Raw genomic sequence first — 55,727 nt, 5'->3', positions numbered from 1 at the left:
GAGGGTGTCAGCAGTCGCAACATGGTCAAGAATATGTTTAATGTAGGCTTGCGGATCCAGGTTGTTGGCTTTGGCGGTTTCGATTAATGAGTAACATGCGGCGCTGGCTTCGGCGCCTTTGCGTGTGTCGGCGAATAGCCAATTTTTACGGCCAATAGCGAAGGGACGAATGGCGTTTTCGGCCATGATATTGCTGATCATCAGGTCGCCGCGCTCACAATAGCCAATCAGGTATTCCCATTGATTTAAGGTGTAGTCGATGGCTTTTCTCAGAGCGCCGCCTTTCATGATTTTTGCAGCGTTTTTCTCAAGCCACAGCTTAAACTCATTCAGTACCGGCACGCTGATTTCTTGGCGCGCCTTTAAACGCTCTTCGTCGGTTTTGTCCGCGATGTTGCTTTCTACGCGATAGAGTTTACGGATATAGCCCAGCGCTACATCAGCTTTACTCACTGTGCCTTGCTTGGCTTTAGCTTTAGAATCAGCGCTTTTATCGGCTTCAACAAACTTACGCCGAGCATGATCCCAGCAGCCAATGCGCGTAATCGAGTTGGCTTTGCAGACTGCGCTATAGCCAGAAAAACCATCGGCTTGCAGCACACCCTTAAAATCATCGAGCAGGCGCACAGCCACACTGCCTGCACGCGAAGGATCGTATTCAAAGAGTACGCTAAGCTGGCTAGGCGGCCCGCCGCGGATCACCCACATCCATTTATCTGACTGTGCTGTTTCTCCGTCTTCTTTCAGCACTTGCAGACGGGTTTCATCAGCTTGCAGATAGCTGCCGCTGTTTTGCACCTCGCGCATCAACTGTAGCAGAGGTTTAGCTGCATCAGCAAAGCACATGCACCATTGCGCCATGTTATTGCGCTGAATCAAGTGGCCTAAGTTTTTAAACTTGCCTTCTTGGCGATACAACGGCATGCCATACAGATATTTATCTACAATTACGTGCGCAATCAGCGAAGTGGTCACCGAGCACTTACCAAAAGGATGTACTGGGCGCTGCGCCGCAATCATCTGTTCTTCTGGCATGCTTTCTTTGGAGGTGAAAACGGCTTTTTCTTGCCAATGCTCCAACACTTTCAGCTGTGCCGGAATGTAATGTAGCTCTTCTTTTACTTTGGTGAAGAAGGTTGTGTCGGCACCGGTTTTTTCTAACTCAGTTAGCGTGTGCTCGATGCGCTCACGTACTAGATTTGCAGAGAAACCACGCTGACGTGTTTGGCGAGCTTTACGTGCTTGAGTCAGCTCTGCGTTTTCATCAGACGCTTCAGGCAAGGTATCGAACAGCTCATCAAGCTGAGCCTCAAGCTCAGTTTCATCAAAGAGGTTTAACTGGAACTTGGATTTTTCGCTGCTGGCACTGAACTTCTGCGTTTTCAGCAGGCGGTTCATTTCTTCCAGTAGTTCGATACGACGATGGGCTGCTTTGAGCTCGCTTTTATGCTCTAACAAACTGGCATTTTGTTCTTCTACAACCGCTTGAAATTGAGCCACCATCAAACGTAATTCAGCAGCACTTAGACTGCTTAAATCAGATGTTTTAATGGGGAGTTTAGGCTGTTTCTTCATACCCAAATTATAGCAAAAACGACTCTGAAAGACAGCCGTAAAAGCAGATAAAACCCAATAAAATCAAGCTATCCAAGACTGTCGTATTGTAGTTTTTTATGGCCCTTAAATAGACTAATATCATAGCCATCTAACAGCCAGTTTATTTGCTCACCTGTTAAGGCCAGCAACTCGTCAGCAGGCTTGGGCCACTTAAATTTCTCTTCGGCCAGCGCTTTGTAATACATGACGAAACCGTTGTCTTCCCACATCACGCATTTGATTTTGTTGCGCTGGCGATTGGTGAAGGCATACAGCGCACCGCTGAACGGATTGTGGCCCAGCTCTTGTTCCACCAGCAACGCTAAACCGTTGGTTTGTTTCCTAAAATCCACCGGCGCACGGTACAGATAAATTTCTGGCATCTGTTTGGCTGGCCGCAAATAGCGCACTTTCACTACAGCTGCCTCAGCAGTGCCAAGACGAGATCCAAATTGCCTGCATTGACCCCTGAAAAGCTTATGCCACTGGGTAAATGAACGCCCAGCTCATCATGAAGGCGGTTGTGCGAAGCAGCTAACTGTGTCACTTGAGCAAAGCCTGCAGGTTTTTCAACAACCTCATTTACCTGGAGCTTTTTACGCCAATAATTAAACTGCGCGTAATTCAAATCATGCTGCTTGCAAAAAGCCGCACCGGATGAATCAGATGCTTGCCAGGCACCAATGTGTTGCTGCCAGAACTGCTGGCGTTCCTGTAAAGTCATCACCAATACCCCTTTCAAAAAGACAGGTATTAGTGTGAAGCTGTATAGGCTGGGTTAAAAGATGCTGATTTAAGGGCGCTTACGTTGCAACTGTCTATCGAGTTGCTAAAGTTATCTAAAAGAGGCTTATCTCAACGCGCCCCCAATGGGGCACCGCTGCATTCAGGTTACTTCACATAAGAAATTTTATGTTAAATGATTGTTAGAAATGCCCCTTGATCGAGGCATTTTCTATAAAGAATACTAAAAACTAATTAAAGCCAACCAAGTTTCAAAACAAGGCAGTTCTCAGCAATCATATTTTTAAATTATATAACTCCCAACTGAGCTTTTGCTCCAACGATAAGGCTTTCATTTTGAGTTTCTAAGGCAAATAAACCATACATCAAAGGAGAGGCCGCTGCTCTTTCTAAAGTCTGTTCATATAGTTTATTCCAAACTTTACCCCCTAGTTTTTCATACTCGATGATTAGAGTTTTGAGGCTTTCTTCTCCAAACAAAGTTACATGCCCAGCAAAATCAATCGCTGGGTCATCTATATGGGCTGTTGACCAATCAATAACGCCTGAAACAGCTCCATCCTTTGAAGCTAGTACATGCCCAGCATATAAATCGCCATGTATAAATTGGGTGAAATCTGCCCATAGAACATCATTATCCAACCATTTTCTGTAGCGGGTTTCCAATTGCTCACTTATACCAATTTCAGATTTTACTAACTGCAAATTGTTTGCTATTTCAGGTCTTAAATCTGAAGGTTTCATAATTTTCAAATCATTTTCCCGAACTTCTTTTTCAGGAATACTATGGATTTCAAATAAGGTTTTTGCCAAAGATGTTATGTATTTCGGGCTATCTTTGTCCATATTCCAAATTATTTCATAGGTTTCAGCATCCAAATTTAAAACAGGATTATCTTTAAGTATGGGATAAGCCACTAATTCTGTAGATGAAATTCTCCAATCAGGAACCTCTACAGAAAGATGTTTTTTTACCAATTCTAAAATGCGTTTTTCTTTCTTGATTTGTTCCCTCATGCCATCACGACGAGGAATACGCAGCAACCATTGTTGCCCCTTTGTATCAAGAGCAAAAACGACCTTAAAATCAATGCCCATTTCATTGAAATTCATTTTGTCCGTAAGCAACAAGCCGTGTGCTTCAGCAAGTGATTGAATATCTTGAATTGTCATTTTTAATTTCCTTTAAAGAGTTCAATAATTAATGTTCGGATTAGATTGGCTATCATTAACAATCTCTCTCAAAAGTCTTGATGATTTTGTGGTCTTTGATCTCGTAGATAATGTCAGCAATATTATCGACCAATTGCTTGTCATGAGATACGAAGATAATAGTTCCTGCATAGGACTTCATCATTGTTTCTAATGCGGCAATACTTTTTAGGTCAAGATAGTTTCCTGGTTCATCCATAAGCAAAATATTATATTTTCCTAAAAGCATTTTGGATAAAAGCAGTTTGATGATTTCACCTCCCGATAAGTCGGATAAGTTTTTTTGAATATCATTCGCTCCGATCCCCATTGAAGCCAATACTGCACGAATTTCCGCAACTGTGTACTCGCACTCTTCCTGCATAAAGGAGAGCACAGATTTATGCGTGTTAAATTTATATCCTGTTTGTGTAAAGTAGCCAATTTCAGCTTTTGGAGATATGGTTAATCCATCAGCACGTTCTGATATCATTTTTAACAAGGACGTTTTCCCTGTTCCATTCGATCCAGTTATAGCGACTTTAGCGCCAAGCGGTATTATAAAGTTAGCGTCATCAAAGATAGTACGGCTACCAAATTTTAAGCTCAGACCATCTGCCGTAATCGGGAACTTATTGTGCAGTTCTAGGGCTGAACTTTGACGAAAACGAATAGAACGCAAATGCTCTGGTGCTTGAATATCTTCTAATGCAGCCAAACGCTTTTCCATACTCTTAGCTGCCTGATACAGTTTTCTTTGCTTGGTGCCAGTCATTTTTGCATGCCCAAGTCGTCCAGCACTTTCGGTAGAGTTTTTGGATTTTTCTCCTTTTTTCTTATTGTCTAATCGATTAGCTTGCTGGCGTTTTTCTTGCACAGCAGATTCTAATCGCTCCCGTTCCTTCATCATCAGCTCATATTCTACGGCTTGGTGTTGTCGCTCTTCTTCTTTTTGACGCAAGTAATCCGAGTAACCACCCCAATATTCCGTAATTTTACCGTCTTTTAACTCCCATATCTTGTCTACAACCATATCAAGAAAATATCGGTCATGACTGATAACAAGTAATGCTCCATCAAATGCTTTAAGTTGACCAATAAGTAGATCTATTCCATTGAGATCAAGGTGGCTGGTTGGTTCATCCGCTAGAATGCCATGTACTTGTTGGGAAAATGCGGCAGCAATTTTTGCACGAGTTTCCTCTCCGCCACTCATTGTGTCGTTTTGTACATTGGAAACACCAAGGCGAGATAACATTGCCCGGTCTTCGACCGTTTCTATTTCGATTCCGCCCAGTTGGCTGATATGTGCAAAATCACCAAAACGCTGTAATGTCGCTTCGGCTAAAACAATTTCGCCATTAAGTACTTTGAGTAAACTACTCTTTCCTGCTCCGTTATCACCCACAAGACCAATACGGTCATAAGAGTGAATTTCCAATTCATCAATATCCAAAACATCACGCCCAGCATAATCCAAGCGTATGTTTCTCGCTTTAATAATTAAACTCATTTTTATTTACTCCTGTTTAGCTCTTGAAATTTTTTATGCAGCAAACAGGATTTAGGTGAAAACAAAAGCTAGCATCACAGTGTCCTCCCAAAAAAAAAGCTATTCATCCACAGGGTGGACAAATAGCTAGTCAATTAAGTTATAACTGGAAACTATGCACTAAAAGCATACTTATAAATTAAGCATACTTTTACTTTATATATCCGCATATATTCTTAAAGACACAACAAAAGCCCACCATTATAAAATAGTGTCACTATGCAAATAGTTGTGTCTTAACGAATGCGGATAGAATGCATAAACTTACCTAAAAAATAAAATTCAGTTTTATGATAACTTTACTGTTAAAAGAAGTCTAGACAACCTTGTTTTATGCTTGGATATAAGGCTTATTTTAGGCACTGTTGCAAAGTTAGCGATGAGGCAGCCTTTTGTCTTATTCAAAGGCCTTACATTTCAAAAACTCTGCTTACCAGGCGCATTTCGCCCAGGGGATCACCATAATAAAATGCTGAGGCCTGGCCTTTGCGTAGTGCACGCATCACCTCAATACCTTTGATGGTGGCGTAAGCCGTCTTCATGGATTTAAATCCCAGCGTGGCGCCGATTATCCGTTTCAGTTTGCCATGATCGCATTCAATCACGTTGTTCCGGTACTTAATCTGTCGGTGTTCAACGTCAGACGGGCACCGGCCTTCGCGTTTGAGCAGAGCAAGCGCGCGACCATAGGCGGGCGCTTTATCCGTGTTGATGAATCGCGGGATCTGCCACTTCTTCACGTTGTTGAGGATTTTACCCAGAAACCGGTATGCAGCTTTGCTGTTACGACGGGAGGAGAGATAAAAATCGACAGTGCGGCCCCGGCTGTCGACGGCCCGGTACAGATACGCCCAGCGGCCATTGACCTTCACGTAGGTTTCATCCATGTGCCACGGGCAAAGATCGGAAGGGTTACGCCAGTACCAGCGCAGCCGTTTTTCCATTTCAGGCGCATAACGCTGAACCCAGCGGTAAATCGTGGAGTGATCGACATTCACTCCGCGTTCAGCCAGCATCTCCTGCAGCTCACGGTAACTGATGCCGTATTTGCAGTACCAGCGTACGGCCCACAGAATGATGTCACGCTGAAAATGCCGGCCTTTGAATGGGTTCATGTGCAGCTCCATCAGCAAAAGGGGATGATAAGTTTATCACCACCGACTATTTGCAACAGTGCCCTTTGATCTCCTTAAAATAGCCTGGTCAAAGTAAAACAACTCAACCAGCAAGAAAAGTTCTTTCCTTTGATTCCTTTACTGAGTATTTTAACCTAAATACACGATAAAAATTGACTTATATACGCAACAAAATAAAGTAAGAAAAACGGTCGTTTAATTAACTGAGGTAATTAAAAAAATGGGGCTAAAAAAGGTAGAAAAAAAGGTATCTTTAAACGTTAAAATTTCCGAAAATTTAAACAGAAGATTACAAAGAGCTAGAGAAACAGCAAGAAAAAAAGGGGCTATATTTAACGTATCAAAAATAATGGAAGAATTATTAGAAAAGGAAGTAAAAAAAGTAGAAAAAAAATTAGGAATCGAAAGAGATATAAGAGATGAAATAAAACAAATAGAAATAGAATTAAACTGTTCTGGTCTAATTCAAAAATACAACAGCGATGGCCAAACCTTGGATATACTAATTAGGGAAACCTCCGTTTCCTTTTCTTCGGAAGACAAGCTCAGTATTGTACTTCCTGTTTAGTTGTATAATTTTTACGAATGAATTTTATGAAAAATAATAAATGGTTGCAGACCTATTTGCTGATATGGTCGGGGCAATTCATATCAATGCTTACGAGCTATGCCGTACATTTTGCAATAATTATTTGGTTGAGTCTGGAACATCGATCGCCGGAAGTATTGGCCTATGCCGGTATTGCAGGGATGCTTCCTCAAGCACTGATAGGACCTTTTGCAGGGGTATTTATCGACCGTTGGAACCGGAAGAAAGTAATGATTGTATCGGATGCTTTTCTGGCATTGTGTGCTTTGGTCATGGTCTTTTTATTGAGAAACGAAACGATCAACCTTTCTTGGATATACCTTATGCTGGGCTTACGATCGGTTGGCAATGCCTTTCATGGACCTTCCTTGCAAGCCGTAACACCGCTTATAGTGCCGGAAAGCGAGCTGCTTCGTGTATCAGGAATTAACCAGGTTTTGCAGTCGGTGAGCAGTATTGCCGGACCCGCTGTCGGAACGCTGGCGATCACCTATTTGTCAATCTCCAAAGTACTCTACCTCGATATTATTGGTGCAGCAGTCGCCATTACTTCGCTTTTATTTGTGACGATCCCTCATCTGAAAACGGAAGTAAAAACTTCTGTTCGAACAGTAATCACCGAATTGAAAGATGGGTGCAATGTTGTATTGAAAAATAAAGGGTTAAGCTACTTATTTCTTTATGCAATGGTAGCCACTTTTTTTATTATGCCGATTGCCATTATGTTCCCATTACTAACCATCGAATATTATAATGGTGGTAAATGGGAAATGAGTATCGTCGAAATTGCCTGGGGAGTAGGAATGCTGATTGGTGGAATGATTTTAGGAGCTTTTAAAGTTACTACTTCTAAGATCATTTTAATAAATACGATGCATTTAATAACCGGATTTTCTTTTATACTTTCCGGTGGTATGCCCTCGGAGTGGTTTATCGGGTTAGTGATTGCCACAGCTTTGGGAGGTATTGCATTGGCGGTATTCTCAGCAAGTTTTACTACTGTGTTGCAGACAACGATTAACTCCAACATGCTGGGAAGAGTATTTTCTCTTTACTTCAGTTTGGCAGTCTTGCCTAGTGTAATTGGTTTGCTGTTTACAGGCTTGATTGCCGAACAAGTTGGTGTTACCAATGCATTTTTGATTTGTGGGGTTTTGGTCATCTTGATAGGGATTGTCTCTTTCCTCACTCCATCGTTAATGCAACTTGGAAAACAGAAAAGTGTTGGGGCGGAAGAAGTCCCGACCTTATAATTAAAAAATTGTAATGGAATAAAAATGAAAATTAAAGATATTCAAAAACTGGCAGAAACACACGGATTACTTCTGACGGATGAAATGAAATTCAACGAAATGGGAATCGATTTTAAAGTCGGTTTTGCTACGGATACACTTGGGAAATCTTGGTTACTGAGGCTCCCAAGGCGCAGCGATTTGGGTACACAGATTGAAACCGAAAAACGTATTTTGAAATTGGTACAGAAGTATCTTTCGGTACAGGTACCGGATTGGAAAATTGCGACTCCTGAACTGATTGCGTATCCGTTGTTAGATGGGAATCCTGCTTTAACGTTTGATGCACAAACATACGAGGTTACCTGGAATATGGAACAGGATAGTCCGCTGTATACACCGTCGCTTGCCCGAATTTTGGTGGAGTTGCACCGTATTCCGGAGCAGGAAGTTATCGCAAACGAATTGAAGGTTGTAAAACCTGAAAACTTGAGAACGGAAATACAAGATCGTTTGCAACTCGTAAAGTCTGAACTTGGAATCAGTACAGCACTGGAAAACCGTTACCGAAAATGGTTGGACAACGATTCCCTTTGGCCGGACTTTACAAGGTTTATTCATGGCGACTTGTATGCCGGCCATGTACTTACCTCAAAAGTAGGAAACGTTTCCGGAATAATCGACTGGTCTACTGCACAGGTCAGCGATATTGCACAAGACTTTTCCGGTCATGCGGCTATTTTCGGAGAAGAAAGCCTTAAAGTACTTATTGCCGAATACGAAAAGCAAGGAGGAAAAATATGGGATACACTTTTTGAGCAAACCCTCGAACGGGCTGCTGCTGCTCCTTTGGCGTATGGCTTCTTTGCAGTAGAAACCCAAGACGAAGTTCATATAAAAGGAGCAAAAGCACAGTTGGGTGTGGAGTAAAAAAGAAGTTAATCAGATAATTTGACGAAGGCTGGGGCTGATCATAAACAATGGTCAGTCCTTTTTTTGAATCATCCCTCTCCCCTATCTTCCATGTCTACAAAATTTTCGGGATTGGTGGAGAGCAATGCATGGTTATTTTTTCCAACGTTGATACAGCATATTTAGGATTAAATCGTCGAAACTCCATCCTATTTTTCTTGCTGCAAGAGCAGTCAGACTGTCCTGATCTGCACGATGGAGACGAGAGGTACCGGTCATATTGGGCTTCATATTCAAATCAAACAAGTAGTAATGGCCCTCCGAATTTTGTCTGCAATCTATTCGAATTGGGGCTTTGGCATTTACGAGTTGTGCCGCCGTTTCGCATTGCAGACACAGTTTTTTGATTTGCTCACTGTTGAGGTGTGTACTGGTCAAGCCCAAGTGGACACTTTTAATTGATAATTTTCATACTCAACTGGGGTCATATCACCATTAGATGTATGAAGCCTTTTTAGGTTGTAATATTTCATATATGCAGCAACATCGGCTGCCATAGATTCGTAAGTTGGGTGTTGAGCTTTAAGTATCCAGTCGTGTTTTAAGCTACCAAAAAAGCGTTCAACAACGGCATTGTCCCAACAAGCGCCAACATCACCCATCGACTGTTTTATACCTAGCTTAGTCAACGCATTTTTTAACTTCTTACTGGTGTACTGTGAGCCACGGTCGCTGTGGAAGATAACACCTTTTGGGTGCCCTGTAAGCCAATAAGCTTGCTTAACCGACTGCAAAACAAGGTTGCTTGTCATGCGTTTGTTAATAGACCAGCCGATGATTCGGCGAGAATACAAGTCCATAACAACGCTTAAATACATCCAACCTTGCCCAGTTCTTAAATAGGTAATATCGCCTGCCCATACTTGATTAGGTTGAGCTGGATTAAAGTTCATATTAATCAGGTTAGGTGCCGCTAAATGGCGCTCGTCACGCTTGGTCGTTACCTTGTAAGCCACGCGCTGGCGTACCACCAAACCTAGCTTACGCATGATTGTGCGTGTTTTATAACGGCCTATAAAATAACCTTGTTTACGTAAAGCTTTCATCAACTCACGGCTTCCTAAGCTGTAACGACTTTCTTTAAATAGTCGCTTAGCTTCACGGTATAACATCAGCGTATCTTTAGTAATAAGCTGTGCTGGGCGCTTTTCCCAAGCATAATAGCCTGAACGACTAAAGCCTAAAGCTTTGCAACACAGACTTACTGAGTAGCCTTCTTGCACCTTGGAATGAACAAACTTAAAACTTATTTCATTTCCCTGGCGAAGAAGGCCGATGCCTTTTTTAAGATGTCTTTCTCCATCTTTAAACGCTTATTTTCAGCACGGAGCTTTATCAGTTCGGTACGTTCGTTGTCGTTCAGCAGGGTGCCTTTAACTTGCTCTTCTTGTTGATTCTTCCAATTATAAATCTGGTTGGGGTTTACCCCGACCGCTTCAGCTGCTTCACTAACGCTGTAACCCTGATCATTGACTAGAGATACCGCTTCTTCTTTGAATTCTTTAGAGTAGGTTTTATATTTACGTTTCTGATTCATCGTTCACCTCAAGCTAGACGGCACTGTTGCAAAGTTAGCGATGAGGCAGCCTTTTGTCTTATTCAAAGGCCTTACATTTCAAAAACTCTGCTTACCAGGCGCATTTCGCCCAGGGGATCACCATAATAAAATGCTGAGGCCTGGCCTTTGCGTAGTGCACGCATCACCTCAATACCTTTGATGGTGGCGTAAGCCGTCTTCATGGATTTAAATCCCAGCGTGGCGCCGATTATCCGTTTCAGTTTGCCATGATCGCATTCAATCACGTTGTTCCGGTACTTAATCTGTCGGTGTTCAACGTCAGACGGGCACCGGCCTTCGCGTTTGAGCAGAGCAAGCGCGCGACCATAGGCGGGCGCTTTATCCGTGTTGATGAATCGCGGGATCTGCCACTTCTTCACGTTGTTGAGGATTTTACCCAGAAACCGGTATGCAGCTTTGCTGTTACGACGGGAGGAGAGATAAAAATCGACAGTGCGGCCCCGGCTGTCGACGGCCCGGTACAGATACGCCCAGCGGCCATTGACCTTCACGTAGGTTTCATCCATGTGCCACGGGCAAAGATCGGAAGGGTTACGCCAGTACCAGCGCAGCCGTTTTTCCATTTCAGGCGCATAACGCTGAACCCAGCGGTAAATCGTGGAGTGATCGACATTCACTCCGCGTTCAGCCAGCATCTCCTGCAGCTCACGGTAACTGATGCCGTATTTGCAGTACCAGCGTACGGCCCACAGAATGATGTCACGCTGAAAATGCCGGCCTTTGAATGGGTTCATGTGCAGCTCCATCAGCAAAAGGGGATGATAAGTTTATCACCACCGACTATTTGCAACAGTGCCCATCGGCGTAGTAGTGGATGTGGTCGATGACAAAGCCGGTGCGGGTCAGCGTGCGCCGGAGGATCGGCAGAAAATCGACCAGGAACGAAGTAGCGCGTGTGACGACGGCCGGTACGCCGACACGCGCCACGGCCTCGGCCCAGCGCGCGGCCGGCGGTTGGAGCAGGCCGTTGTGCACCGAACCGTGGTAGGTGCCGACCGCCAATGTGAGCCAGCGCTCTAGCTCGCGCAGCGTCAGGGCGGCCTTGTTTTCGGAATCGTAGTCGCCGCGCTGGTCAGGGTTGGAGAAGGTCGTTCCCGGCAGTTCGTCGTGAATCATCTGCATCGCCGTGCCGATGATCCGTTCCACGATGCCGCCATAGTGCGGCTGTCCCAGCGGGCGATAGTCCAGCCGGATGCCATGCTGCTCGCAACCCCGGCGCAGGGCCTCGCTCTTGAACTCGGCCGCGTTGTCTAGGTAGAGCAGCAAGGGCTTGCCGCTCATCTGCCAATCCATTTCCACGTTCAGTCCTTCCAGCCAAGGGCGCTTGTCGCAGGCGACATGCACGAGGCACAGGCCAACCGAAACGGCAGACGGCGCTTCCAGCGTGACGACCATGCCGAGCACGCAGCGGGTGAACACGTCGATGGCGAGGGTCAGGTACGGGCGGCCAATAGGTTGCCGGTCGCGGTCATCGACCACGATCAGGTCGATGACCGTATGGTCTATCTGCACCTGCTCCAGCGGCGCGGTCACGGCAGGAGGCTCGCCGCCCACACCTTGTAGGTCACGAGCGGCATCCTGGCCTTCCCGCCGGCGGATGACCTTGCGCGGGTCAAGGCTAGCGATCCGTAAGGCCACGGTATTGCGCGCCGGCACTCGCAGTTTTTGAGCCTTGCACACCTGAGTGACTTCGCGGTGAAAGGCCGCTAGGCTGCGCTTCTGCTTGGTCAGGAACCGCTTTTGCAGTAGCTCGTGGATGACGCGCTCGACCGGTTCCGGCAAGCGCCCCTTACCTTTACCTCCACCGGACTGGCCGGGCACCAGATCCGTCACGAGGCCGCTGCCTTGCCGGGCACGCCGGATCAGAACGTATACCTGGCGCCGAGACAAGCCCAGCGCCTGAGCCGCCATATCGGCCGCTTCGTGCCCGACCGTCTCCGACTGCGCCAACGGACTGATGATCTCCGCACGACGGCGCGCACGCTCCCAAGCCTCATCAGGCAGAGTGGCCACGCCTTGTTCTGGAATCCGTGGGGTGTCCGTCGCCATGCTCACCTCGCTTTGGTGCACACGAGTATTGAGCATAGTCGAGATTGGTGCAGATCACTTCTGATATTGAACTGTCAGGAGCTGGCTGCACAACAGCCATTACGCCCAATCAACTGGTGCAGTCGTCTTCTGAAAATGACATCCATGCCCAGCCCGTGCGCGAGCTGGATCACCGCCCGCACGATAGTTTGGTCACGGGCATCATCCGGGAGCCTGGCGACAAAGGATTGGTCGATTTTCAATGTGGTGATGGGGCAGCATTTCAGATGTTGCAGGCAGGAATAGCCGGTGCCGAAGTCGTCGGCGGCGAAGCGCACGCCGATGGCGCGCAAGGCGTCGAAACTGGCGAACAGGGCTGGATTGCCGAATGCGACCGATTCGGTCAGTTCGATCTCCAGAAGCTCGGCGGGCAGGGCCATATCGGCCAGCACCCGCTTTACCTCGTCGTCGAACGTTGGCCCAACCTGGCTGGCGGACACATTGATGGCAAGACGGAACGGTTGCCATGCCGGTCCTTGCCACTTGTGCATCTGGCGACAGGCCTCGCCCAGCACCCACGCGCCTATTTCCGGCATCAGGCCGAACGACTCGGCCAGCGGCAGGAACTGGCCGGGCGGCAACAGGCCAAGCCTCGGATGCCGCCAGCGCATCAACGCTTCCGCGCCAGCGATCCGGTGATCGCGCAGATCGACCAGCGGCTGGTAATGCAGGTCAAGCTGTCCGCGCGCCGCCGCCTGCGCCAACTCGGCCGCCGTCCATCCGGCGGGCTGCGAACTCGTCATGATCCGCCCCGGAAGGCGCGCAGCAGCCGCGTTACGGCCAGAACGAACAAGCCGGTCAGCGCGAGCGCGGCAACACCCCAATGCTCGCCAAGGAAGGCACCGGCGGTCGTCCCGGCCAGCACGGCGGCGAGAATCGGCAGATGGCAGGGGCAGGTCAACACGGCCAGCGCACCCCACAGGTAGCCGGAAACGGGTTGGCGCGTCTCGGGCGGCAGTTTGTCAGGGGCGTTCACGGCAATGCCTCCTCGTGCGCCCGCTCGGCTGGCATGGAGGCCAGTTGCGCGTCCAGATGGGCCAACGCCGCGCGCCGCCGCTCGACCAACTGGCGCAGCACGGCAAGCTGCGCTGCGGCTTGTGCGCCGTCCGCTGCGTCGAGCGCACGGCACAGCCGCGCCAGGGCATCCAGGCCGATACCCGCCTCGAAGGCCGCGCGCACGAAGCACAGCCGTTGCAAGGCCGCATCGTCGAACACGCCGTAGCCGCCCGTGGTGCAGGCCACCGGCCGTAACAAGCCGCGCACCAGGTAGTCGCGCACGATATGTACGCTCACCCCAGCGTTATGGGCCAGTTGCGATACCGTGTAGGCGCTCATCGCACACCTCCTTGTCCTCACCCGGCGCAGCAGGAAAGCTGCTTCACATCCTTGTTGAAGGTCTGCGCCGCGAGCTTCAACCCTTCGACCATCGTCAGGTAGGGGAACAACTGGTCGGCCAGTTCCTGCACCGTCATCCGGTTGCGAATCGCCAGTGCGGCCGTCTGGATCAGTTCGCCCGCTTCCGGGGCCACTGCCTGCACGCCGATCAGTCGTCCGCTGCCTTCTTCAACCACCAGTTTGATGAAGCCGCGCGTGTCGAAGTTGGCGAGCGCGCGCGGCACGTTGTCCAGCGTTAGCGTGCGACTATCAGTTTTGATGCCGTCATGGTGCGCTTCCGCCTCGCTGTAGCCTACGGTCGCCACTTGCGGGTCGGTGAACACCACGGCCGGCATCGCGGTCAGGTTCAGGGCCGCGTCACCGCCGGTCATGTTGATCGCGGCGCGAGTGCCGGCCGCTGCCGCCACATAGACGAACTGCGGCTGGTCGGTGCAGTCGCCTGCGGCGTAGATGTGTTCCACGCTTGTACGCATGCCGGGGTCGATGACGATAGCGCCTTGCGGGGTGAGCGTGACGCCCGTCGCATCCAGTGCCAGCTTGCGTGTGTTGGGCGCGCGGCCGGTGGCGACCAGCAGCTTGTCGGCGCGCAGTTCGCCGTGCGCCGTGGTGAGCACGAATTCGCCGTCCCCTTCACCATTGATATACGCGACCTGGCTGGCCTGGGTGTGTTCCCTCACCTCGATGCCCTCCATGCGGAATGCGGCCGTGACGGCTTCGCCTATAGCTGGGTCTTCGCGGAAGAACAGCGTGCTGCGAGCCAGGATCGTCACCTTCGCTCCGAGTCGGGCGAACGCCTGCGCCAGCTCCAGCGCCACCACTGATGAGCCAATCACGGCCAGGCGCTTAGGAATCGTCTCGCTGACCAGCGCTTCAGTGGAAGTCCAGTACGGAGTGTCTTTCAGGCCGGGAATCGGCGGCACGGCCGGGCTCGCGCCGGTGGCGATCAGGCAGCGGTCGAATGCCACCACGCGCTCGCCGCCGTCGTTGAGTTGCACGATCAGGTTGCGATTGTCCTTAAAGCGGGCGGAGCCGTGCAGCACAGTGATCGCCGGATTGCCCTCCAAGATGCCTTCGTACTTGGCGTGGCGCAGTTCATCGACGCGGGCCTGCTGCTGGGCCAGCAGCGCCGTGCGCTGGATGGTCGGCGTGGTAGCGGCGATGCCGCCATCGAACGGGCTTTCCCGGCGCAGATGGGCGATATGGGCGGCGCGGATCATGATCTTGGACGGCACACAACCGACATTGACGCAGGTGCCGCCGATGGTGCCGCGCTCGATCAGCGTGACACGTGCGCCTTGCTCGACGGCCTTCAGCGCCGCTGCCATCGCGGCCCCGCCGCTGCCGATGACGGCGATATGCAATGCGCCGCTGCTACCCGTCTTGTCGTTTCTGCCCAGCAGATCGCGCATCTTGTCGAGCAATCCGCCCGGCGTCGAAACTGAGGGGCATCGGCCAGCGTGGCCCGATAACCGAGTCCAGCTACAGCGGCCGTCAGCGCGTCGGGTGACGTGCCGACCTCAATGGCGAGCTTGGCGCTGCCCTTGGCGTAGGAGACATCCGCTGATTGCACGCCGGGCACTTTCTCCAGGGCGTCCTTGACATGCACTGCGCACGAGTCGCAAGTCATGCCGGTGATTTTGAGAGTGCTCATACCATCGTTCCTTATTCGTGTGGGCCGCCGTGTCGCACGGTCAGCCGTCTTTCACAAGCGCTTGGCGGGGAGTTCGCAGCCGTCCGGTCCGCAACGGCGATGCGCCGGCGACACGAAGTCCCAGATCGACACCCCAATCATCAAGGCCAGGCCGACGTACATCAGGTTCGCCGTCCACCAGTTGCCGAGCAGCCAGACCGTGGCCGCAAACACGATGGCCGGGCCGATCATGCCGAGCAGACTGCGCAGCCATTGCCGATGACTGAACCAACCCAGCGCGTTCGCCAGGAAGGCCAGCGCGGCAAACAGCGGCAGCAGGCGGCTGATGAACAGTCCCTCGTACTGGCTCAAGAAGCCCAGCCCGATGGCCGCGCCGAAGCTGGCGAGGGCTGGAAAGCAGGCGGCGCAGCCCATCGCGGAAACGACGCTGCCGAGCGCGCCGGTTTTATCGGCAATGCGTGTCATCAGTCCCATGAAGCGGCTCTCGCTGTTGTCGTTGGCTTGCTGGCTCACTGCTTGACGCTGGACGGATAGCCGGCGTCTGCGGTGGCCTTGGTCAGCTTCTGTACGCTGGCCTTGGTGTCGTCAAAAGTGACGACGGCCTCGCGCTTCTCGAAGCCCACATCGACCTTGCTCACGCCTTCGACCTTGGAGAGCGCTTTCTTGACTGTGATCGGGCAGGCGGCGCAAGTCATGCCGGGAACCGCTAGCGTGACGGTCTGGGTAGCGGCCCACACCGGGGCAACAGCGGCGGCGAGGGCAAGGGAGGCAAACAGTTTCTTCATGATGAACTCCTGGTTAATAGAAAAATGGAACGACATAGGGAAATCCAAGCGCGACCAGGACCAGCACGGCCACGATCCAGAAAATCAGCTTGTAGGTGGCGCGCACCTGCGGAATCGCGCAGACCTCACCTGGCTTGCATGCCTGCACGGGCCGGTAAATCCGCTTCCAGGCGAAGAACAGCGCCACTAGCGCCGCGCCGATGAACAACGGTCGATAGGGTTCCAGCACCGTCAGGTTGCCGATCCAAGCACCGGAGAAGCCCAGGGCGACCAGTACTAGCGGCCCCAGGCAGCAGGTCGATGCAAGAATGGCGGCCAGCCCGCCGGCGAAGAGCGCACCGCGCCCGTTTTGTGGTTCAGACATACGTTGGCCCTTTTGAATTTGGATTGGATAGCGTAACCTTACTTCCGTACTCATGTACGGAGTCAAGCGATATGGAAAATAATTTGGAAAACCTGACCATTGGCGTTTTTGCCAAGGCGGCCGGGGTCAACGTGGAGACAATCCGCTTCTATCAGCGCAAGGGCCTGTTGCGGGAACCGGACAAGCCTTACGGCAGCATCCGCCGCTATGGGGAGGCGGACGTGGTTCGGGTGAAATTCGTGAAATCGGCACAGCGGCTGGGGTTCAGTCTGGACGAGATTGCCGAGCTGTTGCGGCTCGACGATGGCACCCACTGCGAGGAGGCCAGCAGCCTGGCCGAACACAAGCTCAAGGACGTGCGCGAGAAGATGGCCGACTTGGCGCGCATGGAAACCGTGCTGTCTGAACTCGTGTGCGCCTGCCATGCACGAAAGGGGAATGTTTCCTGCCCGTTGATCGCGTCACTACAGGGCGAAGCAGGCCTGGCAAGGTCAGCTATGCCTTAGCGTGCTTTATTTTCCGTTTTCTGAGGTGCCCCCTAATAGTGTTCTTCCATTTCGGTAAAAATCCCTACCATGGATTCCCACTCGTCCGGGGGGTAATGACTCCAACTTATTGATAGTGTTTTATGTTCAGATAATGCCCGATGACTTTGTCATGCAGCTCCACCGATTTTGAGAACGACAGCGACTTCCGTCCCAGCCGTGCCAGGTGCTGCCTCAGATTCAGGTTATGCCGCTCAATTCGCTGCGTATATCGCTTGCTGATTACGTGCAGCTTTCCCTTCAGGCGGGATTCATACAGCGGCCAGCCATCCGTCATCCATATCACCACGTCAAAGGGTGACAGCAGGCTCATAAGACGCCCCAGCGTCGCCATAGTGCGTTCACCGAATACGTGCGCAACAACCGTCTTCCGGAGCCTGTCATACGCGTAAAACAGCCAGCGCTGGCGCGATTTAGCCCCGACGTATCCCCACTGTTCGTCCATTTCCGCGCAGACGATGACGTCACTGCCCGGCTGTATGCGCGAGGTTACCGACTGCGGCCTGAGTTTTTTAAATGGCGGAAAATCGTGTTGAGGCCAACGCCCATAATGCGGGCGGTTGCCCGGCATCCAACGCCATTCATGGCCATATCAATGATTTTCTGGTGCGTACCGGGTTGAGAAGCGGTGTAAGTGAACTGCAGTTGCCATGTTTTACGGCAGTGAGAGCAGAGATAGCGCTGATGTCCGGCGGTGCTTTTGCCGTTACGCACCACCCCGTCAGTAGCTGAACAGGAGGGACAGCTGATAGAAACAGAAGCCACTGGAGCACCTCAAAAACACCATCATACACTAAATCAGTAAGTTGGCAGCATCACCTTGATTATATTATTGATAATAATAAAAACCTTATCCCTATCCAAGAAGTGATGCCTATCATTGGTTGGAATGAACTTGAAAAAATTAGCCTTGAATACATTACTGGTAAGGTAAACGCCATTGTCAGCAAATTGATCCAAGAGAACCAACTTAAAGCTTATGATGATGATGTGCTTAAAAACTTACTCAATGGCTGGTTTATGCATATCGCAATACATGCGAAAAACCTAAAAGAGCTTGCCGATAAAAAAGGCCAATTTATTGCTATTTACCGCGGCTTTTTATTGAGCTTGAAAGATAAATAAAATAGATAGGTTTTATTTGAAGCTAAATCTTCTTTATCGTAAAAAATGCCCTCTTGGGTTATCAAGAGGGTCATTATATTTCGCGGAATAACATCATTTGGTGACGAAATAACTAAGCACTTGTCTCCTGTTTACTCCCCTGAGCTTGAGGGGTTAACATGAAGGTCATCGATAGCAGGATAATAATACAGTAAAACGCTAAACCAATAATCCAAATCCAGCCATCCCAAATTGGTAGTGAATGATTATAAATAACAGCAAACAGTAATGGGCCAATAACACCGGTTGCATTGGTAAGGCTCACCAATAATCCCTGTAAAGCACCTTGCTGATGACTCTTTGTTTGGATAGACATCACTCCCTGTAATGCAGGTAAAGCGATCCCACCACCAGCCAATAAAATTAAAACAGGGAAAACTAACCAACCTTCAGATATAAACGCTAAAAAGGCAAATGCACTACTATCTGCAATAAATCCGAGCAGTACTGCCGTTTTTTCGCCCCATTTAGTGGCTATTCTTCCTGCCACAAAGGCTTGGAATACTGAGTGTAAAAGACCAAGACCCGCTAATGAAAAGCCAACCATCATGCTATTCCATCCAAAACGATTTTCGGTAAATAGCACCCACACCGTTGCGGGAATTTGGCCTATCAATTGCGCTGAAAAATAAATAATCAACAAAATGGGCATCGTTTTAAATAAAGTGATGTATACCGAATTCGATTGCGTCTCAACCCCTACTTCGGTATCTGTATTATCACGTGTATTTTTGGTTTCACGGAACCAAAACATAACCACAAGGAAAGTGACAATATTTAGCAACGCAGCGATAAAAAAGGGACTATGCGGTGAAATCTCTCCTGCAAAACCACCAATAATAGGCCCCGCTATTAAACCAAGCCCAAAACTTGCCCCTAACCAACCGAACCACTTCACGCGTTGAGAAGCTGAGGTGGTATCGGCAATGACCGATGCCGCGACAGCCCCAGTAGCTCCTGTGATCCCTGAAAGCAAACGGCCTAAATACAGCATCCAAAGCGCACTTGAAAAAGCCAGCAATAAGTAATCCAGCGATGCGCCTATTAATGACAACAACAGCACTGGGCGCCGACCAAATCGGTCAGACATTTTTCCAAGCCAAGGAGCAAAGATAACCTGCATTAACGCATAAAGTGCAAGCAATACGCCAAAGTGGTTAGCGATATCTTCCGAAGCAATAAATTCACGTAATAACGTTGGCAAGACTGGCATGATAAGGCCAATCCCCATGGCATCGAGTAACGTAATTACCAATGCGATCTTTGTCGAACTATTCATTTCACTTTTCTCTATCACTGATAGGGAGTGGTAAAATAACTCTATCAATGATAGAGTGTCAACAAAAATTAGGAATTAATGATGTCTAGATTAGATAAAAGTAAAGTGATTAACAGCGCATTAGAGCTGCTTAATGAGGTCGGAATCGAAGGTTTAACAACCCGTAAACTCGCCCAGAAGCTAGGTGTAGAGCAGCCTACATTGTATTGGCATGTAAAAAATAAGCGGGCTTTGCTCGACGCCTTAGCCATTGAGATGTTAGATAGGCACCATACTCACTTTTGCCCTTTAGAAGGGGAAAGCTGGCAAGATTTTTTACGTAATAACGCTAAAAGTTTTAGATGTGCTTTACTAAGTCATCGCGATGGAGCAAAAGTACATTTAGGTACACGGCCTACAGAAAAACAGTATGAAACTCTCGAAAATCAATTAGCCTTTTTATGCCAACAAGGTTTTTCACTAGAGAATGCATTATATGCACTCAGCGCTGTGGGGCATTTTACTTTAGGTTGCGTATTGGAAGATCAAGAGCATCAAGTCGCTAAAGAAGAAAGGGAAACACCTACTACTGATAGTATGCCGCCATTATTACGACAAGCTATCGAATTATTTGATCACCAAGGTGCAGAGCCAGCCTTCTTATTCGGCCTTGAATTGATCATATGCGGATTAGAAAAACAACTTAAATGTGAAAGTGGGTCTTAAAAGCAGCATAACCTTTTTCCGTGATGGTAACTTCACGGTAACCAAGATGTCGAGTTAACCACCCTTTAGATTCATAAAGCGAAAATAATGCGGCTCCAACGTACCCACCTAAATGGAAACGGCGTTCACTCCAATCTAAACACGCACAACAGATTTTACGTGAATGTTTGGAAGGAACGTCAATTCCCATTTCATGAAAATATTGAATACCACTTAATGTGATCATTGAACCATTTTCAGTGATCCATTGCTGTTGACAAAGGGAATCATAGATCTTAACGGCAACTTCGCCAGCTAAATGATCATAGCAAGTACGTGCTTTTCGTAAATGCACTGGCGTGGAAACTTTGGCATGTACGCCATGGTTGGTAATGACTCCAACTTATTGATAGTGTTTTATGTTCAGATAATGCCCGATGACTTTGTCATGCAGCTCCACCGATTTTGAGAACGACAGCGACTTCCGTCCCAGCCGTGCCAGGTGCTGCCTCAGATTCAGGTTATGCCGCTCAATTCGCTGCGTATATCGCTTGCTGATTACGTGCAGCTTTCCCTTCAGGCGGGATTCATACAGCGGCCAGCCATCCGTCATCCATATCACCACGTCAAAGGGTGACAGCAGGCTCATAAGACGCCCCAGCGTCGCCATAGTGCGTTCACCGAATACGTGCGCAACAACCGTCTTCCGGAGCCTGTCATACGCGTAAAACAGCCAGCGCTGGCGCGATTTAGCCCCGACGTATCCCCACTGTTCGTCCATTTCCGCGCAGACGATGACGTCACTGCCCGGCTGTATGCGCGAGGTTACCGACTGCGGCCTGAGTTTTTTAAATGGCGGAAAATCGTGTTGAGGCCAACGCCCATAATGCGGGCGGTTGCCCGGCATCCAACGCCATTCATGGCCATATCAATGATTTTCTGGTGCGTACCGGGTTGAGAAGCGGTGTAAGTGAACTGCAGTTGCCATGTTTTACGGCAGTGAGAGCAGAGATAGCGCTGATGTCCGGCGGTGCTTTTGCCGTTACGCACCACCCCGTCAGTAGCTGAACAGGAGGGACAGCTGATAGAAACAGAAGCCACTGGAGCACCTCAAAAACACCATCATACACTAAATCAGTAAGTTGGCAGCATCACCCGACGCACTTTGCGCCGAATAAATACCTGTGACGGAAGATCACTTCGCAGAATAAATAAATCCTGGTGTCCCTGTTGATACCGGGAAGCCCTGGGCCAACTTTTGGCGAAAATGAGACGTTGATCGGCACGTAAGAGGTTCCAACTTTCACCATAATGAAATAAGATCACTACCGGGCGTATTTTTTGAGTTATCGAGATTTTCAGGAGCTAAGGAAGCTAAAATGGAGAAAAAAATCACTGGATATACCACCGTTGATATATCCCAATGGCATCGTAAAGAACATTTTGAGGCATTTCAGTCAGTTGCTCAATGTACCTATAACCAGACCGTTCAGCTGGATATTACGGCCTTTTTAAAGACCGTAAAGAAAAATAAGCACAAGTTTTATCCGGCCTTTATTCACATTCTTGCCCGCCTGATGAATGCTCATCCGGAATTCCGTATGGCAATGAAAGACGGTGAGCTGGTGATATGGGATAGTGTTCACCCTTGTTACACCGTTTTCCATGAGCAAACTGAAACGTTTTCATCGCTCTGGAGTGAATACCACGACGATTTCCGGCAGTTTCTACACATATATTCGCAAGATGTGGCGTGTTACGGTGAAAACCTGGCCTATTTCCCTAAAGGGTTTATTGAGAATATGTTTTTCGTCTCAGCCAATCCCTGGGTGAGTTTCACCAGTTTTGATTTAAACGTGGCCAATATGGACAACTTCTTCGCCCCCGTTTTCACCATGGGCAAATATTATACGCAAGGCGACAAGGTGCTGATGCCGCTGGCGATTCAGGTTCATCATGCCGTTTGTGATGGCTTCCATGTCGGCAGAATGCTTAATGAATTACAACAGTACTGCGATGAGTGGCAGGGCGGGGCGTAATTTTTTTAAGGCAGTTATTGGTGCCCTTAAACGCCTGGTTGCTACGCCTGAATAAGTGATAATAAGCGGATGAATGGCAGAAATTCGAAAGCAAATTCGACCCGGTCGTCGGTTCAGGGCAGGGTCGTTAAATAGCCGCTTATGTCTATTGCTGGTTTACCGGTTTATTGACTACCGGAAGCAGTGTGACCGTGTGCTTCTCAAATGCCTGAGGCCAGTTTGCTCAGGCTCTCCCCGTGGAGGTAATAATTGACGATATGATCATTTATTCTGCCTCCCAGAGCCTGATAAAAACGGTTAGCGCCGGGGTTGGATTTTTCAGCGTTCCAGCTAAGGCTAAGGCATTCCTGTTCAAGCGCAAGCCGGGCTATAAAGCGCATTATCGCTTTACCCGTGCCCTTATTTCGATCGCACTGAGAAACATACAGCTCTTTAATATGCAGCTGACCGCTGTATCGGGGCGAGGGATAAAGAATATTGCAACATGCCAGGCCAGTAATGTTATTGCCGCAGCGCGCTCTGATCACCAGGGTACCGGAAAGCCGGTTGAATAACTTTTTACAGAGATAATCCTTCATCAACGCTTCCTGAATGATACCTTCGCCATAATAGGGGTCGTCTCAGAAAACGGAAAATAAAGCACGCTAAGCCGGTTGCAGAGGCCGTAGCGGCCTGAACTTCCCCGCGCCGATCTTGGCGCTGCTGCGCCATAGGTAATCACCGGTCAGGTTGATGTGCTCCCAGCCGAGTGGCGACAGGTACTGCAATAGCGAGTCATCGACGGCATGACCATTGCCGCGCAACGCATGCGCCGCACGCTCCAGGTAGACCGTGTTCCACAGCACGATGGCCGCCGTCACCAGGTTGAGGCCGCTGGCCCGGTAGCGCTGCTGCTCGAAACTGCGGTCACGGATTTCACCAAGGCGGTTGAAGAACACGGCACGGGCCAGCGCATTGCGCGCCTCGCCCTTGTTCAGCCCGGCATGCACGCGGCGGCGTAGCTCGACGCTTTGCAGCCAGTCGAGGATGAACAGCGTGCGCTCGATGCGGCCCAACTCGCGCAGCGCGACGGCCAAGCCGTTCTGGCGCGGGTAGCTGCCGAGTTTCCTGAGCATCAGCGAGGCCGTCACCGTGCCCTGCTTGATCGAGGTGGCCAGCCGCAGGATTTCGTCCCAATGGGCGCGGACGTGCTTGATGTTGAGCGTGCCGCCGATCATCGGCTTGAGCGCGTCATAGGCGGCATCGCCCTTCGGGATGTAGAGCTTGGTGTCGCCCAGGTCGCGGATGCGCGGCGCGAAGCGGAAGCCCAAGAGGTGCATCAGGGCGAAGACGTGATCGGTGAAGCCCGCCGTGTCGGTGTAGTGCTCCTCGATCCGCAGGTCGGATTCGTGGTACAGCAGGCCGTCGAGCACGTAGGTTGAGTCGCGCAGGCCGACATTGACCACCTTGGTGTGGAATGGCGCGTATTGGTCGGAGATGTGGGTGTAGAAAGTCCGTCCTGGGCTGCTGCCATATTTTGGGTTGATGTGCCCCGTGCTCTTTGCCTTGCTAGCGGTTCGGAAATTCTGTCCGTCCGATGATGATGTGGTGCCATCGCCCCAGTGCCCGGCAAAGGGATGCCGAAACTGAGCGTTGACCAGTTCAGCCAACGCTGTCGAGTACGTTTCGTCGCGGGTATGCCAGGCTTGCAGCCAAGCGAGCTTCGCGTAGGTCGTGCCGGGGCAGGACTCGGCCATCTTGGTCAGGCCCAGGTTGATCGCGTCGGCCAGGATCGTGGTCAACAACAGGTTCTTGTCCTTGGCCAGATCGCCCGATTTCAAGTGCGTGAAGTGCCGGGTGAAGCCCGTCCACTCATCGACTTCGAGCAGCAGTTCGGTGATCTTGACGTGCGGCAGGACCATGGCTGTCTGGTCTATCAGCGCCTGCGCGGTGTCGGGCACCGCCGCATCCAGCGGCGTGATCTTCAAGCCCGACTCGGTGATGATGGCATCCGGCAGGTCGTTGGCTGCCGCCATGCGGTTGACGGTGGCAAGTTGTGCTTCCAGCAGCGTCAGCCGCTCATGCAGATATTGTTCGCAGTCGGTGGCCACGGCCAGCGGCAATTCGCTGGACTGCTTGAGGCTGGTGAACTTCTCGGGCGGTACCAGGTAGTCCTCGAAGTCCTTGAACTGGCGTGAACCCTGCACCCAGATGTCGCCCGAGCGCAGGGAGTTCTTCAACTCGGACAGCGCGCACAGTTCGTAGTAGCGCCGGTCGATGCCGGCGTCGGTCATCACCAGTTTCTGCCAGCGCGGCTTGATGAAGCCGGTCGGTGCATCGGCTGGCAGCTTGCGGGCGTTGTCGGTGTTCATGCCGCGCAGCACCTCAATGGCATCAAGCACGTTTTTGGCGGCGGGCGCGGCCCGCAGCTTGAGCACGGCAAGGAATTCCGGTGCATAGCGGCGCAGGGTGGCGTAGCTCTCGCCGATGCGATGCAGGAAATCGAAGTCATCGGGTTGCGCGAGCTTCTGCGCCTCGGTGACGCTCTCGGCAAAGGAATCCCAGGACATGACGGCCTCGATGGCGGCAAACGCATCGCGGCCTGATTGCTTGGCGTCGATCAGCGCCTGACCGATGCGCCCGTACAGACGTACCTTGGCGTTGATGGCCTTGCCTGACGCCTGGAACTGCTGCTGATGCTTATTCTTGGCAGCGTTAAACAGCTTACCCAGGATGCGGTCGTGCAGGTCGATGATTTCGTCGGTGACGGTGGCCATGCCCTCGGTGGCCAGCGCCACGAGAGTGGCGTAGCGCCGTTGCGGCTCGAATTTGGCCAGGTCGGCGGGTGTCATCTGGCCGCCCTCGCGGGCAATCTTGAGCAGGCGGTTCTGGTGAACCAGCCGCTCGATGCCGGTAGGCAGATCGAGTGCCTGCCATGCCTTGAGGCGTTCGATGTGTTCCAGCATATGCCGCGAATTTGGCTTGGCCGGAGACTGGCGCAACCAAGCCAACCAGGTCGTCTTGCCGTTGTCCCGGCGCTTGAGCAGATCGTCGAGGCGGCGGCGATGCGCGTCCGCCAGTGGTTCGGCCAAGGCGTCGTAGATGCGCCGGTTAGCACGGGTGATCGCCTCGGCACTCGCCCGCTCGACGGCGTTGAGGGCGGGCAGAATGACCGACTGCCGCCGCAGGTGCCCGATCAAGGCGCTGGCCAGCACGATGCCTTTGTCGGTTTGCATCGCCAGCTCGGTCAGCATCTGGACGGCCTGCCGGTAATGGCTCATGGTGAAGGGCCGGAAACCGAACACGGTTTGCAGCTCGCTCAGGTGCTCGCGCCGGGTCTGCTCCCGCTGGCCGTACTCGTTCCAGCTTTCGACGCCGACCTTGAGCTGGTCGGCGACCAGCTTCAACAAGGGCGGGAACGGTAGTTCATCGACGCCCAGGATGACGCCGGGAAAGCGCAGGTAACAGAGCTGCACCGCGAAGCCCAGCCGATTGGCTGGCCCGCGCCGCTGTCGGATGATCGAGAGGTCGGTATCGTTGAATGTGTAATGTCGGATCAGGTCGTCCTTGGAGTCCGGCAACGCCAGCAGGCTTTCCCGCTCGGCGGCGGACAGGATGGAACGACGTGGCATATTTACTGATCCGTTCTCAAGTATTGATACAGGGTTTCGCGACTGATTCCGAATTCACGAGCAAGCTTGGTCTTTTGCTCGCCAGCCTCGACACGTTGGCGCAGTTCGGCAATACGCTCAGACGACAGGGATTTCTTCCTGCCACGGTAAGCCCCGCGTTGCTTGGCGAGCGCAATACCCTCGCGCTGACGCTCGCGGATCAGGGCGCGCTCGAACTCGGCGAACGCGCCCATCACCGAGAGCATCAGGTTCGCCATCGGAGAGTCTTCGCCAGTAAAACTGAGGTGTTCCTTGACGAATTCGATATGCACGCCGCGTTGTGTCAGCGTTTGCACGATCCGGCGCAAATCATCGAGATTGCGCGCCAGGCGATCCATGCTATGCACCACCACGGTGTCGCCGGTGCGGGCGAAGCTTATCAGCGCTTCCAGTTGCGGACGCTTGACATCCTTGCCGGATGCCTTGTCGCTAAAAGCGCGATCAACCTTGACGCCTTCCAGTTGCCGTTCCGGGTTCTGGTCGAAGGTGCTGACCCTGATATACCCAATGCGCTGTCCAGTCATGGAATTCCCTGCAAAATGTCAGGGAAGACTCTATGACCTTCAACGAGATATGTCAATAAATTCAAAATTCAATCCTATCCTGACGCAATTTACACATGGCATCTGACATCAGGTTAGGGTATGCCTCAATCTGACGGCTGCGAACCGCCAGGGACAGGCGCAATGTCAGATTCTGTCGCGGCCTTGGCGCGTGCCTGGAAGCGTTCATAGCAATCCAGCCCGCAGAAATGTTCGACGTATTCCGCGCCTTCCGGGGTGAAGGCGGCATCGAGCGGAATTTCTTTGCAGCATACGCAGCAGGTGGTGCAACTGGCAGTGTTCGGGGCGTTTGCGTTCATGGTGGTACTCCTCCAGATTGGTAGCGAAGCTCAAAGCTGCCCACTCTCGGCTGGCTGGGAAGCGGTCATGATCTTCCCTTGAAGGCCCGCAGCAGCCGCGTCACAGACAGGACAAACAAGCCGGTCAGCGTGAGGGCTGCAATACCCCAGTGCTCCCCGATGAACGCGCCGGCCGTCGTGCCGGCTAGCACAATGGCGAGAATCGGCAAATGGCAGGGACAGGTGAGCACGGCCAGCGCGCCCCACAAGTAGCCGGTGATCGGTTTGTGCGTCTCAGACGGCAAGTGCTCTGGGCTGTTCATGGCAGACTCTCCGCGTGCTGTGCCGGTTCGGTTGGCATGGCGGCCAGTTGCATTTCGAGGCTGGCCAGGGCCTCGCGCCGACGCTCGACGAGTTGCCGCAACACGGCAAGCTGCGCAGACGCACCGTCACCGTCCGCAGCATCCAGCGCCCGGCACAGCCGCGCCAGTGCGTCCAGGCCGATACCCGCTTCGAAGGCAGCCCGTACAAAGCGCAGCCGTTGCAACGCGGTGTCATCGAACAAGCCGTAGCCGCCCGTGGTGTACGCGACCGGCCGTAGCAATCCGCGCAGCAGGTAGTCGCGCACGATATGCACGCTCACCCCGGCATCAAGGGCCAGCCGGGACACTGTGTAGGCGCTCATTGAACACCTCCTTTTCCTCATCCGGCGCAGCACGAAAGCTGCTTCACGTCCTTGCTGAAGGTCTGCGCCGCGAGCTTCAGCCCTTCGACCATGGTCAGGTAGGGGAACAATTGGTCGGCCAGTTCCTGCACGGTCATACGGTTGCGAATGGCGAGCACCGCCGTCTGGATCAGTTCACCCGCTTCCGGGGCCACCGCTTGCACGCCGATGAGCCGTCCGCTACCTTCCTCGATGACCAGCTTGATGAAGCCGCGTGTGTCGAAGTTGGCAAGCGCACGCGGCACGTTATCCAGTGTTAGCAGGCGACTGTCGGTCTCGATCCCGTCGTGATGTGCTTCCGCCTCGCTGTAGCCCACGGTGGCGACCTGCGGGTCGGTGAACACCACGGCCGGCATTGCGGTCAGGTCCAGGGCCGCATCGCCGCCAGTCATGTTGATCGCCGCACGAGTGCCGGCCGCTGCCGCCACATAGACGAACTGCGGCTGGTCGGTGCAGTCGCCGGCCGCGTAGATGTTCGGGCTACTGGTGCGCATGCCCTTGTCGATGACGATGGCCCCCTGCGCATTGACGGCTACCCCCGCCGCTTCCAATGCCAGGCTGCGCGTGTTCGGTGTCCGGCCGGTGGCGACCAGCAGCTTGTCGGCGCGCAATTCACCGTGCGTGGTGGTCAGCACGAATTCACCGTCCATATGGGCGACCTGGCTGGCTTGCGTGTGCTCCAGCACCTCGATGCCCTCGGCACGGAAAGCGGCTGTCACCGCCTCGCCGATGGCCGGGTCTTCACGGAAGAACAAGGTATTGCGCGCCAGGGCCGTGACCTTGCTGCCCAGCCGGGCAAAGGCTTGCGCCAGCTCCAGCGCCACCACCGACGAGCCGATTACGGCAAGGCGTTCGGGAATGGTGTCGCTCGCCAGGGCCTCGGTGGAAGTCCAGTAGGGTGACTCTTTCAAGCCCGGAATCGGCGGGACCGCCGGGCTGGCACCCGTGGCGACCAGGCAGCGGTCGAACATCACGACGCGCTCGCCACCCTCGTTCAAACTAACGATAAGGCTCTGGTCGTCCTTGAAACGCGCTTCACCGTGCAGAACGGTGATGGCTGAATTGCCGTCCAGGATGCCTTCGTACTTGGCATGACGGAGTTCTTCGACACGGGCCTGCTGCTGGGCCAGCAGCCGCTCGCGCAAGATCGTCGGCGGTGTGGGTGGCATGCCGCCGTCGAATGGGCTTTCCCGGCGCAGATGGGCGATGTGGGCGGCGCGGATCATGATCTTGGACGGCACACAACCGACGTTGACGCAGGTGCCGCCGATGGTGCCGCGCTCAATCAGCGTGACCTGCGCGCCTTGCTCGACGGCCTTCAGTGCTGCCGCCATCGCGGCTCCACCGCTACCAATGACGACGACCTGCAACGGGCGTTCGTTGCCACTGGGCTTATCAGCGGCCCCTATCCAGCCGCGCATCTTGTCGAGCAGGCCGGCGCGGTTGTCCGTCGGTGGCGCATCGGCAAGCGTTGCCTCGTAGCCCAGTCCGGCCACGGCGGTAGTCAGCGCATCCGATGACGTGCCCGCCTCAATGGCGAGTTGCGCTGTGCCCTTCGGATAGGACACCAGCGCCGATTGCACGCCGGGCACTTTCTCCAAGGCTTCCTTGACGTGAGCCGCGCACGAGTCGCAGGTCATCCCGGTGATTTTCAGGGTGGTCATGTATTTTTCCTTTTCTGTGGTGGCTACGGCTGTTGCCGTCAGCCACGTTGTTCTGGCAATTCACAGCTGTCCGGCCCGCAGCGGCGATGTGCTGGCGAGATGAAATCCCAGACCGACACCCCAACCATCAAGGCCAGGCCGACATAGAGCAGTCCACCGCTCTGCCAGCCGTAAGCCCGCATTAAAAACACCGCTGCCAGCACCAAGATCGGGCCTATCGTGCCGAGCGCCGTGCGTCGCCACTGTCGATGATTGAGCCAAGCGATAGCATTGGCGAGTAACGCGATGCCGGCGAACATCGGCAGCAGGATGCCAATGAATAGCCCCTCGTACTGGCTCAAGAAGCCCAGTCCGATGGCCGCGCCAAAGCTGGCGATGGCAGGAAAACAGGCGGCGCAGCCCATCGCGGAAACGACGCTGCCGAGCGCGCCGGTTTTGCCAGCGATGCGCGTGATGAGTCCCATGTGTCGCTCCCGAGTTCGGTTAACGGATCAGCGTTTGAGGCTGGACGGATAGCCCGCGTCCTCGGTCGCCTTGGTCAACTTCTGGACGTTGGTCTTGGCATCGTCGAAGGTGACGACGGCCTGGCGCTTGTCGAAACTTACGTCGGTCTTGCTCACGCCCTCAACCTTGGAAAGCGCGTGCTTGACAGTGATCGGGCAAGAGGCGCAGGTCATGCCAGGCACGGACAGCGTGACGGTCTGGGTGGCGGCCCACACGGGGGCAACAACGGCAGCGAGGGCGAGGGCGGCAAACAGTTTTTTCATGATGAACTCCTGTGATTAATAGAAAAATGGCATGACGTAGGGAAATCCGAGCGAGACCAGGACCAGCGCGGCCACGATCCAGAAAATGAGCTTGTAAGTAGCTCGCACTTGGGGAATCGCGCAGACCTCACCCGGTTTGCAGGCTTGCGCCGGGCGGTAGATGCGCCGCCAGGCGAAAAACAGCGCGACCAGCGCTGCGCCGATGAAGATCGGGCGATAGGGTTCCAGCACCGTCAGGTTGCCGATCCATGCCCCGCTGAACCCCAAGGCGATCAAAACCAGCGGCCCCAGGCAGCAGGCCGACGCAAGAATGGCGGCCAGCCCACCGGCGAAGAGCGCGCCGCGCCCGTTTTGTGGTTCAGACTTTTGTGGTTCAGACATACGCTTGTCCTTTCAAATTTGGTTTGGATAGCTTAAGCTTACTTCCGTAGTTATGTACGGAGTCAAGCGATATGCAAATTAATTTTGAGAATCTGACCATTGGCGTTTTTGCCAAGGCGGCCGGGGTCAATGTGGAGACCATCCGGTTCTACCAGCGCAAGGGCCTGCTGCCGGAGCCAGACAAGCCCTATGGCAGCATTCGCCGCTATGGCGAGGCGGATGTAACACGAGTGCGGTTCGTGAAATCGGCCCAGCGGCTGGGCTTTAGCCTGGACGAAATCGCCGAGCTACTGCGGCTGGAGGATGGCACCCATTGCGAGGAAGCCAGCGGCCTGGCCGAGCACAAGCTCAAGGATGTGCGCGAGAAGATGGCCGACTTGGCACGCATGGAGGCCGTGCTGTCTGAACTGGTGTGCGCCTGCCATGCGCGGAAAGGGAACGTTTCCTGCCCGCTGATTGCGTCACTGCAAGACGGAACGAAGCTCGCTGCATCGGCGCGGGGGAGTCACGGGGTGACTACGCCTTAGCGTGCTTTATTTTCCGAATTCTGAGACGACCCCAATTAATCCCATGCACCGTAGATGAAGCCCTTCCATTACCTTTTTTCGCAGAGCAGATCCCTGCGGGGTTTCCTTCTCCTGCGAGTGATTACTTAGAGGATCGTATTGATTTAAACTCTTTGCTGATCAAGCACCCTTCAGGCACATACTTTTTACGAGTATCTGGTACTTCTATTATGGACGCACAGATTCTAGATGGAGATATCGTCATAGTAGATAGTTCGATTGATGCAAAACATGGAGATATCGTCATTGCTTCTCTCGATGGAGAGTTTACGATAAAACGACTACAAACCAGCCCTGTTATTGCCCTTATACCCCTTTTCGGGGTTCATTTGGCTGGTTCTTTTGTGTTTGGACTGCCATTTTATAAAACACGTTTCTGGACAATTTCGAGTTAGAGCTGGTGTTCAAAATTGAATTCTTCGCATAAGCAAAATTTAGAAAAAACAATGTTAGAATCCACCACAATCGCTAATGATATTTCAGGCTTTTGCTTAGATCTGTTCCATTCTGACAACTGCAACGTTGGCTATTCCAAGTCCTGTTAGAGTTTCACCGTGTACTTTCTCATCATCAGGGTCATAAAAAGTTACAACCCATTTAGCATCAGGTCTGACTGATTGCTCCAACTTCTTGAAGTAGGGTAAATCTACGTCAGCTAATGAGTGACCGAGAACATATACTTCATCAATATTGCCGAGCTTTGCAAAGAAGTCTTCATTGTTTTTTATGATCTGGTCTGTTCCCTTGAAAGTTGCTGAGAAATACTGATTGACCGCATCCTTACCACGCTCGAATGAGTAGTCATATTGATCAGATTGATATTCCATCCAACGTTCTAAATCTTCATCACTCAATCCTGATGGTGGTTCGGCAGGTTTCTCTTTGAAATTTTCAGGATCAACACCATGACCGAGAATTAACTCATCAATATGTTCATCGGCTTTCCCGTGAATGAATAGCACGTTCTTATCGGGGATTGCGTAGTATTGAGAAAGCGTATCTGTGTAGTTGAATGTGAGGTAAACAGCGTCTCTATCAATGTTTACTGATCGGCTGTGATCAAACTGAGGAAACTGTACAGCCAAAATGAACTCTTTGAATGCTTTATACAGTTCAGTGGTTAGAAGGCCAAGTATTCGCTCCATCTCAATTTCAAGCGTGTATCGGTCTCTGTCTCGAAAGTCATCTGAAGAATAGTTTGGCATTGCATCCATGTTTGCTTCCAAAACTGAATCTTTATCAAGCAGTGACATACTCGTTTCAAATTCAGACCATAAAGGGTCTGACATTGTTGTTGGAAAATCTGGGTCTAAGTCAGCAAACCCGTAATAGTCGAGCAATAGCTCATAAGTTTCCCAGTAGTTATTTTTGAGATAAAGCCCAAAAGATGTATACCTAGTGTCAAGGCCATGATGAACATCAAAGCCATTACCTATTACATATAGCTTCATGTCATTCACCGTTGATATCTAGTTCTTTGAAGCTAATGACTTCGGAGTCATTATCAGTCAGCTCAAAATATGTATCTTGGAAGTAAAACTCTTCAATGTATGCGTTAGCTTTTAATCCATCGGTATAGGCAAGTGTTATGTGGGCAGTGTATGTTTCTTTGTGTTTTACTGTTGACTCATTACTCAAGACGAATACATATTGCTTGTCTTCAGGGTCCCAAGGTGAACGGTCATAATCTGAGAATCGATAATCTGCCGTAACAACCACCTCAAATTCTACTTCGTATTCAGCCCACTCGGCATCGACATTCTGTAAGTTTTTCTTCCCAACATTCACCGAGTTGATTTCTATAGAATTGATAGTCTCATCGAAAGGATCTGCGTTTTCATAGTTGAACTCGCCATCTTCGAGAGCTTGCAGGGCATCCGCTTTGATTTGTTCTAGGAGTTGTTCGAATATTTCATCAGCAAATTTGGCTGGTTCTTCGTACGCTTTGTCGCTTCGAATAATCAAGTCAATTAGGTCATCGACATTTTCAAGATGAATGAAGTTATCTTCTTTCTCACAGAATGATTTCATATCGCCGTCGTCACTAACGATATAGGCTGAATATCCTCTAGCCAAGCTCACCTGTTTAATAGCTTCTAGCGCAAATGCATCAGGAAACTCGTGCTTTTTTGATTCTTTGCCAAAAGGAGGAAGGTTGTTGAAGTAAGCATCAAATACAACTTGAGGGTTAACAGTGCTTACATCAATTGTTTCGACGTAGCCGTTTTCGACGAAATCATCAAATTTTTCACTGATAACAGCATAAATATCATCACCTTTAATCTTGGTGAAGATGCCATGACAATCAAGGTCGGGGGTGTTTCTTAGGAACATCGCATCTCTTTGCATCTTCTTTATCATAGAAGCTGCTTCTTCAGATTTGTGTTTGAGATGGGAGTCGATCTCTTTCCTTGTCACATCAGTAATGAGCAAGTGGATTTTCTCATCCTCAATTAGTTCTTGAAGACGACCAAGAGCGTGTTGCCCAAATTGATAGTTTTTCTTTTCAAAAGCGCTTGTATCGATAAAAACTAGCCTTGTCTGTAATTCCATAATCAATACCTTGAACACATGGTGTAAATTGTCATCAAATAAATTGATAAAACAATTAAGTGGATAACCAACTAATAGCATATTGGCTCATTACAAAAATTCGGGCAAGTAACGAGTTAGCAAGGTGTGATGAGGGATAGCTTTAAATGTTTTGGGGGCAAAGGCGTGTTGGCCTAGATCACAAGTTTGCGGAGACCAGCTTCAGCACGTCCTAGGATAAAAGTTACTTCGAGGTTCAGTTCTTCTATTTGTCTTCGGATAATGCCTAGCAATACAACTGGCTAGAGATCCTCATCGTTCAAATCTAACTAAGTGACAAAACCCAGCGTATCACTTCACTTCAAATCAAAAAAGAAGTTGAAGAATTGAAGAACTATCACTATCATTTTTGCCATTCTTCATAATATTTTCAATTGGTTAGAAGGCGATTAGAGAATGAGAAACGTTGTTAGTGACGATAAAATCAGTGATTTTCGAGACTTAGTTAACTCAAACTCTAGCTTTGTGTATCAAATATACAAAGAATAAAGGTGGTAAGAATCTTTTTAACCTCGTTTGCTCTGCTATGGATTGGATCTCTGTCTCTGTTCGCCACTTAGAAAATGCGCCTGAGTTTGACAAGAACATAGATAGTAGATGTATGCAGGTCTACTCTCTGATCTCTTCAATAGACCTTATTTTCGAGTCAATAAAACAACTCCATCGAGTGTTTATAACTGATAAGAAAGATCCGTTTTATGGTGAAAAGAAATGTTTCAAAGATCGCCTCTTCGCTAATGAAGATGATAATAATTATTTTAAAACTATCAGGGCGTGTTTCGGTGCTCACCCCGTAAATCTGAATCAAGAAAACTCAAAGCGTTTCGCAAGTTGGCCATTTCAAAGTCATTTCAACACTGGCGATTTGAGTGTTCATTTGTACAGTCGAGATGTGGGTAAAGAAGACCTAACGTTAAACCTCAATATCAATGAGCTGTTGGAATTTCTCAGAATTCGATATGAGTATCTTGATGTTATTGCTGATAGGATTGAAACGCTGTTTGTTGAGTATCAACACAAACTTTCAAAAGAAAAAATTGAGACTAAATTAGATCCTTTAGAACAACTCTATGTTCTTCGTACTGAGTCAGAAAAACGATTAGATAACGATTACTATAACGGGGAGATTGACGACCTGATTATGATTTTTGAAGCGGAAGTAACTGACGCTGACCTTGTACCATTGGCTGATAAGTATAAAGAATCCCTCCTACCTCTGATTGAAGAGATTAAGACGAACCTTCAAGAAATGAACATCGTTGACCTAGCAAACGATAGTGAGCTGAGAATAAGATCTGAACTTGATAAAGAGTTACGTTATGAACTTGGTAAGTTCTACACTTGGGTTCACGGTGGCAGGTACGATCCGCTACTTGAATACTATTTTGAAAGGTTTAACGCTTCTACTGACGGTAAGTTCAAGTTCACCAAAACTGATGACATCAAACTTACGTTTCTTAAAGCAAAGCTCATGCTAACTGAATAGTGTGAACAAATTGGCTCAGCTTTTATCTTTTGCTGTTCATTACTTTTTGTATATCAAAGTTACCTCAACATCACTGTTTGAACTTTGGGTTGTAACTCATAATGGGGCAAAAGTGTGTTTCAAACTTTGTTGGCACACTTATCTAAGATAGCCATGTTGATAAAGCATAAGTTTCGATCTTTATTGTCACAATCACCACTCGACGACTACGAACCAATCTGGCATGCGAGACTGAGAAGTTTTAGACATTAATGTTATGCCACACTTAATTGTTGAGAATTAATGAGCCCCATATTAAAAAATTCTCAACTTATTGCTTCATATCGGTGAGAATTACACAAATCAGGCTACAGGCTTTGTTCAGAAAGGTTTTTCATAACATTTTAGGGTGTAAAACGTGTAACGGTGAATAATGATGGTTGTGTCATTGCACGTTCCAAGGAAGTGAAGTTGCTTGGGATCAAAATGGGGGCTCTATACTTTGAGATTCAGTCACTGGTCAAAAAGCATGACATTCAGGTTTTTAGTAGTAATTACACTCTTTATGCTGACATCAGCAACCGCGTAATGGACACACTATCAGGTTTTGCCCCACGAGTAGAAACATATAGTATTGACGAACAATTCCTTGATATGACCGGTATGCTTAGAAATTTCCCGTTAGAAGATTACGGTCGCAAGATACAACAACGAATTTTGCAGATAGCTCATGTACCGGTCGGTGTTGGTTTTGCTCAAACTAAAACACTGGCTAAACTGGCAAACCATGCTGCTAAAACATGGACCAAAACAGGCGGTGTAGTCGATTTGAGTGCTACTTCACGCCAGAAACGGCTCATGTCCCTTGTGCCTGTTAATGAAGTATGGGGTGTGGGTAGAAAAATAAGTAACCGGCTAAATGCTATGGGGATAGTTACAGCGCTTGATTTGGCTAGGGCTGAAACAACCATGATCCGTAAAACATTCGGTGTGGTTGTAGAACGCACTGTGAGAGAGCTGAACGGTGAATCTTGCATCGAGCTTGAAGAAGTAGCAAAAACTAAAGAGCAAATCATTTGTTCACGTTCATTTGGAAAAAAAATTGAGCTCTATGAGCATATGCATCAGGCTATCTGCGAGTATTCAGAGAGAGCAGCAGAGAAACTTCGAGCTGAAAAACGAGTCTGTTCCTTTGTTTCTGTTTTTATCCAAACCAGCCATTACGCCAGCGGACCTCAATACTACAACCACCGTTCTGAACGGTTAGAATATCCAAGTGCTGATACAAGAGACATAATCAATGCAGCAGTGCGTCTGTTAAAGACCATCTGGAAATCGGGAGTTAAATATCACAAAGCTGGCATCATGCTCACTGATTTTTCTGATCCATCAGTTACTCAACTTAATTTATTTTCTGATAGTAAACCCTACAAAGGAAGTGAACAATTGATGAAAACCTTGGACCAGATAAATAATCGAGGTGTTAGCAAAATATGGTTCGCTGGAAAGGGAATGGACACAAACTGGCGCATGAAGCGAGAAATGCTTTCACCGGCATACACTACGAGAATTTCAGATCTTCCCGTAGTGAAGATTTAGAGGAAATCCACCAGCGTATTCAGCAGGATTCACCGCAATCCTACAATTGCTTCAACCAGTATACCTAAATTGAGAATGTCTTTCGTTTAGAATTATATTCATATTTCTGAACATTATTAAGATAATGAAACAATCATTATCAATTTATGATTGTTGCGATATGTCATTGATATGATTATCTTTAACACTTTTACCCTCTGGAGTTGTGCGCCTTTATCTAATTGATAACAATGCACATAAATCGAAATGATGCCGTTTTCCTTATGTAACTAAGGAAAATAGAAAATCCTGTGTGATAGCCTTACGTCGAATAAAAATAATACCTAGTTACACAATGACAAGGCGAGGACTATGAATACTAACGCAGCAATTTCAACGAATAGCAGTCAACAAAATTCGAATATGAGCAAGGTACTTCTCAATGACCTACCCTACCCTACTCTGAAGAAAAATACTGAAGCGCACAATATCTCAACATTACGCAAAATGTCTGATGCATTTGAGGAAAAGGTGTGTTCGCGTGGTGATATTTATCGCGTTAACGTTGAGTTACTGTACGTACAGGAAGGTTTCAATCTTCGGGAGATTGATACTGAACATGCTGGACGAATCAAGAATTCGTATGTATCAGGTGTTTATGTTCCACCTATCGTTGTGAAAGTTATAACGGTTGATAATCTGCCACGCTTACAGATTATTGATGGACACCACAGATATTGCGCTCTACGCATGGCAATGGAAGAAGGATGCACGATTAAGGGCGTATACGTCACGGAGTTCTCAGGCAGTCAGCAACTTGAGATCGTCAATATGCTGACATCTTCAGAAGGAAAACCTTTAGCTCCGTTAGAAAAAGCTGATGGTTTCCATCGTTTACTTAGTATGGGATGGGATAAAAAGGAAGTTGCGCGATATACGAATACAAGTGTTGTTACGATCAACAGATTATTACGCTTGTTCCGAGCAGATTACAGAATCACTGATCTTGTCAGGAAGAACCTGATTACTTCTGATTTAGCTATAGAAATACTGCTTGAGTGTGAAGAAACTAATCAAGAGGCATATGATGTGATCATTGCCGGATTGCAAAAGGCAACTGATAGCGGCAAAAATAAAGTTACGCGGAAATTTGTACCTTCAGCGAAGAAAGTACCTTTTTCAAAAAAAGAAATACATTCTGTGTTTTCACAATTAAGTGAAATCCGCACAACAATTCACGACAAAGTTGCTGATATTCAAGAAAATGATGAAACAGTGACGGTCGAAATGCCAGTAACAATTGTGACCCTGCTTAATGATGTACTTCAGAAATTTGCGAATGATGAATCAGCCGCATCTAATGATGATGAGAACGAACCGCACGAAACCGAATCTAACACTGAAGCGATTCAGGCTTAACTATGGAATTACTTAACAAGGTCCAACTGATCGCAAGATTAGGTTCGTCCCCGAAAGATAATCTGAAGTATTCAGAACGTAACGGTGAGGCTATGACCTACTTCTCTGTTGCAATTAACCGGCATGACTCGAAAGGAAACCCGATTACAGATTGGTTTAACATTAGTGCATACGGAAAAATTGCAGAAATAGCAGCTAATTTTGGTCAGAAAGGACAACTTGTTTACATCGAAGCAAGGCTACAACCGACTAATAATTCCTGTTCTATAATAATGAATTACCAGACAGGTGTGTTTAGAGTATTACCTAATAGTAAAAATACAAATGCTGGAGAGCAGAATGGCTAAGGCAGACCAAATTTCAAATTGTAACGTTAAAAGTCCTAATTATGTGATGGCTGAAATGAAACGAGATCAAACAGTTCTAAACTATGCCCTATTTAAAGCGCGTGAGAAGCTACACGAGCTCAAACACCTAATGAATACGTCACAGTGCAGTGAAAGTGAAATTATGCGCTATAACGGGGTTCTGGAGATGCTGGATAGCATATTTTCATCAGATGAAAAGGAACGTCAGGACTTATATCACTCTATGATCATGTCTGGTGTACAAATCATGTCCGGTAAGTTAAGTGGTGAGAACCAACAAGCCGTGTTAGAAGCAACGACACCAGATCAATTGTATGAGGTTTTAAAAGCTTCGGAAACTGAGGTGTGGACTGAGTTGCAACTACTATGTGAACAGCAGAACAACCTAAACTAAGAATAAAAATGAAACTTACAATATCCTTACCTTTCATACTGATAACTTCACTGATCGCAGTGCCAGCATTGGGTAATGGTTATTCTGCAATGGAAGGGATTGAAGGACAGCGATATTCTGATTTAGAGAAATACAAAGCCAACTGTCCGGCTTGTATGAGTGTTGTTCAAAACATTATAGATATCCGCTATCGGGCATGTGCACAATCAGTCACGGTAGATGATGTGATAATTAGGGACCCATTATATGGCTATTTGAATAGTATGAAATTTATGCTAAATAATGATTTGTATAATCAAGTATTGTCTATCGTTATTAATGAGAAGGACTGTATTGATAGCTTAAATTGGCTTGAACGAGCCAACTTAAAAATTGAATCATTGGTAAATAAGCCAATTTAGTAAGTGTAAGCCCATAACTCCCAGCGGTACAATATCGTTAACAGTCGCCATTTTTCTTCATTAGCATTGTTTACGAACCTTTGCGTAACAAATAACGCCGTATAGCGGCGTTATCACCAAAATATGAATTTATTGTATATGTCAGATAACATCTCAACAACAATTTAGTTAAGAACAAAAAGTAGTCGATTTTGATTCAACGTGACAGCTATCCCTATTGCAAATTTTAGGAAAAAATGCATTAATCAAGGTAAATTTAACATATGGAAAGGAATATCTATGTCAGAAATGATTTACTTAACGCTAAAGGGAAACAAGCAAGGGCTTATCTCTGCGGGTTGTTCGAGCTATGATTCAATTGGTAATAAATATCAAGATGGTCATAAAGATCAGATACTTGTCTACTCAACAACCTATGATCTAGCACGAAAACAAAATGTATCTCACGCGCCATTCATCTTGATAAAAGCCGATGACAAATCCTCCCCCCTTCTGTTAACTGCAATGTCAAATAATGAGATTTTAGAGTGCCTTTTTGAATATTATCGCGTAGATAAAAGCGGGGTAATGATTCCTTACAAAAAGATTTTGCTTACTAAAGCATCCATCATCCGTCTTACAAATGAGTCACCGAACTCATTGACTGAAAATGAAATGCAACCATTTGAAAAAGTTTCAATAATATACGAAAGTATTACTTGCACACATAATACTGCTAACACTTCAGGATATAGCATCAGAAATGAATCAGTCATGTAGGTATGACAATGAAAATAAATGATGTGTACTTTAATAGATTCAACGTTCCCATCGTAAGTTCACCAGACCCTTACCGTGATTCATTAATAGATGATCCAGTTAAAATCTTTATAGTTGTTAATTACAATTGGGGGATTGGGCATACAGGTATAGTGGTTGGAGAAGGTGAAGATGCACTTTTGTATGACCCATCAGGGGGATACTCTGAGTGCCCTTCCAGAGAGTGCTATAATAATATTGAAGAATTACGAGCGCCACGTAGTTCAGGTGAATTTTTCCAATATCCTGAGTTTAATTGGGATGATTACCTTTCTTTTCAATTATGGGATGGTCCAGACGTTCAGATAATTGAATTTGTAGTGCCTAGAGTTCAAGCAGAAAAAATAAAAGAGTTAATATTTGAACATGGCGGAGCTGGATGGGCTATGTGTTCAGAAACAGTGTTTTATATACTTAAAGACAGTGGCGGTATATTTAACTCTTTGGATAAAAAGATTTTCTTCCGCGAAGATCCTTGGAATTTCAGAGAGAAATTAATTGACCTACATTACCCAAAACGCGGGGGGGTCATTTCAGGTGCTTATTAAATCTAATTTTTTTATCCCGTTAATATCACTGTTTATAAGCATTGTTCTTTTTTACTTAGAAACGGTGCATGAATACTTTTTTAAACTTTACCCCCATTCTGTAAATTCTAAAATAGTTATTGAAATACAGAAATTGCTATCATATTCATTTTTTTGTTATCTAATTCTTCTTACATTGGCAACGACATTTTTCATTAAAAATGTTAAATTTAACAAAAAACACCGTTTTATCTTATACTTTGTAATACCCTACATAATTAATATTATTGTTTGGTATTTTAATGGATATCAAGCTATTAATTACAGAAATAATTCAGTAATGATATCTGATTTTTTATTTACGTCTTATATCTTACACTTCGTTTTTGTAATTCCTATCATTGCATACATACTGGATTACACTTTTAGTTTTAAAATACAAAAGTGAATACAATCTCACTACATCTAAATCAAAAATCCCTCAACCAGGGGTCCGCTTGGAAAACGGAAATTATCCCACGCTAAGACTATATTTTGTACAGCAGTGGAGAAGGATGAGAGACCAGCAGTTCATTAACAGGGACTCCTTTTTGCTTAAGCGGCTCAATGGTTCTTTCTATATAAACCGTATTCCAGAGTGTTATCGCCGCCGTATGTAGTGTCAGCGCCGGTGGCGTGGTAACGCTGATCCTCTCACCCCCAGATCCCTGATTTCATTCAGCCGGTGCATGAAGGATGCTCGCCCAAGGGCCTCACCCTTATTCAGCCCCACCTGTATGCATCGGCCTAAGCCTTTATCGCAAAATCAGTCCAGCATAAACAGCGTCCGATCTCTGCAGAAAATCGCCCTCTGCGCTACGAGTTTGAACGCATTTACTCTGTTTATAGGTAACATTCGCTCCACGATATAATGATATCGGCAACGTATTCAGCATCCTGAGTATGAGTCAGAAGGTGATCCGCCTTACCCAACGAAATGAAACTCTTGGGATGCTTTGCTGCTTTGAATATTTTTTCGGCCTGCTCAATTAACACAGTATCATCTTCAGTCGCATGAAAAATAAGCAGAGGCTTGTTCATGGCGAACACCTTATGAGCGATTTTGTGTTCCTGAATATTGTCCAGCATCTGTTTCTTTAAGGTAAATACCCGCCCGGCCAGCTCAACGGGATAGGCTCCATGCTGGTTAATGTTTTCAACATCATCCTTAAAAAGACGTTTTACGTGTGTCAGTTCTCCGGGTGATCCTATGGTGACAACGGCCTTTGCCTCAGGAACTTCGCCGGCAATAGACAGAATGGCCGATCCCCCCAGGCTATGGCCGATGAGCAAAGAAGGCGCTTCGTACTGTCGGCGGAGATAATCTACCGCGCAAAGCAGGTCCGAAATATTGGATGAGAAGTTGGTGTTGGAAAAATCCCCTTCGCTGTTTCCCAGACCAGTAAAATCAAACCGGAGAACGGCGATAGCATTCTCTGTCAGTTTCCGCGCAATACGCGCCGCGCCTTTGAGGTCTTTGCCACACGTAAAACAATGAGCTAACAGCGCAAACGCTTTAGGATTTTCAGGAAGTTCAAGCAATCCGGCCAGTTCTTCACCAGCCGCATTTTTGAACGTAAATTTTAGTTTTTTCATAGGATATTCCAGGTCTTAAACTGATTTCATATGTTTGATCGCAGGGAAAAATAATCTTCTGCTCTGCATCTGGCATTACGCGTTTTCCTTCCTCTACTGGGGATGTGAAACAGAATTCATTCCGAATGCCTGTCCTCACCTTCCAGTTTGAAAGCTGATTATTGCTTCCTGTTCGGTGATCACTTACGCTATGCTACCAACTAGATGGTAGTTTACAAGAATTTTATGAGGTCTCACTGAATGGCCAATTGCGCGCTCATTCTTAAAATATCCCTGGCAATGCTGGCATTTGCTGCAAACTCTATTCTGTGCCGTCTGGCCCTGCAGGGAGGCCACATTGATCCCCTTTCATTCAGCAGCCTCAGGCTGGCCAGTGGTGCACTCGTCCTGTCACCTTTCTTGTTTTATCACGCAAAAACTACATTATCGCTGTGGCGTCCGCTGAGCGGATTTTACCTCATGGTGTACGCAGTGCTCTTCTCTGTCGCCTATATCCATCTCGATACCGGGGCAGGTGCGCTGTTACTTTTTGGTGCCGTACAGTTTGCGATGGTGATCCACGGATTATTTAAAGGGGAATCACTCTCCGTTATGCGGGCTTGCGGTTTAGTTATTGCTCTGGCAGGAATTGCTGCCCTGCTGTTACCCGGGGCGAAGGCACCGCCGCTTTACAGTGCACTTATGATGATCGTTGCCGGATTAGCCTGGGCCGCCTATTCCGTCAGGGGGAGGGCGGGCCAGGCGGCCGGGGCTTCAACGGCGGCAAATTTTGTACTCGCCACGCCGATGGCTCTCGCTCTTTCGTTGCTGTTTATGAAGCAGGGTCACTATGATGCTGCGGGCATTGCTTTGTCATTGCTGTCCGGTGCCGCCGCCTCAGCCGGTGCATATGTATTGTGGTATACCCTTTTACCCTCTCTCGGCTCTATCACCGCCAGTACCCTTCAGCTCAGCGTTCCCTGTCTGGCAATGCTAGGGGGTGTGGTATTCCTGGATGAATCACTGACGGTCAGAACGATATTTTCTGCCCTGGCGGTGCTGACTGGCATTGTGATGGTGACACGCGAGAAATCCCCCCGTCAGTCGATGACAAAGGCGAGAGAACCTTAATAACGCAATTAATTCATGCAGTTGTGATGATTCTCTTATGTTAATCACACGAGCCAGTTTTCCCGCTCCGGCATCAGACTGACAGTAATACTGAGGTCGACGTTTCTGACTACACCTAAGGCAGGTTTATGAAATGAAATATGATTTTGATGAGTACGTAAGCAGAGAGAAAACAGACAGTCTCACCGTGGACGGCTGGCGGGAATACCTGTTTTCGGGACAGTCCGAATTTGCAATGCGGTATCCGGCAGAAGGGCTAATCAACCTCTGGGTTGCTGACATGGCTTTTGCCACACCAGAGCCGATTCTTCAGGCCATCAGAGACCGTCTGGATAGAAAAATACTCGGCTACACTAAAATCTACGACGAAGAATACTATGAGATCTTTGGCAGCTGGTGTGAGCGACAATATGGTCACCGTTTCAAAACGGAAGACATTGTGCTGTCTCCGGGCATTATTCCCGCGCTGAACCGTCTCGTCCCGCTTCTGACCGACATGGATGACAGTATTCTTATTATGACGCCTTCATATGGCCCGTTTAAAAAGGCGGGTGAATACAGTCAGCGTCGCGTGGTGTACTCGGCGTTAAAAAAATCAGCAGGCGGCTGGGAACCTGACTGGGAAGACTTTGCACGCAAAGCCAGTCAGGCCGATTTACGTGTGAAAATTCTTTTCCTGTGTAATCCGCATAACCCGACCGGACGAGTCTGGCGGCCTGATGAACTTAAGCGGATTATTGAAATTTGCCTGGCCAATGACATCTGGGTGATATCTGACGAAATTCACTGCGACCTGTCCCGAAGCGGTATCGGTCATACACCGGCCGCCTCTCTTTTCCCTGATTCTACACGCATTATTACCTGCATGTCCTCGAGTAAAACATTCAATCTGGCCGGGAATTTGTTGGCAAATATTATTATTCCGGATCCCGGTGTCAGAAGCGAGTGGCGTCTCAGACACGACGAGTTCATCTCTCCACTGAGCCTGGCAGCAAACAAAGCGGCGTGGAGTGAATGTGATGACTGGCTTGTCCATCTGAGGGAATATATTGACGGCAATTTCCAGTACCTGCACGACTATCTCAAAAGCTATTTACCCGAAACCAGGTTCTCGATCCCCGAAGGGACATATCTGGCCTGGATAGATATTAGCCGCTACCTGCCCGACACCGCAGGTGAGGATTTATCGCTGTATTTTGCCCGGGAGTCAGGGGTCCTTCTTGAAGGGGGCTTGCTGTTTGTCGACAATGGGGACGGATATATCCGGTTAAATCTGGCCTGCCCACGGAGTATGCTGACAGCAGGGATGAAAAGAATTTCACAGGTACTGCGGATACCGGCTCCTCATCGTGTATAACCCCTTTCTCTCTGGCCGTTTTGTCCTGTCAGGATGTCGTCAGAACCCGGCATAACACCCTGTGCCGGGAACACAAAAGGCACGGATGAACAGGTCGTGAATATTCTTAGTGAAGCCTGCTGATGACATGTCTGGCGACAAAAAAATGCCGCCCTTAAGGGGCGGCTTATGCCAGCGTCACGGGGTTATCGTCTGACCGCCATGATGCCCGCATCGACATCCCAGATAGCGCCCGTCACCCATGAGGTTTTGTCAGACAACAGGAAGAGAATAGTGTTTGCCACATCTTCGGCAGTTCCGACGCGTCCCAGCGGGTGGAAATCGTTCAGCGACTTCATAGCATCTGCGATATCCGCTTTGTCCATGAAGCCTTCGTATATCGGCGTATGAACAATCCCGGGAGACACCGCGTTGACACGAATACCCGCGCTGGCCAGCTCAATCGCCAGATTACGCGTCAGGGCATGCAGACCCGCTTTTGCCATTGAATAGGCCGAGGCCGGCGAGTCACCCAGTGCAGCCTGAGCACCAATCGAACCGACGTTGACGATAGACCCTTCGAGCTTCGCGGCGAGCATGTTCTTCACGACATCCTGTGTAATAAAGAACGTGGCTCGGTTCAGCGAAAGATACATGTCATAATCGGCAAAGCTGTGCTCGGTAAATCCTTTGGGCATGAAGATACCGGCGGCATTCACCATCAGGCTGATATCGCGATGGTGAGCATTAATTTCCTGACGGATAGTTTCCATACCTTCTTCGGTCATCAGGTTCGCCGCGATGACCGCAACCGGTCCCAGAGGGCTCAGTTCTTTTTGCACCGCTTCGGCTTTGTCTTTTTTATTCCCGGTCAGCACGACACTGCCGCCCGCTTCCAGTACCATGCGTGCCACGGCCAGGCCCATGCCGCTGGTACCGCCGACGACGAGCAGTTTTTTACCTTTGAAAAAAGTGTTCATTTTCTGACTCCATTACTGGTGGGTAAGACGTTGCCGGCAGCGTGAAACTGCCGGCGGTTGACGGATTAAATACTGCAGCCATCCGTTCCGCAGGTCTGACCCGCAGTGGCTGAAAATTCGGTTTGCTGTTCATCCCAGACCTGACGCAGGGCATTCAAAAAGTTATCTGCTGCCTGAGCCCCGCTGATGGCATATTTTTCGTTCATCACAAAAACCGGAACGCCGCTGAGGCCAATAGACTGTGCGTGGGCTTCATCGTCGGAAACGGTGGCGCGAAAATCGTCATTTTCCAGGGCGGCTTCAGCGTCAGCTTTCGGCATACCGGCTTCTACGGCCATGGCAACGAGCTGCTGACGGTCAAAGAGAGAGCGACCTTCGGTGATACTGCCATGATAAAAACGTTCTTCCACCGCGTCCGCAATTCCGGCCTTACGCGCGGCAACCAGCAGGGTGTGTGCATCTTCTGTATCACCAAACATCATGCCGTCGAAGTTGTAGATCAGACCTTCAGATTTACCGGCGGTGCCCACCTGATTCATCATCAGCTCCGCTGAATGCTGACTGCCCAGCTTTTTAACGATGGCATCCTTAAAAGGCATCGCGGGAGTACCACCGGCCAGACGGTAGCTGTGATGGCGGATCACCACCTGGTCGCGAAATTCAAAGCGATTCAGACCCTGTTCAAATCTTTTTTTAGCAATCCAGCACCACGGGCAGACCAAATCTGACCAGATATCGATGGTAAGGGTGGGTTTCAGCGTTTGCATAATGATTCCTCAAAGACGTTGGGCGGTCGGATCTCACTTATCAGAGAACCGCGACCGTATGGGATTTATTGCGCCTGCCAGACCGGGTAATCGGTATAGCCTTTTTCCGGGGAACCACTGACGCCGTAGTAGGTGGCGCGGTCACTTTCTGCCAGTGGCCAGCCGTTTTGCATTCTTTCAACCAGATCCGGGTTAGCGATGTAGGGCACACCAAATGCCACCAGATCCAGCTCATCATCTTCCAGAGCCTGCTCTGCGATATCACGGGTAAAACCGCCGGCAGCGATGATGGTGCCTTTAAACGTGTTGCGAAAACGGCGGCGGAAGCCTTCCGGAAGTGGCGCTTTGGTGTACACCGGCTGATAGTAAAGGTGTACGTAGGCCAGTTCCCGCTGACCGAGCGCGTCGGTGATGGCTGACCAGGTTTGCTCTTCACCTTCATACGGCGCGAGGTCATAAATGCGGCCGAACGGTGACAGGCGCACGGCAACGTGGCTGTTACCCACGGCTTCCGCCACGGCGTCAATGGTCTCCAGCAGGAAACGCTGACGATTTTCCACCGAGCCGCCGTATTCGTCGGTGCGGGTGTTCAGTTCGCTACTGAGGAACTGGTCAAAGATGAATCCGTTTGCCGCCATGATTTCCACGCCGTCAAAGCCGGCTTCCATCGCCAGGCGTGCGGAGTGCACGAAGTCTGCAGTGATGCGTTTAACTTCATGCGTTTCCAGCGCGCGTGGCTGGCTTGGTACAACCGGGCCCGGTTCTCCGGATTCGGTCAGCGCAAAAACGGTGGTATTGACCGCCTGAACGGTGCCCGCTGAAACCGGCGCTATGTGGCCTGGCTGAAGAGAGACGTGAGACATACGGCCGACGTGCCAGAGCTGCGCGAAAATACGGCCACCTTTGGCGTGAACCGCTTGTGTCACCTTACGCCAGCCCTGGACGTGTTCGTCGTTGTAGATACCAGGGGTATAAAGGTAACCCCGGCCTTCTTCTGAAACCGGCATCCCTTCGGTGATGAGCAGGCCAGCAGAAGCACGCTGTGCATAGTACAAAGCCACGACCTCATCCGGCACGTCATTCATGGTGCGGGTGCGGGTCATCGGTGCCATGACTACACGGTTTTTTAACGCCAGGCCAGACAGATTGTAGGGGGTGAAAAGCTTACTCATCGTATACCTCACAAAAAACAAAAAGGAGTATCCCGGCAGGGATTTGCACAGCCCGGCAGTATCATCGACTGGACGTCGCGCACTGGAGTTGCATAAACATCTGATGGGTGGCAATATACCAACCATCTAGTAGGTAGGTCAATGGGTGTGTCGTATTTTTTTGTCATAACGCAGCCATTTCTGAATTGTCACTCATTTTGCGAGGTCATCACCATGCGTACATTAACAGCTTATAACGAAGATAATTTCCGCCAGATAGAGCAGTACAAAGGAATATCGGTGGTACGTTTCTCTGCACCCTGGTGTCCGCCCTGTCAGGCCAGCGAAGAAATGTTCAGTCAGTTTGCAGACCGGCTCGATAGAGATATTCAGGTGGGGAAAGTCAATGTAGATCAGGCGCCGGTGCTGACAACCAAATACGAGATCTGGGGGCTGCCGTCTGTGCTGATATTTCATGAAGGGCAATTAGTTAAACGCATACCGGGTGTGAAACCTGCATCGGTATATGCTCAGGCTATTGCGGACATAAAAAAAGGGCAGTAATGCCCTTTTAACGTGGAATTTATTAATGCTTAACCGCGTGCCTGACCGACGGCATCCAGAGTGCGGGCTGAATAAATGACCGCCGCGCCAGCGTTGAGGTTAATCGCCACGCCCAGCGCTTCAGCAATTTCAGCGTCGGTTGCACCGGCTTTCACAGCGGCGTCGGCGTGAAAAGCAATACAGCCGTCGCAGCGGGTTGTGACTGCGCACGCCAGGGCAATGAGTTCACGCACTTTTGCGCCCAAAAGGTCAGTTTTGTTACCTGCGTTGCCCAGGGCAACCACGCCTTTCATGGTCTCGGGGGTCAGTTTGCCCAACTCGCCTAAACGTTGCATTAACTCTGAGCGATAGTTGTTCCAGTCCAGCATAGTGTCATTCTCCTGAATGAGGGGTATTAAGAAGCAGTTTTATATACTTAAGGCTGTTGGCGAAGACTTCGGGTCTGGCCGTTGCATGCGCCACTACGCTTGAGCCTTCACAGACATTAATGATCATCAAAGCAATATCTGATGGTTCGGCATGGGATGAAAACTCACCTGACTCCATGCCCGCCCTGACGACTTTTGTGAGCCACTCGATTTGCATATCGAAATAAAGTGATGTCTGTACAGTAATTGCCTGAGGCAGATTGGCGGTCTCTGCTGACAACGCACAACACAGTGGCAGTAGCGAAGCTTTATGGCTTTGCGCGAAGATATCGATGTAAGCCGCAATTCTTCTATCCGCGCTTTTCTCAGTCGCCTCTATCTGCTCAAATACGCGTTGTGTATCAGAGAACGCCTGTATTACCACCTGCTCACCCAGAATATCTTTGGTCGGGAAATGGTGATGAATACTGGCCTTGGTGATACCCACTATTTTTGATAAATCAGCATAGCTGAATGCTGAATACCCTTTTTCGCGCATCAGGTGTTCTGCTTCGCTGAGCAGCCGTTCCCGTGTCATGGTTGTCATAATTACTCCATATAATCTACTAGTTGATAGATTATATTGTTGCTATTTTTCCGTAGCAAGTTGTATCACTGACTCAGTATCGTGCAGAGCTGAACGTCACTGCCATCCTGCATTCTGAATGGCAGCATTACATCTCTGACATCACGCCAGGCGTGTAATCATTTCAACCGGATTAGCCAGAGTATCGTGGATTGGCGAATTCTTTTGCATTTCGCTGACCAGCGCTTCTAACTCCTCGCGACTGGCGGTCTTGCTCGTAAGGTGAACATCGACGCGAATAGATTTCGCACCTTTACGCACGTTGCTGTCCAGCCCAAGGAAGCCGTTGAGGTTGATATCGAAATTAAGATCCAGCTCGATACCGTCCAGGTCGATCCCTTTTTCAGCAGCCATCATGGTAAGGGTGGCGGTATAACAGCCAGCCAGCGCCTGCATGATGTATTCAGTCGGGCTCATGCCGGTATCGGTGCCGAGTAAACCTGCGGGTTCATCACCGATATTAGAAAATTTCCCCACACGGCTGGTATCGATAACGCCGTTCTGGATTGTGGCGCCGGTCTCTGTGCGAACGGTTAATCCGCCGCTGGAACGGGCTTTCATCTGGAAAGTCAGGTTACCCAGGCCAGGCTGGCTGCGAACTGCTTCACGGGTATTGTGGATCGCAGCTGCGTCTGCAGAAGGTTTAACGGTAGTAGACATAATGGCTCCTGTAATTTCTTGATAAAAGGTATAGCTGGTGTAATCAGTACCAACCATCTAGTTGGTAGATTAATATCGCGAACCTCTTTTGTCTACTCTTTTATAAAAAATAGGGGGAAAAGAACCCAGCAGGCTGTTTTATTTCATAATAACCATTTGATTTTTTTATAATCTTCCCAGCCGCTCACTCTTGCAGCAATCCAGCCTTTACCCGAAGGATAGTCTGGCGGGTGGTATTAAATTCCCGGGCAATAGCACTGATACTGATGCCAGCATTTAGGCGCTCTGTCACTGTTTGCTTTTGTTCCTCGCTCAGGATGGGGGGCGACCGAAGCGTTTTCCAGCCGCTTTTGCCCTCGCAATACCTGAATACGTTCGCTCAAGCAGCAAATCCCGCTCAAACTCCGCTACAGCAGAAATTACCTGCATAGTCATTTTTCCGGCCGGACTGGTCAAGTCAACGCCTCCGAGTGCGAGACAATGAACGCGAATATCTAAAGCCGCCAGTTGCTCTACTGTTTTTCGGATATCCATCGCATTACGACCCAGACGGTCAAGTTTGGTGACAATCAGTACATCCCCATTTTCCATGCGATCTAGCAACCGGATAAATCCGGGGCGTTCGCTGGCAGCAACCGAGCCACTGATATGCTCCTCAATAAGTCGTTGGGATCTGATGGCAAAACCCGCCGCTTCAATTTCACGACGCTGGTTTTCTGTGGTCTGTTCCAGAGTTGAGACCCTGCAGTAGGCAAAAACACGTGACATGGGAAACTTTCCGTACGAAATGGATGTCCGAATTATAACGTGTGTCCGAAATTAATTTCACTAAGTTTCGGACATGTGCTGTAAGTGGTGTACGAAACCTACCGGTTTCGGTCACAGCGAACAAATAACAGATGAAAACTATACGCGAGGGAGGCATTTATGCCACGGCGACAGATACTGAGCAGCGAAGAGCAGGAACGCTTACTGGTTATACCAGATGATGAAATTATTCTGACCCGAATGTGTTTTCTGAACGAACCGGATATTGCGCTCATTAATAAGCACCGAAGGCCAGCGAATCGCCTGGGCTTTGCTGTATTACTCTGTTATCTGCGTGGACCTGGATTTATTCCGGACAAAAGCAGTGCTCCTCACAATGGCGTTGTATCCAGGGTTGCTTCCCGACTGAAACTTCAGCCTGATTTATGGCCGGAATATGCATCCAGAGAGCAAACCCGCTGGGAACATCTGACCGAACTTTATCGCTACCTGGAACTATCCCCGTTCAGCCGGTCAATGCAAAAAGACTGTATCCGTCATCTGCACCCCTATGCCATGCGAACTGACAAAGGATTTATGCTGGCGGAAGAAATGCTCAGCTGGCTACATAACAATAATGTTATTTTCCCTTCTGTTGAAGTGATCGAACGGACGCTTGCCGAAGTCGTCACGCTCGCTAACAGATCGGTATTTTCGACACTTACCGCGCAACTGGAAAAGCAGCATAAATCAGCACTCGACAGCCTGCTCATATCAGAGGGTGAACAACCTTCCCGTCTGGCATGGCTGCTACAGCCTCCGGGTAAAATAAACGGTAAAAATGTGCTGCAACATATCGACCGGCTTAATTCCATCGCTGCGCTGGGGTTGCCTGATGGTATTGCACTTTCCGTTCACCAGAACAGGTTGCTTAAACTGGCGCGTGAGGGCCGGAAAATGAGCAGCAGGGACCTGGCAAAATTCACCGATGTCAGACGTTACGCTACGCTGGTTTGTATAATAACAGAGGCCAGGGCCACCCTGACTGACGAAGTGATTGATCTGCACGAGCGTATCCTGGGTAGTCTGTTCAGCAGGGCAAAACGCACGCAGGCCGAACGGCTCCAGCAAACGGGAAAGCTTATTCAGAGCAAGCTGAAGCAGTACGTTACCGTCGGGCAGGCGTTACTTAACGCCAGAGAATCCGGGGAAGATCCCTGGACTGCAATAGAAGATGTCCTTCCCTGGCAGGAATTCATCAACAGCGTGGAAGAAACGCGGTTTCTTTCCCGTAAGGGCAATTTCGACGCGCTTCATCTGATCACCGAAAAATACAGTACGTTGCGTAAATATGCCCCGCGTATGCTGTCAGCATTGCAGTTCATGGCGACACCTGCGGCGCAGGCGCTCAGCGATGCGCTGGACACCATAACGGAAATGTACCGTAAACAACTTCGTAAAGTGCCGCCATCAGCGCCAACAGGGTTTATCCCTGAAAGCTGGCGAAAACTGGTGCTCACGCCTTCAGGCATCGACCGCAAGTACTACGAGTTTTGCGTACTGAATGAACTCAAGGGTGCATTACGTTCCGGTGATATCTGGGTAAAAGGATCGCGCCGCTACAAAAATTTTGATGATTATCTCATCCCGACTGCTGAGTTTGAGAAATCCCGACATAATGACCAGTTACAGTTGGCCGTTCAGACCGATAGCCAGGCATACCTTCAGGCCCGTATGACTCTTCTTGCATCTCGGCTGGAAGAAGTTAACGCGATGGCGCTTGCCGGTGATTTGCCCGATGTAGATATCTCAGATAAAGGCGTAAAAATCACTCCTCTGGAGAACAGCGTTCCTTCAGGTGTTTCGCCCTTTGCAGATTTGGTCTATGGCATGCTTCCCCATCCGAAAATTACGGAGATACTGGAAGAAGTTGATAGCTGGACGGGATTTACGCGTCACTTCGCGCACCTCAAAAATAATAACGTCAGACCAAAAGATGGAAGACTGTTGCTGACCACCATTCTGGCTGACGGCATCAACCTTGGGCTGACAAAAATGGCGGAATCCTGCCCTGGGGCCACAAGATCGTCACTCGAAGGTATTCAGGCATGGTACATCAGGGATGAAACTTATTCAGCGGCACTGGCCGAGCTGGTCAACGCACAGAAAGAGCGGCCTCAGGCCGCATTCTGGGGCGACGGGACAACATCGTCGTCAGACGGGCAGAACTTTCGGGTAGGCAGTCACGGACGTTATGCCGGTCAGGTCAATCTTAAATATGGTCAGGAGCCGGGCGTGCAGATTTATACGCATATCTCAGACCAATACAGCCCGTTCTACGCCAAAGTGATCAGCCGGGTGCGCGACTCAACCCACGTGCTTGATGGCCTGCTGTACCATGAAAGCGATCTGGAAATTACCGAGCATTACACCGATACCGCAGGCTTCACTGAACATGTTTTCGCCCTGATGCACCTGCTGGGATTCGCTTTTGCGCCAAGGATCCGTGATCTTCATGACAAGCGGCTGTTTATTCATGGAAAGGCCGAGCGCTATCCGGGGCTTCAGTCTGTCATATCAACAACCTGCCTGAATATCAAAGACATTGAGTCGCACTGGGATGAGGTATTGCGCCTGGCAACCTCGATTAAGCAGGGGACAGTCACCGCATCACTGATGATGAAAAAGTTAGCCAGTTACCCAAAACAGAATGGACTTGCCAAAGCGCTGAGAGAGATTGGCCGCATCGAACGGACACTATTTATGCTGGACTGGTTCCGTGATCCCGGTCTGCGCCGACGCGTGCAGGCGGGGCTGAATAAGGGTGAGGCCCGTAATGCCCTTGCGCGAGCGGTCTTTTTGCACCGTCTGGGTGAAATAAGGGATCGTGGGCTGGAGAATCAGAGTTATCGCGCCAGCGGGCTGACATTACTGACAGCAGCGATCACGTTGTGGAACACGGTATATATAGAAAGAGCTATTGAGTCACTAAAACGAAAGGGTATCCCGATAAATGAGCAACTGGTCTCTCATCTTTCTCCCCTGGGCTGGGAACATATCAATCTGAGTGGAGATTACGTCTGGCGTAATAATCTTAAGCTGGGATCCGGAAAATACCGCTCATTACGTACAGTCGATACCGCTTTGTACAAAAAACAGTCTTAGCGTGGGATAATTTCCGTTTTCCAAGCGGACCCCAACCACACCAATAAAAAAAAACGCCACAATGTGGCGTTATAACCCTAGTGTTGGTACTTATTATAATCATATAACGTATGGCAAAAACAATTATACACATTAACACCTATGTGTATATGTGTTAATGTGTATTTGTGTGGAGTTAATCACAAAAACACGTATGTGTTTATGTGTGTTTACACGAGTGAGGATGTTTTAGGTTTTATAGACAATAAGCCTAATATCTAGGTGAAGATTAAATTACACAAACAATAATGAAAGGCAAAAACACTGCCAGTTAGAGTAGAGGACCGGATCATGTTTGTTTTTAAAGAAGATACGTTCCAACGGAACCCCAGTAATCCATGTCCAGATAATGAATTCAATAGTGACGTGATTGATTTTATAAAGGAAATAAGAAAGTTTTATCCTGAGTTAGAACATTGGAGCAATACCGGTGTACTGTTTGCTTGGGAAGGATATCTGCAAGATGTATACGCGGTCGGTTGGACTGAATTGGTACGCAAGAGAGAGAACGGCTTTCTCGCATACTGCTACATATCGCAGTTACGACCATGCTTTGATTTTGGTGGAACAGGGACATACAACACTGAAGTTTGGGATCTTGGAGAGCAAGAGCCGTGGAAAAAACAACTATTGCCAAAACTACCAGATTGGCTCGAATAATTGAGCATGAGGCACTTTTGTTTTGAATGTTACCTAGTGAAATTGAGATAAAAGTACAATAAAAAGGGATGAAATATCATCCCTATAAAACCACTACCTATTCATTTTCCTTTAGCCACTGATGAACATAATCTGATATTACATCTTTCATTGTGGTGTTTCGTTTGACACATGCAGCTTTGAATCGAATTTGAGTATCTTCGTCAAGATCTACATTAATGCGTTTGGTTTTTGTACTTTTATCAAGAATTTTATCTAAGTCTCTGTTTTCACCGAATTTCATTTTCTGTGAATTTGCTGATTCGTTAACTTTTTTAAGTGCCATAAAGTATCTCTTTTAATTTCAAAACACATATGCGCTTATGTGTTTTAGAGCATATGTGTAGATACACGTTAGTGTTAATGTGTTAATGTGTTAATGTGTGAATACACGTTATGACTCAAAAATAGTCAAAATTTCTCTGGTTAGTATTTCTATCTCGCCTTTTGCATTTCCATCATTAGTTTCAAAAATACTCTTACCATCTAGAATAGATTTGATATAGCTCTGCCGTTGAGAAATAGCTGTTTTGAAAGAAGGCAAGCCAGTATCTTTGAGGTTGTCTTTTAATACTTGCAACATAGTTGTTTGGTCAATTTTACGAGTAATCAGAAATCTAGCTTCTACTTTACGGCTGTATGCTTGAGCTTCGAGGACCGATGTAACACTACCGGCTGCGGAAAAATCAAGAGGGCTTGGCGAGACTGGAATTATAACTAGATCACTAACCATAACTGCTGCTGATGTAATGACAGAAAGTGAACCAGCTCCATCTACAATGACAAAATCATAATCACTTAGATCTTTACGGATGCTATAAACGTCTTTCTCACTGGCGGCGGTGAAAACATCATAATCACAGTTCCCTTCTTTAGACCAGTTAGATAGGCTCATTTGAGGATCTGTATCTACAACTGCTAATGAATAACCTGCTTTCTGCATAGCAGTAGCAACATTTATGACGGTGGTTGTTTTTCCAGAGCCGCCTTTCGGATTTAAAAAAGAAATTACTTTCACTGGAAAACCTCATATGTTTGTTTGTGTTTTTTTCATTATCTAAGGAAGCCAAAAAATAATCAATGTGTATTTGTGTTAATGTGTATTTAAGCAAAAACACATTAAATCATAAGGAAAACATACCTAACCTGTGAAATCAGTTA

The 55,727-nt window shown here is 48.9% G+C and carries 59 protein-coding genes and 7 pseudogenes (1 of these 66 running past the window's edge); 22 read left to right on the top strand and 44 right to left on the bottom strand.

Annotation, left to right across the window (positions count from 1 at the left end; genetic code table 11):
* From tnpC to M1E93_RS20215, 6 genes are all read right to left on the bottom strand, one after another.
* On the bottom strand, positions 1–1,575 hold the 5' portion of the coding sequence (gene tnpC, locus M1E93_RS20240) for an IS66 family transposase (RefSeq protein WP_126616202.1). The gene continues 45 nt to the left of window position 1, outside the view; only the first 1,575 of its 1,620 coding nucleotides appear in the window; the start codon lies at positions 1,573–1,575; its stop codon lies beyond the left edge, outside the window.
* Positions 1,576–1,643: 68 nt separating this feature from the next.
* The gene (tnpB, locus tag M1E93_RS20235; RefSeq protein ID WP_126616199.1) at positions 1,644–2,012 is read right to left on the bottom strand and encodes an IS66 family insertion sequence element accessory protein TnpB; all 369 of its coding nucleotides are present in this window, start codon (positions 2,010–2,012) and stop codon (positions 1,644–1,646) included.
* Complete coding sequence (tnpA, locus tag M1E93_RS20230; RefSeq protein ID WP_126616196.1) at positions 2,012–2,320, bottom strand: IS66 family insertion sequence element accessory protein TnpA; 309 nt, start codon at positions 2,318–2,320, stop codon at positions 2,012–2,014. The genes tnpB and tnpA overlap by 1 nt, the downstream gene beginning before the upstream one ends.
* Positions 2,321–2,628: 308 nt before the next feature.
* Positions 2,629–3,513 (bottom strand): Mph(E) family macrolide 2'-phosphotransferase, encoded by an 885-nt coding sequence (locus M1E93_RS20225; protein ID WP_000155092.1) that lies wholly within the window; start codon positions 3,511–3,513, stop codon positions 2,629–2,631.
* A gap of 55 nt (positions 3,514–3,568) precedes the next feature.
* The gene (gene msr(E), locus M1E93_RS20220) at positions 3,569–5,044 is read right to left on the bottom strand and encodes an ABC-F type ribosomal protection protein Msr(E) (protein WP_000052512.1); all 1,476 of its coding nucleotides are present in this window, start codon (positions 5,042–5,044) and stop codon (positions 3,569–3,571) included.
* Positions 5,045–5,493: 449 nt separating this feature from the next.
* On the bottom strand, positions 5,494–6,198 hold the full coding sequence (locus M1E93_RS20215) for an IS6-like element IS26 family transposase (protein ID WP_001067855.1): 705 nt from the start codon (positions 6,196–6,198) through the stop codon (positions 5,494–5,496).
* A 241-nt stretch (positions 6,199–6,439) separates the two neighbouring features.
* Between M1E93_RS20215 and M1E93_RS20210 the strand changes: the two genes are divergently transcribed.
* From M1E93_RS20210 to mph, 3 genes are read left to right on the top strand one after another with little or no spacing between them, the layout of a single operon-like run.
* Positions 6,440–6,787, top strand: coding sequence for a hypothetical protein (locus M1E93_RS20210; RefSeq protein WP_217085053.1), 348 nt, complete (start codon positions 6,440–6,442; stop codon positions 6,785–6,787).
* Between the two features lie 26 nt (positions 6,788–6,813).
* On the top strand, positions 6,814–8,061 hold the full coding sequence (locus M1E93_RS20205) for an MFS transporter (RefSeq protein WP_172693565.1): 1,248 nt from the start codon (positions 6,814–6,816) through the stop codon (positions 8,059–8,061).
* A gap of 24 nt (positions 8,062–8,085) precedes the next feature.
* Positions 8,086–8,970 carry an Mph(E)/Mph(G) family macrolide 2'-phosphotransferase gene (gene mph, locus M1E93_RS20200; RefSeq protein WP_172693554.1) on the top strand — a complete coding sequence of 295 codons (885 nt, stop codon included), beginning with the start codon at positions 8,086–8,088 and terminating at the stop codon, positions 8,968–8,970.
* A 135-nt stretch (positions 8,971–9,105) separates the two neighbouring features.
* Here the strand turns inward: mph and M1E93_RS20195 are convergent, their stop codons facing one another.
* The 11 genes and pseudogenes from M1E93_RS20195 to M1E93_RS20145 all read right to left on the bottom strand — a co-directional run bounded on the left by M1E93_RS20195 (position 9,106) and on the right by M1E93_RS20145 (position 16,874).
* Positions 9,106–9,231, bottom strand: coding sequence for a hypothetical protein (locus M1E93_RS20195; protein ID WP_317634172.1), 126 nt, complete (start codon positions 9,229–9,231; stop codon positions 9,106–9,108).
* Positions 9,232–9,386: 155 nt separating this feature from the next.
* Positions 9,387–10,549, bottom strand: a protein-coding gene (locus M1E93_RS20190; RefSeq protein WP_172693555.1) for an IS3 family transposase whose coding sequence is annotated in 2 segments (ribosomal slippage) — positions 9,387–10,285 and positions 10,285–10,549 — 1,164 coding nt in all. Because the reading frame shifts where the segments join, the coding sequence is not laid out codon by codon here.
* Positions 10,550–10,620: 71 nt separating this feature from the next.
* Entirely contained in the window at positions 10,621–11,325 is a 705-nt protein-coding gene (locus M1E93_RS20185) for an IS6-like element IS26 family transposase (RefSeq protein ID WP_001067855.1), read from the bottom strand.
* 64 nt (positions 11,326–11,389) lie between these two features.
* A pseudogene (locus M1E93_RS20180) lies at positions 11,390–12,640 on the bottom strand (transposase); the annotation flags it as partial.
* 74 nt (positions 12,641–12,714) lie between these two features.
* Positions 12,715–13,383 carry an EAL domain-containing protein gene (locus M1E93_RS20175; RefSeq protein ID WP_001300294.1) on the bottom strand — a complete coding sequence of 223 codons (669 nt, stop codon included), beginning with the start codon at positions 13,381–13,383 and terminating at the stop codon, positions 12,715–12,717.
* A 35-nt stretch (positions 13,384–13,418) separates the two neighbouring features.
* Positions 13,419–13,655 carry a broad-spectrum mercury transporter MerE gene (gene merE / locus M1E93_RS20170; RefSeq protein ID WP_000993386.1) on the bottom strand — a complete coding sequence of 79 codons (237 nt, stop codon included), beginning with the start codon at positions 13,653–13,655 and terminating at the stop codon, positions 13,419–13,421.
* Positions 13,652–14,014 (bottom strand): mercury resistance co-regulator MerD, encoded by a 363-nt coding sequence (gene merD / locus M1E93_RS20165; RefSeq protein WP_001277456.1) that lies wholly within the window; start codon positions 14,012–14,014, stop codon positions 13,652–13,654. Before merD (M1E93_RS20165) ends, merE (M1E93_RS20170) begins: the two co-directional genes overlap by 4 nt.
* A 17-nt stretch (positions 14,015–14,031) precedes the next feature.
* Positions 14,032–15,725, bottom strand: a pseudogene (gene merA / locus M1E93_RS20160) (mercury(II) reductase).
* Positions 15,726–15,776: 51 nt separating this feature from the next.
* Entirely contained in the window at positions 15,777–16,199 is a 423-nt protein-coding gene (gene merC / locus M1E93_RS20155) for an organomercurial transporter MerC (protein WP_001340589.1), read from the bottom strand.
* 35 nt (positions 16,200–16,234) lie between these two features.
* Entirely contained in the window at positions 16,235–16,510 is a 276-nt protein-coding gene (gene merP / locus M1E93_RS20150; RefSeq protein ID WP_000732292.1) for a mercury resistance system periplasmic binding protein MerP, read from the bottom strand.
* A gap of 13 nt (positions 16,511–16,523) precedes the next feature.
* Positions 16,524–16,874, bottom strand: a complete 351-nt coding sequence (locus M1E93_RS20145; protein WP_001294663.1) for a mercuric transport protein MerT — start codon at positions 16,872–16,874, stop codon at positions 16,524–16,526.
* Between the two features lie 71 nt (positions 16,875–16,945).
* Here M1E93_RS20145 and merR (M1E93_RS20140) point away from each other — a divergent pair, with 71 nt between their 5' ends.
* Entirely contained in the window at positions 16,946–17,380 is a 435-nt protein-coding gene (gene merR, locus M1E93_RS20140) for an Hg(II)-responsive transcriptional regulator (RefSeq protein WP_000429836.1), read from the top strand.
* 106 nt (positions 17,381–17,486) lie between these two features.
* On the opposite strand, the gene M1E93_RS20135 is transcribed toward merR (M1E93_RS20140), so the two are convergent.
* A protein-coding gene (locus M1E93_RS20135; protein ID WP_095033700.1) for an IS1-like element IS1B family transposase occupies positions 17,487–18,184 on the bottom strand; the annotation gives its coding sequence in 2 pieces (ribosomal slippage) (positions 17,487–17,935 and positions 17,935–18,184; 699 coding nt in all).
* 42 nt (positions 18,185–18,226) lie between these two features.
* Between M1E93_RS20135 and M1E93_RS20130 the strand changes: the two are divergent.
* Positions 18,227–18,544 (top strand): annotated as a pseudogene (locus M1E93_RS20130) (tetracyline resistance-associated transcriptional repressor TetC); the annotation flags it as partial.
* A 112-nt stretch (positions 18,545–18,656) separates the two neighbouring features.
* Here M1E93_RS20130 and tet(B) read toward each other — a convergent pair.
* The gene (gene tet(B) / locus M1E93_RS20125; RefSeq protein ID WP_001089072.1) at positions 18,657–19,862 is read right to left on the bottom strand and encodes a tetracycline efflux MFS transporter Tet(B); all 1,206 of its coding nucleotides are present in this window, start codon (positions 19,860–19,862) and stop codon (positions 18,657–18,659) included.
* A gap of 81 nt (positions 19,863–19,943) precedes the next feature.
* On the opposite strand from tet(B), the gene tetR(B) reads away from it, so the two are divergent.
* Positions 19,944–20,567, top strand: a complete 624-nt coding sequence (gene tetR(B) / locus M1E93_RS20120) for a tetracycline resistance transcriptional repressor TetR(B) (protein ID WP_000088605.1) — start codon at positions 19,944–19,946, stop codon at positions 20,565–20,567.
* Here tetR(B) and M1E93_RS20115 read toward each other — a convergent pair.
* Positions 20,545–20,949 (bottom strand): annotated as a pseudogene (locus M1E93_RS20115) (transcriptional regulator); the annotation flags it as partial. The gene tetR(B) and the pseudogene M1E93_RS20115 sit on opposite strands and share 23 nt — an antisense overlap.
* A protein-coding gene (locus tag M1E93_RS20110) for an IS1-like element IS1B family transposase (RefSeq protein ID WP_095033700.1) occupies positions 20,950–21,647 on the bottom strand; the annotation gives its coding sequence in 2 pieces (ribosomal slippage) (positions 20,950–21,398 and positions 21,398–21,647; 699 coding nt in all).
* Between the two features lie 278 nt (positions 21,648–21,925).
* Here M1E93_RS20110 and M1E93_RS20105 point away from each other — a divergent pair.
* Positions 21,926–22,585 (top strand): type A-1 chloramphenicol O-acetyltransferase, encoded by a 660-nt coding sequence (locus tag M1E93_RS20105; RefSeq protein WP_000412211.1) that lies wholly within the window; start codon positions 21,926–21,928, stop codon positions 22,583–22,585.
* 200 nt (positions 22,586–22,785) lie between these two features.
* On the opposite strand, the gene M1E93_RS20100 is transcribed toward M1E93_RS20105, so the two are convergent.
* The 10 genes from M1E93_RS20100 to merT form a co-directional block, all read right to left on the bottom strand.
* Positions 22,786–23,163 (bottom strand): GNAT family N-acetyltransferase, encoded by a 378-nt coding sequence (locus M1E93_RS20100; protein WP_000656305.1) that lies wholly within the window; start codon positions 23,161–23,163, stop codon positions 22,786–22,788.
* Positions 23,164–23,229: 66 nt separating this feature from the next.
* Entirely contained in the window at positions 23,230–26,196 is a 2,967-nt protein-coding gene (locus M1E93_RS20095) for a Tn3-like element TnAs3 family transposase (RefSeq protein ID WP_001138064.1), read from the bottom strand.
* 2 nt (positions 26,197–26,198) lie between these two features.
* Entirely contained in the window at positions 26,199–26,759 is a 561-nt protein-coding gene (locus M1E93_RS20090) for a recombinase family protein (protein WP_000147567.1), read from the bottom strand.
* A 125-nt stretch (positions 26,760–26,884) separates the two neighbouring features.
* A complete protein-coding gene (locus M1E93_RS20085) occupies positions 26,885–27,097 on the bottom strand; it encodes a DUF3330 domain-containing protein (protein WP_000993245.1) in 213 nt (70 codons plus the stop codon).
* Positions 27,098–27,162: 65 nt separating this feature from the next.
* Complete coding sequence (gene merE / locus M1E93_RS20080; protein WP_001087807.1) at positions 27,163–27,399, bottom strand: broad-spectrum mercury transporter MerE; 237 nt, start codon at positions 27,397–27,399, stop codon at positions 27,163–27,165.
* Complete coding sequence (gene merD / locus M1E93_RS20075; protein ID WP_001277466.1) at positions 27,396–27,761, bottom strand: mercury resistance co-regulator MerD; 366 nt, start codon at positions 27,759–27,761, stop codon at positions 27,396–27,398. The genes merE (M1E93_RS20080) and merD (M1E93_RS20075) overlap by 4 nt, the downstream gene beginning before the upstream one ends.
* Before the next feature lie 17 nt (positions 27,762–27,778).
* The gene (merA, locus tag M1E93_RS20070; RefSeq protein WP_000209296.1) at positions 27,779–29,464 is read right to left on the bottom strand and encodes a mercury(II) reductase; all 1,686 of its coding nucleotides are present in this window, start codon (positions 29,462–29,464) and stop codon (positions 27,779–27,781) included.
* A 38-nt stretch (positions 29,465–29,502) separates the two neighbouring features.
* The gene (gene merC, locus M1E93_RS20065; RefSeq protein ID WP_000522996.1) at positions 29,503–29,928 is read right to left on the bottom strand and encodes an organomercurial transporter MerC; all 426 of its coding nucleotides are present in this window, start codon (positions 29,926–29,928) and stop codon (positions 29,503–29,505) included.
* Positions 29,929–29,955: 27 nt separating this feature from the next.
* A complete protein-coding gene (merP, locus tag M1E93_RS20060) occupies positions 29,956–30,231 on the bottom strand; it encodes a mercury resistance system periplasmic binding protein MerP (RefSeq protein WP_000732275.1) in 276 nt (91 codons plus the stop codon).
* A 15-nt stretch (positions 30,232–30,246) separates the two neighbouring features.
* Complete coding sequence (merT, locus tag M1E93_RS20055) at positions 30,247–30,612, bottom strand: mercuric ion transporter MerT (RefSeq protein ID WP_001294656.1); 366 nt, start codon at positions 30,610–30,612, stop codon at positions 30,247–30,249.
* 71 nt (positions 30,613–30,683) lie between these two features.
* Here merT and merR (M1E93_RS20050) point away from each other — a divergent pair, with 71 nt between their 5' ends.
* Both merR (M1E93_RS20050) and umuD read left to right on the top strand, forming a co-directional pair.
* Positions 30,684–31,139 carry an Hg(II)-responsive transcriptional regulator gene (merR, locus tag M1E93_RS20050; RefSeq protein ID WP_001166628.1) on the top strand — a complete coding sequence of 152 codons (456 nt, stop codon included), beginning with the start codon at positions 30,684–30,686 and terminating at the stop codon, positions 31,137–31,139.
* Complete coding sequence (umuD, locus tag M1E93_RS20045) at positions 31,025–31,573, top strand: translesion error-prone DNA polymerase V autoproteolytic subunit (protein ID WP_241026952.1); 549 nt, start codon at positions 31,025–31,027, stop codon at positions 31,571–31,573. Before merR (M1E93_RS20050) ends, umuD begins: the two co-directional genes overlap by 115 nt.
* Before the next feature lie 96 nt (positions 31,574–31,669).
* Here the strand turns inward: umuD and M1E93_RS20040 are convergent, their stop codons facing one another.
* Positions 31,670–32,629, bottom strand: coding sequence for a bacteriophage abortive infection AbiH family protein (locus tag M1E93_RS20040; RefSeq protein WP_011264071.1), 960 nt, complete (start codon positions 32,627–32,629; stop codon positions 31,670–31,672).
* Position 32,630: 1 nt separating this feature from the next.
* Positions 32,631–33,731: a PIN domain-containing protein gene (locus M1E93_RS20035; RefSeq protein ID WP_170660955.1), complete on the bottom strand. Its 1,101-nt coding sequence runs from the start codon at positions 33,729–33,731 to the stop codon at positions 32,631–32,633.
* A 435-nt stretch (positions 33,732–34,166) separates the two neighbouring features.
* On the opposite strand from M1E93_RS20035, the pseudogene M1E93_RS20030 reads away from it, so the two are divergent.
* The 8 genes and pseudogenes from M1E93_RS20030 to M1E93_RS19995 all read left to right on the top strand — a co-directional run bounded on the left by M1E93_RS20030 (position 34,167) and on the right by M1E93_RS19995 (position 40,741).
* Positions 34,167–35,256 (top strand): annotated as a pseudogene (locus tag M1E93_RS20030) (hypothetical protein).
* A gap of 405 nt (positions 35,257–35,661) precedes the next feature.
* Positions 35,662–36,834, top strand: a complete 1,173-nt coding sequence (gene umuC / locus M1E93_RS20025) for a translesion error-prone DNA polymerase V subunit UmuC (protein ID WP_172688765.1) — start codon at positions 35,662–35,664, stop codon at positions 36,832–36,834.
* A gap of 351 nt (positions 36,835–37,185) precedes the next feature.
* Positions 37,186–38,232 (top strand): ParB/RepB/Spo0J family partition protein, encoded by a 1,047-nt coding sequence (locus M1E93_RS20020; protein ID WP_096864997.1) that lies wholly within the window; start codon positions 37,186–37,188, stop codon positions 38,230–38,232.
* A 2-nt stretch (positions 38,233–38,234) separates the two neighbouring features.
* On the top strand, positions 38,235–38,579 hold the full coding sequence (locus M1E93_RS20015; RefSeq protein ID WP_023159966.1) for a single-stranded DNA-binding protein: 345 nt from the start codon (positions 38,235–38,237) through the stop codon (positions 38,577–38,579).
* The gene (locus M1E93_RS20010) at positions 38,572–38,994 is read left to right on the top strand and encodes a hypothetical protein (RefSeq protein WP_172688766.1); all 423 of its coding nucleotides are present in this window, start codon (positions 38,572–38,574) and stop codon (positions 38,992–38,994) included. Before M1E93_RS20015 ends, M1E93_RS20010 begins: the two co-directional genes overlap by 8 nt.
* Positions 38,995–39,002: 8 nt before the next feature.
* On the top strand, positions 39,003–39,395 hold the full coding sequence (locus M1E93_RS20005) for a hypothetical protein (protein ID WP_096864995.1): 393 nt from the start codon (positions 39,003–39,005) through the stop codon (positions 39,393–39,395).
* Between the two features lie 279 nt (positions 39,396–39,674).
* Positions 39,675–40,154 carry an Hcp family type VI secretion system effector gene (locus tag M1E93_RS20000; RefSeq protein WP_048821772.1) on the top strand — a complete coding sequence of 160 codons (480 nt, stop codon included), beginning with the start codon at positions 39,675–39,677 and terminating at the stop codon, positions 40,152–40,154.
* A gap of 8 nt (positions 40,155–40,162) precedes the next feature.
* Complete coding sequence (locus M1E93_RS19995; protein ID WP_048822182.1) at positions 40,163–40,741, top strand: hypothetical protein; 579 nt, start codon at positions 40,163–40,165, stop codon at positions 40,739–40,741.
* Between the two features lie 521 nt (positions 40,742–41,262).
* Here M1E93_RS19995 and M1E93_RS19990 read toward each other — a convergent pair.
* Positions 41,263–41,576: pseudogene (locus M1E93_RS19990) on the bottom strand (Tn3 family transposase); the annotation flags it as partial.
* 26 nt (positions 41,577–41,602) lie between these two features.
* A complete protein-coding gene (locus M1E93_RS19985; RefSeq protein ID WP_212710221.1) occupies positions 41,603–42,355 on the bottom strand; it encodes an alpha/beta hydrolase family protein in 753 nt (250 codons plus the stop codon).
* 240 nt (positions 42,356–42,595) lie between these two features.
* Between M1E93_RS19985 and M1E93_RS19980 the strand changes: the two genes are divergently transcribed.
* Both M1E93_RS19980 and M1E93_RS19975 read left to right on the top strand, forming a co-directional pair.
* On the top strand, positions 42,596–43,465 hold the full coding sequence (locus M1E93_RS19980; protein WP_001567390.1) for a DMT family transporter: 870 nt from the start codon (positions 42,596–42,598) through the stop codon (positions 43,463–43,465).
* A gap of 133 nt (positions 43,466–43,598) precedes the next feature.
* Positions 43,599–44,822, top strand: coding sequence for a MalY/PatB family protein (locus tag M1E93_RS19975; protein WP_023287190.1), 1,224 nt, complete (start codon positions 43,599–43,601; stop codon positions 44,820–44,822).
* 185 nt (positions 44,823–45,007) lie between these two features.
* Here M1E93_RS19975 and M1E93_RS19970 read toward each other — a convergent pair whose 3' ends face one another.
* From M1E93_RS19970 to M1E93_RS19960, 3 genes are all read right to left on the bottom strand, one after another.
* Positions 45,008–45,781, bottom strand: a complete 774-nt coding sequence (locus tag M1E93_RS19970; RefSeq protein WP_004729618.1) for an SDR family NAD(P)-dependent oxidoreductase — start codon at positions 45,779–45,781, stop codon at positions 45,008–45,010.
* Between the two features lie 65 nt (positions 45,782–45,846).
* The gene (locus M1E93_RS19965) at positions 45,847–46,548 is read right to left on the bottom strand and encodes a DsbA family oxidoreductase (RefSeq protein WP_001194072.1); all 702 of its coding nucleotides are present in this window, start codon (positions 46,546–46,548) and stop codon (positions 45,847–45,849) included.
* A gap of 65 nt (positions 46,549–46,613) precedes the next feature.
* Entirely contained in the window at positions 46,614–47,720 is a 1,107-nt protein-coding gene (locus M1E93_RS19960) for an alkene reductase (protein WP_006687059.1), read from the bottom strand.
* A gap of 213 nt (positions 47,721–47,933) precedes the next feature.
* Between M1E93_RS19960 and M1E93_RS19955 the strand changes: the two genes are divergently transcribed.
* Positions 47,934–48,263 carry a thioredoxin family protein gene (locus M1E93_RS19955; protein ID WP_002431133.1) on the top strand — a complete coding sequence of 110 codons (330 nt, stop codon included), beginning with the start codon at positions 47,934–47,936 and terminating at the stop codon, positions 48,261–48,263.
* A 29-nt stretch (positions 48,264–48,292) separates the two neighbouring features.
* On the opposite strand, the gene M1E93_RS19950 is transcribed toward M1E93_RS19955, so the two are convergent.
* The 4 genes and pseudogenes from M1E93_RS19950 to M1E93_RS19935 all read right to left on the bottom strand — a co-directional run bounded on the left by M1E93_RS19950 (position 48,293) and on the right by M1E93_RS19935 (position 50,684).
* Positions 48,293–48,631 (bottom strand): carboxymuconolactone decarboxylase family protein, encoded by a 339-nt coding sequence (locus M1E93_RS19950; RefSeq protein WP_000888080.1) that lies wholly within the window; start codon positions 48,629–48,631, stop codon positions 48,293–48,295.
* A 4-nt stretch (positions 48,632–48,635) separates the two neighbouring features.
* Positions 48,636–49,217 carry a TetR/AcrR family transcriptional regulator gene (locus M1E93_RS19945; RefSeq protein WP_250690689.1) on the bottom strand — a complete coding sequence of 194 codons (582 nt, stop codon included), beginning with the start codon at positions 49,215–49,217 and terminating at the stop codon, positions 48,636–48,638.
* Between the two features lie 141 nt (positions 49,218–49,358).
* Entirely contained in the window at positions 49,359–49,916 is a 558-nt protein-coding gene (locus tag M1E93_RS19940; RefSeq protein WP_000108589.1) for an OsmC family protein, read from the bottom strand.
* Positions 49,917–50,100: 184 nt separating this feature from the next.
* Positions 50,101–50,684: pseudogene (locus M1E93_RS19935) on the bottom strand (recombinase family protein).
* A 159-nt stretch (positions 50,685–50,843) separates the two neighbouring features.
* Between M1E93_RS19935 and M1E93_RS19930 the strand changes: the two are divergent.
* The gene (locus M1E93_RS19930) at positions 50,844–53,828 is read left to right on the top strand and encodes a Tn3 family transposase (protein ID WP_341993923.1); all 2,985 of its coding nucleotides are present in this window, start codon (positions 50,844–50,846) and stop codon (positions 53,826–53,828) included.
* A 330-nt stretch (positions 53,829–54,158) separates the two neighbouring features.
* Positions 54,159–54,527: a hypothetical protein gene (locus tag M1E93_RS19925; RefSeq protein WP_096864994.1), complete on the top strand. Its 369-nt coding sequence runs from the start codon at positions 54,159–54,161 to the stop codon at positions 54,525–54,527.
* A gap of 97 nt (positions 54,528–54,624) precedes the next feature.
* Here the strand turns inward: M1E93_RS19925 and M1E93_RS19920 are convergent, their stop codons facing one another.
* Both M1E93_RS19920 and M1E93_RS19915 read right to left on the bottom strand, forming a co-directional pair.
* The gene (locus tag M1E93_RS19920; RefSeq protein ID WP_096864993.1) at positions 54,625–54,852 is read right to left on the bottom strand and encodes a plasmid partition protein ParG; all 228 of its coding nucleotides are present in this window, start codon (positions 54,850–54,852) and stop codon (positions 54,625–54,627) included.
* Positions 54,853–54,960: 108 nt separating this feature from the next.
* On the bottom strand, positions 54,961–55,584 hold the full coding sequence (locus tag M1E93_RS19915; RefSeq protein WP_023159958.1) for an AAA family ATPase: 624 nt from the start codon (positions 55,582–55,584) through the stop codon (positions 54,961–54,963).
* Between the last annotated feature and the right edge of the window lie 143 nt (positions 55,585–55,727).

The sequence above is a fragment of the Providencia sp. PROV272 genome, assembly GCF_049901975.1.
In the GTDB taxonomy this organism is placed as follows: Bacteria; Pseudomonadota; Gammaproteobacteria; order Enterobacterales; family Enterobacteriaceae; genus Providencia; species Providencia stuartii.
Note: the sequence above shows the minus strand (reverse complement) of the source record. Positions and strands in the feature narration are given on the sequence as shown.

What these genes read in the sequence shown, in the direction of transcription:
- merC (WP_001340589.1), bottom strand. Translation starts at nt 16,199, where the DNA reads ATGGGACTGATGACACGCATTGCCGATAAAACCGGCGCGCTCGGCAGC.
- M1E93_RS20205 (WP_172693565.1), top strand. Translation starts at nt 6,814, where the DNA reads ATGAAAAATAATAAATGGTTGCAGACCTATTTGCTGATATGGTCGGGG.
- M1E93_RS19940 (WP_000108589.1), bottom strand. Translation starts at nt 49,916, where the DNA reads ATGTCTACTACCGTTAAACCTTCTGCAGACGCAGCTGCGATCCACAAT.
- M1E93_RS19970 (WP_004729618.1), bottom strand. Translation starts at nt 45,781, where the DNA reads ATGAACACTTTTTTCAAAGGTAAAAAACTGCTCGTCGTCGGCGGTACC.
- M1E93_RS19960 (WP_006687059.1), bottom strand. Translation starts at nt 47,720, where the DNA reads ATGAGTAAGCTTTTCACCCCCTACAATCTGTCTGGCCTGGCGTTAAAA.
- M1E93_RS20040 (WP_011264071.1), bottom strand. Translation starts at nt 32,629, where the DNA reads ATGAAGCTATATGTAATAGGTAATGGCTTTGATGTTCATCATGGCCTT.
- merE (WP_001087807.1), bottom strand. Translation starts at nt 27,399, where the DNA reads ATGAACAGCCCAGAGCACTTGCCGTCTGAGACGCACAAACCGATCACC.
- M1E93_RS19985 (WP_212710221.1), bottom strand. Translation starts at nt 42,355, where the DNA reads ATGAAAAAACTAAAATTTACGTTCAAAAATGCGGCTGGTGAAGAACTG.
- M1E93_RS20010 (WP_172688766.1), top strand. Translation starts at nt 38,572, where the DNA reads ATGGCTAAGGCAGACCAAATTTCAAATTGTAACGTTAAAAGTCCTAAT.
- merD (WP_001277456.1), bottom strand. Translation starts at nt 14,014, where the DNA reads ATGAGCGCCTACACGGTATCGCAACTGGCCCATAACGCTGGGGTGAGC.
- merA (WP_000209296.1), bottom strand. Translation starts at nt 29,464, where the DNA reads ATGACCACCCTGAAAATCACCGGGATGACCTGCGACTCGTGCGCGGCT.
- M1E93_RS19945 (WP_250690689.1), bottom strand. Translation starts at nt 49,217, where the DNA reads ATGACAACCATGACACGGGAACGGCTGCTCAGCGAAGCAGAACACCTG.
- M1E93_RS19965 (WP_001194072.1), bottom strand. Translation starts at nt 46,548, where the DNA reads ATGCAAACGCTGAAACCCACCCTTACCATCGATATCTGGTCAGATTTG.
- tnpA (WP_126616196.1), bottom strand. Translation starts at nt 2,320, where the DNA reads ATGACTTTACAGGAACGCCAGCAGTTCTGGCAGCAACACATTGGTGCC.
- M1E93_RS19975 (WP_023287190.1), top strand. Translation starts at nt 43,599, where the DNA reads ATGAAATATGATTTTGATGAGTACGTAAGCAGAGAGAAAACAGACAGT.
- M1E93_RS20035 (WP_170660955.1), bottom strand. Translation starts at nt 33,731, where the DNA reads ATGGAATTACAGACAAGGCTAGTTTTTATCGATACAAGCGCTTTTGAA.
- M1E93_RS19930 (WP_341993923.1), top strand. Translation starts at nt 50,844, where the DNA reads ATGCCACGGCGACAGATACTGAGCAGCGAAGAGCAGGAACGCTTACTG.
- merP (WP_000732275.1), bottom strand. Translation starts at nt 30,231, where the DNA reads ATGAAAAAACTGTTTGCCGCCCTCGCCCTCGCTGCCGTTGTTGCCCCC.
- M1E93_RS19995 (WP_048822182.1), top strand. Translation starts at nt 40,163, where the DNA reads ATGAAAATAAATGATGTGTACTTTAATAGATTCAACGTTCCCATCGTA.
- M1E93_RS20195 (WP_317634172.1), bottom strand. Translation starts at nt 9,231, where the DNA reads ATGACCGGTACCTCTCGTCTCCATCGTGCAGATCAGGACAGTCTGACT.
- M1E93_RS20105 (WP_000412211.1), top strand. Translation starts at nt 21,926, where the DNA reads ATGGAGAAAAAAATCACTGGATATACCACCGTTGATATATCCCAATGG.
- M1E93_RS20215 (WP_001067855.1), bottom strand. Translation starts at nt 6,198, where the DNA reads ATGAACCCATTCAAAGGCCGGCATTTTCAGCGTGACATCATTCTGTGG.
- M1E93_RS20225 (WP_000155092.1), bottom strand. Translation starts at nt 3,513, where the DNA reads ATGACAATTCAAGATATTCAATCACTTGCTGAAGCACACGGCTTGTTG.
- merC (WP_000522996.1), bottom strand. Translation starts at nt 29,928, where the DNA reads ATGGGACTCATCACGCGCATCGCTGGCAAAACCGGCGCGCTCGGCAGC.
- M1E93_RS20005 (WP_096864995.1), top strand. Translation starts at nt 39,003, where the DNA reads ATGAAACTTACAATATCCTTACCTTTCATACTGATAACTTCACTGATC.
- M1E93_RS20210 (WP_217085053.1), top strand. Translation starts at nt 6,440, where the DNA reads ATGGGGCTAAAAAAGGTAGAAAAAAAGGTATCTTTAAACGTTAAAATT.
- merT (WP_001294656.1), bottom strand. Translation starts at nt 30,612, where the DNA reads ATGTCTGAACCACAAAAGTCTGAACCACAAAACGGGCGCGGCGCGCTC.
- M1E93_RS20000 (WP_048821772.1), top strand. Translation starts at nt 39,675, where the DNA reads ATGTCAGAAATGATTTACTTAACGCTAAAGGGAAACAAGCAAGGGCTT.
- M1E93_RS19980 (WP_001567390.1), top strand. Translation starts at nt 42,596, where the DNA reads ATGGCCAATTGCGCGCTCATTCTTAAAATATCCCTGGCAATGCTGGCA.
- M1E93_RS20095 (WP_001138064.1), bottom strand. Translation starts at nt 26,196, where the DNA reads ATGCCACGTCGTTCCATCCTGTCCGCCGCCGAGCGGGAAAGCCTGCTG.
- M1E93_RS19955 (WP_002431133.1), top strand. Translation starts at nt 47,934, where the DNA reads ATGCGTACATTAACAGCTTATAACGAAGATAATTTCCGCCAGATAGAG.
- merR (WP_001166628.1), top strand. Translation starts at nt 30,684, where the DNA reads ATGCAAATTAATTTTGAGAATCTGACCATTGGCGTTTTTGCCAAGGCG.
- M1E93_RS20185 (WP_001067855.1), bottom strand. Translation starts at nt 11,325, where the DNA reads ATGAACCCATTCAAAGGCCGGCATTTTCAGCGTGACATCATTCTGTGG.
- M1E93_RS20100 (WP_000656305.1), bottom strand. Translation starts at nt 23,163, where the DNA reads ATGAAGGATTATCTCTGTAAAAAGTTATTCAACCGGCTTTCCGGTACC.
- M1E93_RS20085 (WP_000993245.1), bottom strand. Translation starts at nt 27,097, where the DNA reads ATGAACGCAAACGCCCCGAACACTGCCAGTTGCACCACCTGCTGCGTA.
- M1E93_RS19950 (WP_000888080.1), bottom strand. Translation starts at nt 48,631, where the DNA reads ATGCTGGACTGGAACAACTATCGCTCAGAGTTAATGCAACGTTTAGGC.
- M1E93_RS20145 (WP_001294663.1), bottom strand. Translation starts at nt 16,874, where the DNA reads ATGTCTGAACCACAAAACGGGCGCGGTGCGCTCTTCGCCGGCGGGCTG.
- mph (WP_172693554.1), top strand. Translation starts at nt 8,086, where the DNA reads ATGAAAATTAAAGATATTCAAAAACTGGCAGAAACACACGGATTACTT.
- M1E93_RS20020 (WP_096864997.1), top strand. Translation starts at nt 37,186, where the DNA reads ATGAATACTAACGCAGCAATTTCAACGAATAGCAGTCAACAAAATTCG.
- merP (WP_000732292.1), bottom strand. Translation starts at nt 16,510, where the DNA reads ATGAAGAAACTGTTTGCCTCCCTTGCCCTCGCCGCCGCTGTTGCCCCG.
- M1E93_RS19920 (WP_096864993.1), bottom strand. Translation starts at nt 54,852, where the DNA reads ATGGCACTTAAAAAAGTTAACGAATCAGCAAATTCACAGAAAATGAAA.
- M1E93_RS19925 (WP_096864994.1), top strand. Translation starts at nt 54,159, where the DNA reads ATGTTTGTTTTTAAAGAAGATACGTTCCAACGGAACCCCAGTAATCCA.
- M1E93_RS20015 (WP_023159966.1), top strand. Translation starts at nt 38,235, where the DNA reads ATGGAATTACTTAACAAGGTCCAACTGATCGCAAGATTAGGTTCGTCC.
- merD (WP_001277466.1), bottom strand. Translation starts at nt 27,761, where the DNA reads ATGAGCGCCTACACAGTGTCCCGGCTGGCCCTTGATGCCGGGGTGAGC.
- M1E93_RS20090 (WP_000147567.1), bottom strand. Translation starts at nt 26,759, where the DNA reads ATGACTGGACAGCGCATTGGGTATATCAGGGTCAGCACCTTCGACCAG.
- merR (WP_000429836.1), top strand. Translation starts at nt 16,946, where the DNA reads ATGGAAAATAATTTGGAAAACCTGACCATTGGCGTTTTTGCCAAGGCG.